The organism is Pseudomonas sp. LPB4.O, from assembly GCF_038383825.1.
In the GTDB taxonomy this organism is placed as follows: domain Bacteria; phylum Pseudomonadota; class Gammaproteobacteria; order Pseudomonadales; family Pseudomonadaceae; genus Aquipseudomonas; species Aquipseudomonas putida.
The window spans coordinates 512,501-568,313 of sequence record NZ_CP151298.1; the positions used below are offsets into that span (position 1 = coordinate 512,501).

The 55,813-nt window shown below is 59.0% G+C and carries 58 protein-coding genes, 5 tRNA genes and 2 rRNA genes (2 of these 65 cut by a window edge); 61 read left to right on the top strand and 4 right to left on the bottom strand.

Annotated elements, in window-relative coordinates; genetic code table 11:
• From MRBLPB4O_RS02200 to bfr, 52 genes are all read left to right on the top strand, one after another.
• Positions 1–1,658 (top strand): 23S ribosomal RNA (locus MRBLPB4O_RS02200) (it extends 1,235 nt beyond the left edge of the window).
• A gap of 140 nt (positions 1,659–1,798) precedes the next feature.
• Positions 1,799–1,914: ribosomal RNA gene (gene rrf / locus MRBLPB4O_RS02205) — 5S ribosomal RNA — on the top strand.
• A gap of 270 nt (positions 1,915–2,184) precedes the next feature.
• On the top strand, positions 2,185–3,144 hold the full coding sequence (gene birA, locus MRBLPB4O_RS02210) for a bifunctional biotin--[acetyl-CoA-carboxylase] ligase/biotin operon repressor BirA (protein WP_016497738.1): 960 nt from the start codon (positions 2,185–2,187) through the stop codon (positions 3,142–3,144).
• Entirely contained in the window at positions 3,134–3,883 is a 750-nt protein-coding gene (locus MRBLPB4O_RS02215; RefSeq protein ID WP_341797420.1) for a pantothenate kinase, read from the top strand. The genes birA and MRBLPB4O_RS02215 overlap by 11 nt, the downstream gene beginning before the upstream one ends.
• Before the next feature lie 7 nt (positions 3,884–3,890).
• The gene (locus MRBLPB4O_RS02220; RefSeq protein ID WP_049276033.1) at positions 3,891–4,316 is read left to right on the top strand and encodes a hypothetical protein; all 426 of its coding nucleotides are present in this window, start codon (positions 3,891–3,893) and stop codon (positions 4,314–4,316) included.
• Between the two features lie 152 nt (positions 4,317–4,468).
• A tRNA-Tyr gene (locus MRBLPB4O_RS02225) sits at positions 4,469–4,552 on the top strand.
• Positions 4,553–4,576: 24 nt separating this feature from the next.
• A tRNA-Gly gene (locus MRBLPB4O_RS02230) sits at positions 4,577–4,650 on the top strand.
• 29 nt (positions 4,651–4,679) lie between these two features.
• Positions 4,680–4,755 (top strand) — tRNA-Thr (locus tag MRBLPB4O_RS02235).
• Between the two features lie 78 nt (positions 4,756–4,833).
• On the top strand, positions 4,834–6,027 hold the full coding sequence (gene tuf / locus MRBLPB4O_RS02240; protein WP_028614144.1) for an elongation factor Tu: 1,194 nt from the start codon (positions 4,834–4,836) through the stop codon (positions 6,025–6,027).
• Positions 6,028–6,081: 54 nt separating this feature from the next.
• A tRNA-Trp gene (locus tag MRBLPB4O_RS02245) sits at positions 6,082–6,157 on the top strand.
• Positions 6,158–6,201: 44 nt separating this feature from the next.
• Positions 6,202–6,570 (top strand): preprotein translocase subunit SecE, encoded by a 369-nt coding sequence (gene secE / locus MRBLPB4O_RS02250; protein WP_016484648.1) that lies wholly within the window; start codon positions 6,202–6,204, stop codon positions 6,568–6,570.
• Between the two features lie 9 nt (positions 6,571–6,579).
• On the top strand, positions 6,580–7,113 hold the full coding sequence (nusG, locus tag MRBLPB4O_RS02255; RefSeq protein ID WP_003255501.1) for a transcription termination/antitermination protein NusG: 534 nt from the start codon (positions 6,580–6,582) through the stop codon (positions 7,111–7,113).
• Positions 7,114–7,232: 119 nt separating this feature from the next.
• Positions 7,233–7,664, top strand: coding sequence for a 50S ribosomal protein L11 (gene rplK, locus MRBLPB4O_RS02260; protein ID WP_003255500.1), 432 nt, complete (start codon positions 7,233–7,235; stop codon positions 7,662–7,664).
• Complete coding sequence (rplA, locus tag MRBLPB4O_RS02265; protein WP_012270232.1) at positions 7,664–8,359, top strand: 50S ribosomal protein L1; 696 nt, start codon at positions 7,664–7,666, stop codon at positions 8,357–8,359. Before rplK ends, rplA begins: the two co-directional genes overlap by 1 nt.
• 197 nt (positions 8,360–8,556) lie before the next feature.
• Positions 8,557–9,057, top strand: a complete 501-nt coding sequence (rplJ, locus tag MRBLPB4O_RS02270; RefSeq protein ID WP_016497742.1) for a 50S ribosomal protein L10 — start codon at positions 8,557–8,559, stop codon at positions 9,055–9,057.
• Between the two features lie 77 nt (positions 9,058–9,134).
• On the top strand, positions 9,135–9,500 hold the full coding sequence (gene rplL, locus MRBLPB4O_RS02275; RefSeq protein WP_007957596.1) for a 50S ribosomal protein L7/L12: 366 nt from the start codon (positions 9,135–9,137) through the stop codon (positions 9,498–9,500).
• Between the two features lie 220 nt (positions 9,501–9,720).
• Positions 9,721–13,794, top strand: a complete 4,074-nt coding sequence (gene rpoB / locus MRBLPB4O_RS02280) for a DNA-directed RNA polymerase subunit beta (protein WP_341797421.1) — start codon at positions 9,721–9,723, stop codon at positions 13,792–13,794.
• 64 nt (positions 13,795–13,858) lie between these two features.
• A complete protein-coding gene (gene rpoC, locus MRBLPB4O_RS02285) occupies positions 13,859–18,058 on the top strand; it encodes a DNA-directed RNA polymerase subunit beta' (protein WP_016497743.1) in 4,200 nt (1,399 codons plus the stop codon).
• Between the two features lie 211 nt (positions 18,059–18,269).
• The gene (gene rpsL, locus MRBLPB4O_RS02290; protein ID WP_003255492.1) at positions 18,270–18,641 is read left to right on the top strand and encodes a 30S ribosomal protein S12; all 372 of its coding nucleotides are present in this window, start codon (positions 18,270–18,272) and stop codon (positions 18,639–18,641) included.
• A 106-nt stretch (positions 18,642–18,747) separates the two neighbouring features.
• Positions 18,748–19,218 carry a 30S ribosomal protein S7 gene (gene rpsG / locus MRBLPB4O_RS02295; RefSeq protein ID WP_008089143.1) on the top strand — a complete coding sequence of 157 codons (471 nt, stop codon included), beginning with the start codon at positions 18,748–18,750 and terminating at the stop codon, positions 19,216–19,218.
• A 30-nt stretch (positions 19,219–19,248) separates the two neighbouring features.
• A complete protein-coding gene (gene fusA, locus MRBLPB4O_RS02300) occupies positions 19,249–21,393 on the top strand; it encodes an elongation factor G (protein ID WP_306380436.1) in 2,145 nt (714 codons plus the stop codon).
• A 27-nt stretch (positions 21,394–21,420) separates the two neighbouring features.
• Positions 21,421–22,614 carry an elongation factor Tu gene (gene tuf, locus MRBLPB4O_RS02305; protein ID WP_028614144.1) on the top strand — a complete coding sequence of 398 codons (1,194 nt, stop codon included), beginning with the start codon at positions 21,421–21,423 and terminating at the stop codon, positions 22,612–22,614.
• 142 nt (positions 22,615–22,756) lie between these two features.
• Entirely contained in the window at positions 22,757–23,068 is a 312-nt protein-coding gene (gene rpsJ / locus MRBLPB4O_RS02310) for a 30S ribosomal protein S10 (protein ID WP_003186070.1), read from the top strand.
• An 80-nt stretch (positions 23,069–23,148) separates the two neighbouring features.
• Entirely contained in the window at positions 23,149–23,784 is a 636-nt protein-coding gene (gene rplC / locus MRBLPB4O_RS02315; RefSeq protein WP_003257089.1) for a 50S ribosomal protein L3, read from the top strand.
• Between the two features lie 12 nt (positions 23,785–23,796).
• Positions 23,797–24,399: a 50S ribosomal protein L4 gene (rplD, locus tag MRBLPB4O_RS02320; protein ID WP_003255485.1), complete on the top strand. Its 603-nt coding sequence runs from the start codon at positions 23,797–23,799 to the stop codon at positions 24,397–24,399.
• Positions 24,396–24,695, top strand: a complete 300-nt coding sequence (rplW, locus tag MRBLPB4O_RS02325) for a 50S ribosomal protein L23 (RefSeq protein ID WP_003255484.1) — start codon at positions 24,396–24,398, stop codon at positions 24,693–24,695. The genes rplD and rplW overlap by 4 nt, the downstream gene beginning before the upstream one ends.
• Positions 24,696–24,709: 14 nt before the next feature.
• Complete coding sequence (rplB, locus tag MRBLPB4O_RS02330) at positions 24,710–25,534, top strand: 50S ribosomal protein L2 (RefSeq protein ID WP_008089816.1); 825 nt, start codon at positions 24,710–24,712, stop codon at positions 25,532–25,534.
• A 16-nt stretch (positions 25,535–25,550) separates the two neighbouring features.
• Positions 25,551–25,826 (top strand): 30S ribosomal protein S19, encoded by a 276-nt coding sequence (gene rpsS / locus MRBLPB4O_RS02335; RefSeq protein ID WP_003255482.1) that lies wholly within the window; start codon positions 25,551–25,553, stop codon positions 25,824–25,826.
• An 11-nt stretch (positions 25,827–25,837) separates the two neighbouring features.
• Positions 25,838–26,170, top strand: coding sequence for a 50S ribosomal protein L22 (gene rplV / locus MRBLPB4O_RS02340; RefSeq protein ID WP_003103908.1), 333 nt, complete (start codon positions 25,838–25,840; stop codon positions 26,168–26,170).
• Positions 26,171–26,183: 13 nt separating this feature from the next.
• The gene (rpsC, locus tag MRBLPB4O_RS02345; protein ID WP_003255481.1) at positions 26,184–26,870 is read left to right on the top strand and encodes a 30S ribosomal protein S3; all 687 of its coding nucleotides are present in this window, start codon (positions 26,184–26,186) and stop codon (positions 26,868–26,870) included.
• A gap of 12 nt (positions 26,871–26,882) precedes the next feature.
• Complete coding sequence (gene rplP / locus MRBLPB4O_RS02350) at positions 26,883–27,296, top strand: 50S ribosomal protein L16 (RefSeq protein ID WP_003255479.1); 414 nt, start codon at positions 26,883–26,885, stop codon at positions 27,294–27,296.
• The gene (rpmC, locus tag MRBLPB4O_RS02355) at positions 27,296–27,487 is read left to right on the top strand and encodes a 50S ribosomal protein L29 (RefSeq protein WP_002555481.1); all 192 of its coding nucleotides are present in this window, start codon (positions 27,296–27,298) and stop codon (positions 27,485–27,487) included. Before rplP ends, rpmC begins: the two co-directional genes overlap by 1 nt.
• 2 nt (positions 27,488–27,489) lie before the next feature.
• A complete protein-coding gene (gene rpsQ / locus MRBLPB4O_RS02360; RefSeq protein WP_023534981.1) occupies positions 27,490–27,756 on the top strand; it encodes a 30S ribosomal protein S17 in 267 nt (88 codons plus the stop codon).
• Between the two features lie 23 nt (positions 27,757–27,779).
• Positions 27,780–28,148 carry a 50S ribosomal protein L14 gene (gene rplN, locus MRBLPB4O_RS02365; protein ID WP_002555479.1) on the top strand — a complete coding sequence of 123 codons (369 nt, stop codon included), beginning with the start codon at positions 27,780–27,782 and terminating at the stop codon, positions 28,146–28,148.
• Between the two features lie 11 nt (positions 28,149–28,159).
• On the top strand, positions 28,160–28,474 hold the full coding sequence (gene rplX, locus MRBLPB4O_RS02370; protein ID WP_003255476.1) for a 50S ribosomal protein L24: 315 nt from the start codon (positions 28,160–28,162) through the stop codon (positions 28,472–28,474).
• Positions 28,475–28,494: 20 nt separating this feature from the next.
• Positions 28,495–29,034 carry a 50S ribosomal protein L5 gene (rplE, locus tag MRBLPB4O_RS02375; protein WP_003255474.1) on the top strand — a complete coding sequence of 180 codons (540 nt, stop codon included), beginning with the start codon at positions 28,495–28,497 and terminating at the stop codon, positions 29,032–29,034.
• A 13-nt stretch (positions 29,035–29,047) separates the two neighbouring features.
• Positions 29,048–29,353 (top strand): 30S ribosomal protein S14, encoded by a 306-nt coding sequence (gene rpsN / locus MRBLPB4O_RS02380; RefSeq protein ID WP_009681970.1) that lies wholly within the window; start codon positions 29,048–29,050, stop codon positions 29,351–29,353.
• 209 nt (positions 29,354–29,562) lie between these two features.
• Entirely contained in the window at positions 29,563–29,955 is a 393-nt protein-coding gene (gene rpsH / locus MRBLPB4O_RS02385; protein ID WP_003255471.1) for a 30S ribosomal protein S8, read from the top strand.
• A 12-nt stretch (positions 29,956–29,967) separates the two neighbouring features.
• Entirely contained in the window at positions 29,968–30,501 is a 534-nt protein-coding gene (gene rplF, locus MRBLPB4O_RS02390) for a 50S ribosomal protein L6 (RefSeq protein WP_003255469.1), read from the top strand.
• A gap of 10 nt (positions 30,502–30,511) precedes the next feature.
• Positions 30,512–30,862 (top strand): 50S ribosomal protein L18, encoded by a 351-nt coding sequence (gene rplR, locus MRBLPB4O_RS02395; protein ID WP_003255467.1) that lies wholly within the window; start codon positions 30,512–30,514, stop codon positions 30,860–30,862.
• Positions 30,863–30,865: 3 nt separating this feature from the next.
• Positions 30,866–31,366, top strand: coding sequence for a 30S ribosomal protein S5 (rpsE, locus tag MRBLPB4O_RS02400; RefSeq protein WP_003255465.1), 501 nt, complete (start codon positions 30,866–30,868; stop codon positions 31,364–31,366).
• 2 nt (positions 31,367–31,368) lie between these two features.
• Entirely contained in the window at positions 31,369–31,545 is a 177-nt protein-coding gene (rpmD, locus tag MRBLPB4O_RS02405; RefSeq protein WP_016497744.1) for a 50S ribosomal protein L30, read from the top strand.
• A gap of 3 nt (positions 31,546–31,548) precedes the next feature.
• Entirely contained in the window at positions 31,549–31,983 is a 435-nt protein-coding gene (rplO, locus tag MRBLPB4O_RS02410; protein WP_003255461.1) for a 50S ribosomal protein L15, read from the top strand.
• Positions 31,984–33,315: a preprotein translocase subunit SecY gene (secY, locus tag MRBLPB4O_RS02415; protein WP_003255459.1), complete on the top strand. Its 1,332-nt coding sequence runs from the start codon at positions 31,984–31,986 to the stop codon at positions 33,313–33,315.
• A 28-nt stretch (positions 33,316–33,343) separates the two neighbouring features.
• Positions 33,344–33,460 carry a 50S ribosomal protein L36 gene (rpmJ, locus tag MRBLPB4O_RS02420; RefSeq protein ID WP_002555468.1) on the top strand — a complete coding sequence of 39 codons (117 nt, stop codon included), beginning with the start codon at positions 33,344–33,346 and terminating at the stop codon, positions 33,458–33,460.
• 131 nt (positions 33,461–33,591) lie between these two features.
• Positions 33,592–33,948, top strand: coding sequence for a 30S ribosomal protein S13 (gene rpsM, locus MRBLPB4O_RS02425; protein ID WP_003255457.1), 357 nt, complete (start codon positions 33,592–33,594; stop codon positions 33,946–33,948).
• 18 nt (positions 33,949–33,966) lie between these two features.
• Entirely contained in the window at positions 33,967–34,356 is a 390-nt protein-coding gene (gene rpsK, locus MRBLPB4O_RS02430) for a 30S ribosomal protein S11 (RefSeq protein ID WP_003255454.1), read from the top strand.
• Between the two features lie 15 nt (positions 34,357–34,371).
• On the top strand, positions 34,372–34,992 hold the full coding sequence (rpsD, locus tag MRBLPB4O_RS02435) for a 30S ribosomal protein S4 (RefSeq protein WP_012270238.1): 621 nt from the start codon (positions 34,372–34,374) through the stop codon (positions 34,990–34,992).
• A 22-nt stretch (positions 34,993–35,014) separates the two neighbouring features.
• Positions 35,015–36,016: a DNA-directed RNA polymerase subunit alpha gene (gene rpoA / locus MRBLPB4O_RS02440; RefSeq protein WP_003255452.1), complete on the top strand. Its 1,002-nt coding sequence runs from the start codon at positions 35,015–35,017 to the stop codon at positions 36,014–36,016.
• 42 nt (positions 36,017–36,058) lie between these two features.
• Positions 36,059–36,445, top strand: coding sequence for a 50S ribosomal protein L17 (gene rplQ / locus MRBLPB4O_RS02445; protein WP_003255451.1), 387 nt, complete (start codon positions 36,059–36,061; stop codon positions 36,443–36,445).
• Positions 36,446–36,616: 171 nt separating this feature from the next.
• Entirely contained in the window at positions 36,617–38,056 is a 1,440-nt protein-coding gene (locus MRBLPB4O_RS02450) for a catalase (RefSeq protein ID WP_341797422.1), read from the top strand.
• A gap of 163 nt (positions 38,057–38,219) precedes the next feature.
• Entirely contained in the window at positions 38,220–38,684 is a 465-nt protein-coding gene (gene bfr / locus MRBLPB4O_RS02455; protein WP_003255449.1) for a bacterioferritin, read from the top strand.
• Between the two features lie 71 nt (positions 38,685–38,755).
• Here the strand turns inward: bfr and uvrA are convergent, their stop codons facing one another.
• Positions 38,756–41,590 (bottom strand): excinuclease ABC subunit UvrA, encoded by a 2,835-nt coding sequence (gene uvrA, locus MRBLPB4O_RS02460; protein WP_049275099.1) that lies wholly within the window; start codon positions 41,588–41,590, stop codon positions 38,756–38,758.
• 129 nt (positions 41,591–41,719) lie between these two features.
• Between uvrA and MRBLPB4O_RS02465 the strand changes: the two genes are divergently transcribed.
• Positions 41,720–43,114: an MFS transporter gene (locus tag MRBLPB4O_RS02465; protein ID WP_341797423.1), complete on the top strand. Its 1,395-nt coding sequence runs from the start codon at positions 41,720–41,722 to the stop codon at positions 43,112–43,114.
• A gap of 9 nt (positions 43,115–43,123) precedes the next feature.
• A complete protein-coding gene (locus MRBLPB4O_RS02470) occupies positions 43,124–43,675 on the top strand; it encodes a single-stranded DNA-binding protein (protein ID WP_016497749.1) in 552 nt (183 codons plus the stop codon).
• Between the two features lie 70 nt (positions 43,676–43,745).
• Here MRBLPB4O_RS02470 and MRBLPB4O_RS02475 read toward each other — a convergent pair whose 3' ends face one another.
• Entirely contained in the window at positions 43,746–44,234 is a 489-nt protein-coding gene (locus tag MRBLPB4O_RS02475; protein ID WP_161774249.1) for a heme-binding protein, read from the bottom strand.
• A 321-nt stretch (positions 44,235–44,555) separates the two neighbouring features.
• On the opposite strand from MRBLPB4O_RS02475, the gene fdnG reads away from it, so the two are divergent.
• The 7 genes from fdnG (at position 44,556) to MRBLPB4O_RS02510 (ending at position 53,729) form a co-directional block, all read left to right on the top strand.
• Positions 44,556–47,624 carry a formate dehydrogenase-N subunit alpha gene (fdnG, locus tag MRBLPB4O_RS02480; protein ID WP_341797424.1) on the top strand — a complete coding sequence of 1,023 codons (3,069 nt, stop codon included), beginning with the start codon at positions 44,556–44,558 and terminating at the stop codon, positions 47,622–47,624.
• Complete coding sequence (gene fdxH / locus MRBLPB4O_RS02485) at positions 47,624–48,574, top strand: formate dehydrogenase subunit beta (RefSeq protein WP_063424888.1); 951 nt, start codon at positions 47,624–47,626, stop codon at positions 48,572–48,574. Before fdnG ends, fdxH begins: the two co-directional genes overlap by 1 nt.
• Complete coding sequence (locus MRBLPB4O_RS02490; RefSeq protein WP_132846736.1) at positions 48,571–49,227, top strand: formate dehydrogenase subunit gamma; 657 nt, start codon at positions 48,571–48,573, stop codon at positions 49,225–49,227. Before fdxH ends, MRBLPB4O_RS02490 begins: the two co-directional genes overlap by 4 nt.
• 4 nt (positions 49,228–49,231) lie before the next feature.
• Complete coding sequence (gene fdhE / locus MRBLPB4O_RS02495; RefSeq protein WP_341797425.1) at positions 49,232–50,158, top strand: formate dehydrogenase accessory protein FdhE; 927 nt, start codon at positions 49,232–49,234, stop codon at positions 50,156–50,158.
• Positions 50,159–50,280: 122 nt separating this feature from the next.
• A complete protein-coding gene (gene selA, locus MRBLPB4O_RS02500) occupies positions 50,281–51,708 on the top strand; it encodes an L-seryl-tRNA(Sec) selenium transferase (RefSeq protein WP_341797426.1) in 1,428 nt (475 codons plus the stop codon).
• Positions 51,705–53,627 (top strand): selenocysteine-specific translation elongation factor, encoded by a 1,923-nt coding sequence (selB, locus tag MRBLPB4O_RS02505; protein WP_341797427.1) that lies wholly within the window; start codon positions 51,705–51,707, stop codon positions 53,625–53,627. The genes selA and selB overlap by 4 nt, the downstream gene beginning before the upstream one ends.
• Before the next feature lie 6 nt (positions 53,628–53,633).
• A tRNA-Sec gene (locus MRBLPB4O_RS02510) sits at positions 53,634–53,729 on the top strand.
• A gap of 106 nt (positions 53,730–53,835) precedes the next feature.
• Here MRBLPB4O_RS02510 and MRBLPB4O_RS02515 read toward each other — a convergent pair.
• Positions 53,836–54,834 carry an asparaginase gene (locus MRBLPB4O_RS02515; RefSeq protein ID WP_341797428.1) on the bottom strand — a complete coding sequence of 333 codons (999 nt, stop codon included), beginning with the start codon at positions 54,832–54,834 and terminating at the stop codon, positions 53,836–53,838.
• Between the two features lie 63 nt (positions 54,835–54,897).
• Positions 54,898–55,813, bottom strand: partial view of an alanine/glycine:cation symporter family protein gene (locus tag MRBLPB4O_RS02520; RefSeq protein ID WP_019471904.1) — the 3' portion only. It continues 527 nt past the right edge of the window; 916 of the gene's 1,443 nt are visible here — the last part of the coding sequence; its start codon lies off the right edge, out of view; it ends in the stop codon at positions 54,898–54,900.

Genomic DNA, 55,813 nt, shown 5'->3' on the forward strand with positions numbered 1-55,813 from the left:
AAGTGCGAATGCTGACATGAGTAACGACAATGCGAGTGAAAAACTCGCACGCCGAAAGACCAAGGTTTCCTGCGCAACGTTAATCGACGCAGGGTTAGTCGGTCCCTAAGGCGAGGCTGAAAAGCGTAGTCGATGGAAAACAGGTTAATATTCCTGTACTTCCAGTTATTGCGATGGAGGGACGGAGAAGGTTAGGCCAGCCTGGCGTTGGTTGTCCAGGTTTAAGGTGGTAGGCTGAAATCTTAGGCAAATCCGGGATTTCAAGGCCGAGAGCTGATGACGAGTTGCCTTTAGGCGACGAAGTGGTTGATACCATGCTTCCAAGAAAAGCTCCTAAGCTTCAGATAACTGGGAACCGTACCCCAAACCGACACAGGTGGTTAGGTAGAGAATACCAAGGCGCTTGAGAGAACTCGGGTGAAGGAACTAGGCAAAATGGCACCGTAACTTCGGGAGAAGGTGCGCCGGCGAGGGTCAAGGACTTGCTCCGTAAGCCCATGCCGGTCGAAGATACCAGGCCGCTGCGACTGTTTATTAAAAACACAGCACTCTGCAAACACGAAAGTGGACGTATAGGGTGTGACGCCTGCCCGGTGCCGGAAGGTTAATTGATGGGGTTAGCGCAAGCGAAGCTCTTGATCGAAGCCCCGGTAAACGGCGGCCGTAACTATAACGGTCCTAAGGTAGCGAAATTCCTTGTCGGGTAAGTTCCGACCTGCACGAATGGCGTAACGATGGCGGCGCTGTCTCCACCCGAGACTCAGTGAAATTGAAATCGCTGTGAAGATGCAGTGTATCCGCGGCTAGACGGAAAGACCCCGTGAACCTTTACTATAGCTTTGCACTGGACTTTGAATTTGCTTGTGTAGGATAGGTGGGAGGCTTTGAAGTGGGGACGCCAGTTCTCATGGAGCCATCCTTGAAATACCACCCTGGCAACTTTGAGGTTCTAACTCAGGTCCGTTATCCGGATCGAGGACAGTGTATGGTGGGTAGTTTGACTGGGGCGGTCTCCTCCCAAAGAGTAACGGAGGAGTACGAAGGTGCGCTCAGACCGGTCGGAAATCGGTCGTAGAGTATAAAGGCAAAAGCGCGCTTGACTGCGAGACACACACGTCGAGCAGGTACGAAAGTAGGTCTTAGTGATCCGGTGGTTCTGTATGGAAGGGCCATCGCTCAACGGATAAAAGGTACTCCGGGGATAACAGGCTGATACCGCCCAAGAGTTCATATCGACGGCGGTGTTTGGCACCTCGATGTCGGCTCATCACATCCTGGGGCTGAAGCCGGTCCCAAGGGTATGGCTGTTCGCCATTTAAAGTGGTACGCGAGCTGGGTTTAGAACGTCGTGAGACAGTTCGGTCCCTATCTGCCGTGGACGTTTGAGATTTGAGAGGGGCTGCTCCTAGTACGAGAGGACCGGAGTGGACGAACCTCTGGTGTTCCGGTTGTCACGCCAGTGGCATTGCCGGGTAGCTATGTTCGGAAGAGATAACCGCTGAAAGCATCTAAGCGGGAAACTTGCCTCAAGATGAGATCTCACTGGGATCTTGAATCCCCTAAAGGGCCGTCGAAGACTACGACGTTGATAGGTTGGGTGTGTAAGCGCTGTGAGGCGTTGAGCTAACCAATACTAATTGCCCGTGAGGCTTGACCATATAACACCCAAGCAATTTGCGCCTAAGACGCCAAATTGTGGTGGTGAAGATGATACGAACCGAAAGTTCGCAACAACCCACAAATATCGCATATCCGGATTCGCTGGGCTGTCCATCTGGACATTCTGGCTACAGAATTTCTTGACGACCATAGAGCATTGGAACCACCTGATCCCATCCCGAACTCAGTAGTGAAACGATGCATCGCCGATGGTAGTGTGGGGTTTCCCCATGTGAGAGTAGGTCATCGTCAAGATTCATTTCGCAAAACCCCTATCTGCACATGCAGGTAGGGGTTTTGTCTTTGCAGCGCAAATACCCCAGTCCTGCCCGACTCCCTGTAGGAGCAGCCTTGTGCTGCGAAGAGGCCGGTAAGGCTAAAGATTATCTTCGGCTGCAATGGCCTCTTCGCAGCACAAGGCTGCTCCTGCAGAGCAGGGTGCAACGCCAGGTATGCGGGCCCTTTTCCTATGCAAGCCAACAGCCCATGGCTATCATGCGTGCCTTATTCCAAGTCGAGACTGGCATGCTGAAGTTGTTGAATCTCCTCAAGGATGGCCGGTTCCATTCCGGAGAAGCTCTGGGGGCAGCCCTCGGGGTGAGTCGCAGCGCCGTTTGGAAGCAGCTGCAGCACCTGGAGAGCGAGCTGAACCTCACCATTCACAAGGTTCGTGGGCGCGGCTATCAGCTAGCGGCACCACTGGCTTTGCTCGAAGCGCAGGCAATCGCCAGGTTTGCCGAAGGCGAGCAGTGGCCGGTTTTCATTCACGAAATCATCGACTCGACCAACGCCGAAGGCTTGAGGCTTGCCAATCAAGGGCAGGTAGCGCCATTTCTCGTCCTGGCCGAGCGGCAAAGCGCCGGCCGCGGCCGACGTGGCCGGCAATGGGTCAGCCCATTTGCCGAAAACCTCTATTACAGCCTTGTCTTGCGTGTGGATGGCGGCATGCGCCAGCTCGAAGGCTTGAGCCTGGTGGTAGGCGTTGCAGTAATGCGCACGCTGCAGGCGTTCGGGGTAAAAGATGTAGGGCTCAAATGGCCCAATGACGTGTTGGTTCGCGGGCAGAAGATCACTGGCATTCTCCTGGAGCTGGTGGGTGACCCGGCCGATGTCTGTCATGTGGTACTGGGTATCGGTATCAATGTGAACATGCAGGTCAATGACCAGGTCGACCAGGAGTGGACCTCGATGCGGCGTGAGGTGGGCGCGGCTATAGACCGTAACCACTTGGTGGCTTCGCTCAATCAGCAAATGCAGCACGAATTGGCACGCCATCGTCGCTACGGGTTTGCCGCATTCCAGGAGGAGTGGGAACAGGCGCACCTTTGGCAGGGGCGCAATGTTTCACTGGTTGCCGGTAATACGCGCATCGATGGCGTGGTTCTTGGCGTCGACGGGCAGGGCGGCTTGCGCCTTGAGGTGGACGGAGTTGAAAAGAGCTTCAGTGGTGGTGAGCTCAGTTTGAGGTTGCGTGATGATTCTTGAGCTCGATTGCGGTAACAGCTTCATCAAGTGGCGCGTGATTCATACCGCTGATGCAGTGATTGAAGGTGGCGGGATCGTCGATTCAGATCAAGCGCTGCTGGCCGAAGTGGCTGCGCTGGCTTCGGTGCGTCTGACAGGTTGCCGCATTGTGAGTGTGCGCAGCGAGGAAGAAACCGATGCGCTTTGTGCGTTGATTGCCCAGGCATTCGCCGTGCAGGCGCATGTTGCGCTTCCGGCACAGAGCATGGCCGGTGTGCGCAACGGTTACGACGACTATCAGCGATTGGGCATGGACCGTTGGCTCGCTGCGCTGGGTGCATTTCACCTGGCCAAGGGCGCATGCCTGGTGATCGACCTCGGTACCGCCGCCAAAGCAGACTTTGTGGCTGCAGACGGCGAGCACCTGGGTGGTTACATCTGTCCGGGCATGCCACTGATGCGCAGTCAGTTGCGTACCCATACCCGGCGCATTCGCTATGACGATGCCTCCGCCGAGCGCGCATTGACCAGCCTGTCGCCGGGCCGCTCTACAGTCGAAGCGGTCGAGCGTGGTTGCGTGTTGATGCTCCAGGGCTTTGCGCGTACCCAGCTTGAGCAGGCGCGCTCGCTGTGGGGTGAAGAATTCGCGGTGTTCCTCACTGGGGGTGATGCGCCGCTGGTGAGAGAGGCCGTGCCGCAGGCGCGGGTCGTCCCTGACCTGGTTTTCGTTGGCCTGGCCATGGCCTGCCCATTGGATTGAGGTGCCTATGCGTTGGTTGTTTCTGTTGTTACTGGTGCTCAACGTCTTCTATTACGTGTGGCATCAGCAGGAAGCACCGCTGAAGGTCAAGGAAGTCGCCCCGCTGTCTCTGTACAAGGGGAATCAGCAGGAAATCCGTCTGTTGCGTGAAACGGGTGTGTCGGCACCGCCCAGGCGCCGTGACGAATGCCTGGTAGTGGGGGGGGTGACAGGACAGGAGCAGCTGGATGCACTGCGTCAGCGTTTGCTGAGCCTGGATATTGCCACCTTGCCGGTGGTGGGACAGCTGCCTGGAGCCGATGGTCGCTGGCTCAAGGTTGCCCCGGAAAGTGAGCGTTTACTGGACCAGACGGTCCTTTCGGCTCTTTCCAATGATTTCAAAGACTTAAAACATAAAATTATTTTCTGCCAGGGTATTGCAACTGGTGAATAGCTTGATAGAATGGCGCCCGCTTCACAGGGAACACCACTCAGGTGGTAGAACTGGAAGCGGTGTCAAAGTAGCTAAGTTTCAGATTTGATTGAAAAAATTTGAAAAAACGCTTGACACTAGGACGGCAGACACATAGAATGCCGGCCACATCTGGAGGGATTCCCGAGCGGTCAAAGGGGACGGACTGTAAATCCGTTGCGAGAGCTTCGAAGGTTCGAATCCTTCTCCCTCCACCAGTTTTAGCGAGAGCCGCAAGCTCCGCGGGTATAGTTTAGTGGTAGAACCTCAGCCTTCCAAGCTGATGATGCGGGTTCGATTCCCGCTACCCGCTCCAAGTTTGCAGGATTTTGCACAAAGTGTTTCGCTCTTGTAGCTCAGTTGGTAGAGCACACCCTTGGTAAGGGTGAGGTCAGCGGTTCAAGTCCGCTCAAGAGCTCCATATAAACAAGGCAGATATGAAAATATCTGCCTTTGTTTTATCAGCGCAAGACTATTTCTTCTGCGGAGGATTGTATCGATGGCTAAGGAAAAGTTTGATCGTTCCCTTCCCCACGTTAACGTCGGCACTATCGGCCACGTTGACCACGGTAAGACCACTCTGACCGCAGCTCTGACTCGCGTCTGCTCCGAAGTTTTCGGTTCGGCAGTCGTTGAGTTCGACAAGATCGACTCGGCTCCGGAAGAAAAAGCGCGCGGTATCACCATCAACACCGCTCACGTCGAGTACAACTCGAACATTCGTCACTACGCTCACGTTGACTGCCCAGGTCACGCTGACTACGTGAAGAACATGATCACCGGTGCTGCCCAGATGGATGGCGCGATCCTGGTTTGCTCGGCCGCCGATGGTCCGATGCCACAAACCCGTGAGCACATCCTGCTGTCCCGTCAGGTTGGCGTTCCGTACATCGTGGTCTTCCTGAACAAGGCTGACCTGGTAGACGACGCTGAGCTGCTGGAACTGGTCGAGATGGAAGTTCGCGACCTGCTGTCCACCTATGACTTCCCAGGCGACGACACCCCGATCATCATCGGTTCGGCTCGTATGGCGCTGGAAGGCAAAGACGACAACGAGATGGGCACCACTGCCGTCAAGAAGTTGGTTGAAACTCTGGACAGCTACATCCCAGAGCCAGAGCGCGCTATCGACAAGCCGTTCCTGATGCCAATCGAAGACGTATTCTCGATCTCGGGTCGTGGTACCGTTGTTACTGGCCGTATCGAGCGTGGTATCGTCCGCGTTCAGGATCCGCTGGAAATCGTTGGTCTGCGTGACACCACCACCACCACCTGCACCGGTGTTGAGATGTTCCGCAAGCTGCTGGACGAAGGTCGTGCTGGCGAGAACTGCGGCGTTCTGCTGCGTGGTACCAAGCGTGACGACGTTGAGCGTGGCCAGGTTCTGGTCAAGCCAGGTTCGGTCAAGCCGCACACCAAGTTCACCGCAGAAGTCTACGTCCTGTCGAAGGAAGAAGGCGGCCGTCACACTCCGTTCTTCAAAGGCTACCGTCCTCAGTTCTACTTCCGTACCACTGACGTGACCGGTAACTGCGAACTGCCGGAAGGCGTTGAAATGGTAATGCCAGGTGACAACATTCAGATGACTGTTACCCTGATCAAGACCATCGCAATGGAAGACGGTCTGCGCTTCGCTATCCGTGAAGGCGGTCGTACCGTCGGCGCCGGCGTCGTAGCAAAAATTATTGAATAAGTAGTTGATTTACTTGATCGGGCCGGTATAATGGCCGGCCTGATACAGCGTTACAGGTCAGTAGCTCAATTGGCAGAGCGACGGTCTCCAAAACCGTAGGTTGGGGGTTCGATTCCCTCCTGACCTGCCATTTCACTTCGGTGTGATGGCTTTCTTCTTACAGGATCCTCCTCGATGACTCCCAAAACTGAAGCCCAAGAATCGCGTTTTGATCTATTCAAGTGGCTGGCTGTAGTTGCTTTGGTGGTTGTAGCTGTTGTGGGTAATCAATATTACTCCGCGTCTCCGATCCTGTATCGCGTCCTTGCACTTCTCGTCCTGGCTGCTGTCGCGGGCTTTGTAGCTCTGCAGACTGCGAAGGGCAAGTCGTTCTTTGCGCTGGCGAAGGAAGCTCGTACCGAAATCCGTAAAGTCGTGTGGCCGACCCGCCAGGAAACCACCCAGACCACGCTGATTGTCGTGGCTGTCGTGCTGGTTATGGCACTGCTGCTGTGGGGTCTTGATTCCCTGCTCGGCTGGGCGGTCTCCCTGATCGTTGGCTAAAGGTGTCCCGTGGCTAAGCGTTGGTATGTTGTGCATGCTTACTCGGGTTACGAGAAGCATGTAATGCGCTCCCTGATCGAGCGCGTCAAGCTGGCTGGCATGGAAGACGGTTTCGGCGAGATCTTGGTTCCGACCGAAGAAGTCGTTGAAATGCGCAACGGCCAGAAGCGTAAGAGTGAGCGTAAATTCTTCCCTGGCTATGTACTGGTCCAGATGGAGATGAACGAAGGGACTTGGCACTTGGTCAAGGATACCCCTCGCGTGATGGGCTTTATTGGCGGTACCGCAGATAAGCCTGCACCGATCACCGACAAAGAAGCTGAAGCTATCCTGCGTCGCGTTGCCGACGGCAGCGACAAGCCGAAGCCCAAGACGCTGTTCGAGCCGGGTGAAGTGGTTCGTGTCATTGACGGTCCGTTCGCTGACTTCAATGGTAGTGTCGAAGAAGTTAACTACGAAAAGAGTCGCCTCCAGGTGGCGGTGCTCATTTTCGGTCGCTCTACTCCGGTGGAGCTCGAGTTCAGCCAGGTCGAAAAGGTCTAGGCGGACGAAGCATCCCAAACCCCGCAGCCCTGTGTGTTGCGGGGTTTTGTCGTCACTGGGATAAAACGCAAGTCATCCGGGGAGCCATCAGGCGTTCGTACCCGATTTTGGAGTAGCTCATGGCTAAGAAGATTCAGGCTTACATCAAGCTGCAAGTTAAGGCCGGCCAGGCCAACCCAAGCCCACCCGTTGGTCCAGCACTGGGCCAACACGGTGTGAACATCATGGAATTCTGCAAGGCCTTCAACGCCCGTACTCAGGGTCAAGAAGCCGGCCTGCCGACTCCTGTGATCATCACTGTCTACAGCGACCGTAGCTTCACCTTCGAGACCAAGAGCACCCCTGCCTCGGTTCTGCTGAAGAAAGCTGCTGGCCTGACCAGTGGTTCGGCTCGTCCGAACACCGTTAAAGTCGGTACCGTTACCCGCGCTCAGCTGGAAGACATCGCCAAGGCAAAACAGGCTGATCTGACCGCTGCTGACCTGGACGCTGCTGTACGCACCATCGCTGGCTCTGCCCGCAGCATGGGCCTGAACGTGGAGGGTGTGTAATGGCTAAGCTGACCAAACGCCAAAAGGCAATCGCCGAGAAAATCGAAGCAGGCAAGTCCTACAACTTCGAAGAAGCGGCAACTCTGCTGGCCTCGCTGCCTGCTGCCAAGTTCGTCGAGTCCTACGACATCGCCGTTAACCTCGGTGTTGACCCGCGTAAATCCGACCAGGTCGTTCGTAGCGCTACTGTGCTGCCACACGGCACTGGCAAGACCGTTCGCGTTGCCGTCTTCACCCAGGGTCCAGCTGCTGAAGCCGCTCTGGCTGCCGGCGCTGACCGCGTAGGTATGGACGATCTGGCTGCCGAAATGAAAGCCGGCGACCTGAACTATGACGTAGTCATCGCATCGCCTGATGCCATGCGCGTTGTAGGTCAGCTGGGTCAGGTTCTGGGTCCTCGCGGCCTGATGCCTAACCCGAAAGTTGGTACCGTTAGCCCAGACGTAGCCACTGCCGTGAAAAACGCCAAGGCTGGTCAGGTTCGCTACCGTACCGACAAAAACGGTATCATCCACACCTCCGTTGGCAAGGTCGGCTTTGAAGCTGGCAAGCTGAAGGAAAACGTTGAAGCCCTGATCGCTGATCTGAAGCGTATCAAGCCTGCTTCCTCGAAAGGTATCTACGTCAAGCGCGTTACCCTGAGCACCACCATGGGCCCAGGTCTGGTCATCGATCAGAGCTCGCTGAACGTGTAAGAACATGGCGGTGCGACTCGTCGCGCCGCCAGCAAAAATTGGGGTCCCTGCCTGGCGGGGGCTATCCAAGACCGTAGGTGGCGCAAGCCTTAAAACACCAGCCCACGCAGATGGTGCTCCCGATTCGTTACCGAATCAGACACCAAAACGACATCCGGCTTCGGCCAGATGAAACGGTAAAAACCAGGAGTAAACCCGTGGCAATTAAACTCGAAGACAAGAAGGCCATCGTCGCTGAAGTCAACGAGGCTGCCAAAGTCGCTCTGTCCGCTGTTGTGGCTGATGCCCGTGGTGTGACTGTAGGCGCAATGACCGGACTCCGTAAAGAGGCCCGCGAGGCTGGCGTTTACGTACGTGTCGTACGTAACACCCTGCTCAAGCGCGCTGTTGAAGGCACCGAATTTTCGATCCTCAGCGACGCGTTCAAAGGCCCGACCCTGATTGCTTTCTCCAACGAACACCCGGGCGCTGCTGCTCGTCTGTTCAAAGAGTTCGCCAAGGGTCAGGACAAGTTCGAGATCAAGGCAGCTGCGTTTGACGGCAATTTCATTGCAGCGAACCAGATCGACGTGTTGGCTACCCTGCCGACCCGCGACGAAGCTATTGCACGACTGATGAGCGTTATTCAAGGCGCCACCAGCAAGCTGGCTCGTACTCTGGCAGCCATTCGCGACCAGAAAGAAGCTACCGCTGCCTAAGGCACGCGAACTCTTTCAAAATCATTTGTTTAATTTGATGGCTGCGTAGGCCTTCACCCCAATACAGGATTTAAGTCATGTCCCTGACTAACGAGCAAATCATCGAAGCAATCGGCCAGAAAACCGTTCTGGAAGTTGTTGAGCTGATCAAAGCAATGGAAGAAACCTTCGGCGTGACCGCTGCTGTTGCCGCTGCTGGCCCAGCTGCTGCTGCCGCTGTTGTTGAAGAGCAGACCGAGTTCAACGTTGTTCTGGTTGAAGCCGGCGAGAAGAAAGTGAACGTGATTAAAGCCGTTCGCGAGCTGACCGGTCTGGGCCTGAAAGAAGCCAAAGAGAAAGTCGATGGCGCTCCTCAGGTTGTAGCTGAAGGCGTTTCGAAAGAAGCCGCTGAAGACGCTAAGAAGAAGCTGGAAGAAGCAGGCGCTAAAGTCGAGCTGAAGTAATTTCGACTTTGCGATGCCAGCCTGAGCGTTGAGCACAAGGCTGATGGCTGGTGGCTTATGCCACCGGCCTTTTTCCGTTATTGGCGGTCGGTCAAGCCGGCCCCGATAACAAGCTGCAAGACACCCACGTGGGTGGCGCAAACCAAGGGGTTTGCACGATTTTCTGGCTGCTCCCGCCGGGAGAAGCCAAACAAGCAGGTGACCAAGCTGGGGAACGCTGATGGCTTACTCATACACTGAGAAAAAACGTATCCGCAAGGACTTTAGCAAGTTGCCGGACGTCATGGATGTGCCTTACCTCCTGGCCATCCAGCTGGATTCGTATCGCGAATTCCTGCAAGCGGGAGCATCCAAGGATCAGTTCCGCGACGTCGGCCTGCACGCGGCCTTCAAATCGGTATTCCCGATCATCAGCTACTCCGGCAATGCTGCCCTGGAGTACGTAGGCTATCGCCTGGGCGAGCCTGCCTTCGATGTTAAGGAATGTGTCCTGCGTGGCGTGACCTTCGCGGTCCCACTGCGGGTCAAGGTGCGCCTGATCATCTTCGACAAGGAATCGTCGAACAAAGCGATCAAGGACATCAAAGAGCAAGAAGTCTACATGGGTGAAATCCCCCTGATGACTGAGAACGGTACCTTCGTTATCAACGGTACCGAGCGTGTGATCGTTTCCCAGCTGCACCGTTCGCCTGGTGTGTTCTTCGACCACGACCGTGGCAAGACTCACAGCTCCGGCAAGCTGCTGTACTCCGCTCGCATCATCCCTTACCGCGGTTCGTGGCTGGACTTCGAGTTCGACCCGAAAGACTGCGTGTTCGTGCGTATCGACCGTCGCCGCAAACTGCCGGCGTCGGTGCTGCTGCGCGCCCTGGGTTACAGCACTGAAGAAGTGCTGAACACCTTCTACACCACCAACGTGTTCCACATTTCCGGCGAGAAGCTCAGCCTGGAACTGGTACCGCAGCGTCTGCGTGGTGAAGTTGCAGTCATGGACATCCATGACGAAACCGGCAAAGTCATCGTTGAGCAGGGCCGCCGTATCACTGCGCGCCACATCAATCAGCTCGAGAAGGCCGGCGTCAAGCAGCTGGACGTTCCAATGGAATACGTCCTGGGTCGCACCACTGCCAAGGCCATCGTGCACCCGGCTACTGGCGAGATCCTGGCCGAGTGCAATACCGAGCTCACCACTGATCTGCTGATCAAAGTCGCCAAGGCACAGGTCGTCCGTATCGAGACCCTGTACACCAACGACATCGATTGCGGTCCGTTCATCTCCGACACCCTGAAGATCGACACCACCAGCAACCAGCTGGAAGCTCTGGTCGAGATCTACCGCATGATGCGTCCAGGCGAGCCGCCGACCAAGGATGCTGCCGAGACCCTGTTCAACAACCTGTTCTTCAGCGCCGAGCGCTACGACCTGTCCGCAGTGGGCCGCATGAAGTTCAACCGTCGTATCGGTCGTACCGAGATCGAAGGTTCGGGCGTGCTGAGCAAGGAAGACATCGTCGAGGTCCTCAAGACCCTGGTCGATATCCGTAACGGCAAAGGCATCGTCGACGACATCGACCACCTGGGTAACCGTCGCGTTCGTTGCGTCGGCGAGATGGCCGAAAACCAGTTCCGCGTTGGCCTGGTGCGTGTAGAGCGCGCGGTCAAGGAACGTCTGTCGATGGCGGAAAGCGAAGGCTTGATGCCGCAAGACCTGATCAACGCCAAGCCGGTTGCGGCGGCGGTGAAAGAGTTCTTCGGTTCCAGCCAGCTGTCCCAGTTCATGGACCAGAACAACCCGCTCTCCGAGATCACCCACAAGCGCCGCGTCTCTGCACTCGGCCCGGGCGGTCTGACCCGTGAGCGTGCTGGCTTCGAAGTCCGTGACGTACACCCGACCCACTACGGCCGTGTGTGCCCGATCGAGACCCCTGAAGGTCCGAACATCGGTCTGATCAACTCCCTGGCAGCCTATGCCCGCACCAACCAGTACGGCTTCCTGGAAAGCCCGTACCGCGTGGTGAAGGAAGGCGTTGTCAGCGACGACATCGTGTTCCTGTCGGCAATCGAAGAAGCGGACCACGTCATCGCCCAGGCTTCGGCCGCGATGAACGACAAGAAGCAACTGATCGATGAGCTGGTAGCTGTTCGTCACCTGAACGAATTCACCGTCAAGGCGCCGGAAGACGTCACCCTGATGGACGTTTCGCCGAAGCAGGTTGTTTCTGTTGCTGCGTCGCTGATTCCGTTCCTCGAGCACGACGACGCCAACCGTGCGTTGATGGGTTCGAACATGCAGCGTCAGGCTGTACCGACCCTGCGTGCCGACAAGCCGCTGGTAGGTACCGGCATGGAGCGCAACGTTGCCCGTGACTCCGGTGTCTGCGTGGTTGCTCGCCGTGGTGGCGTGATCGACTCGGTCGACGCCAGCCGTATCGTTGTTCGCGTTAACGACGACGAAGTGGAAACCGGCGAAGCAGGTGTAGATATCTACAACCTGACCAAGTACACCCGGTCGAACCAGAACACCTGCATCAACCAGCGTCCGCTGGTGAGCAAGGGTGACAAGGTTCAGCGTAGCGACATCATGGCCGACGGCCCGTCCACCGACATGGGTGAACTGGCGCTGGGTCAGAACATGCGCATCGCGTTCATGGCATGGAACGGCTTCAACTTCGAAGACTCCATCTGCCTGTCCGAGCGTGTGGTTCAGGAAGATCGCTTCACCACCATCCACATTCAGGAACTGACCTGTGTGGCGCGTGACACCAAGCTTGGCCCAGAGGAAATCACTGCGGACATCCCGAACGTGGGTGAAGCTGCACTGAACAAACTGGACGAAGCCGGTATCGTTTACGTGGGTGCTGAAGTCGGCGCTGGCGACATCCTGGTTGGCAAGGTCACGCCAAAAGGCGAAACCCAGCTGACCCCGGAAGAAAAACTGCTGCGTGCAATCTTCGGTGAGAAGGCCAGTGACGTTAAAGACACCTCCCTGCGCGTGCCAACCGGCACCAAGGGTACCGTCATTGACGTCCAGGTCTTCACCCGTGATGGCGTCGAGCGCGACAGCCGCGCCCTGGCCATCGAGAAGATGCAGCTGGACGAGATCCGCAAGGACCTCAACGAAGAGTTCCGCATCGTCGAAGGCGCAACCTTCGAGCGTCTGCGTTCTGCTCTGAACGGCCAAGTGATCGACGGTGGTGCGGGCCTGAAGAAAGGCACCGTGGTCACCGACGAAGTGCTGGACGGTCTGGAGCACGGCCAGTGGTTCAAACTGCGCATGGCTGAAGATGCACTGAATGAGCAGCTGGAAAAGGCTCAGCAGTACATCGTCGACCGTCGCCGTCTGCTGGATGACAAGTTCGAAGACAAGAAGCGCAAGCTGCAGCAGGGCGATGACCTGGCACCTGGCGTACTGAAGATCGTCAAGGTCTACCTGGCAATCCGCCGTCGCATCCAGCCGGGTGACAAGATGGCTGGTCGTCACGGTAACAAGGGTGTTGTCTCGGTAATCATGCCGGTTGAAGACATGCCGCATGATGCCAACGGTACTCCGGTCGACGTCGTACTGAACCCGCTGGGCGTACCTTCGCGTATGAACGTTGGTCAGATCCTGGAAACCCACCTGGGCCTCGCGGCCAAGGGCCTGGGCGAGAAGATCGACCGCATGATCGAAGAGCAACGCAAAGCCGCTGAGCTGCGTGTATTCCTGACCGAGGTCTACAACGAGATCGGTGGTCGTCAGGAAAACCTCGCCGAGTTCACCGACGAAGAGATCCTGGCCCTGGCCCACAACCTGAAGAAAGGCGTGCCAATGGCTACCCCGGTCTTCGATGGTGCCAAGGAAAGCGAGATCAAGGCCATGCTGAAGCTGGCCGATCTGCCAGAGAGCGGCCAGATGGTGCTGTTCGATGGCCGTACCGGCAACAAGTTCGAGCGTCCAGTGACCGTTGGTTACATGTACATGCTCAAGCTGAACCACTTGGTGGACGACAAGATGCACGCGCGTTCCACTGGTTCCTACAGCCTGGTTACCCAGCAGCCGCTGGGTGGTAAGGCGCAGTTCGGTGGTCAGCGTTTCGGGGAGATGGAAGTGTGGGCGCTGGAAGCATACGGCGCGGCATACACCCTGCAAGAAATGCTCACAGTGAAGTCGGACGACGTGAACGGCCGTACCAAGATGTACAAGAACATCGTGGATGGCGATCACCGTATGGAGCCGGGCATGCCCGAGTCCTTCAACGTGTTGATCAAAGAGATCCGTTCGCTCGGTATCGATATCGATCTGGAAACCGAATAACACGTGACGCGAAGGGGAGTGGGGCAGGTATTGCCCGCTCCCTGCTCCGCCAGGAGGAAAGGCCTTGAAAGACCTACTGAATTTGCTGAAAAACCAGGGTCAAGTCGAAGAGTTCGACGCCATCCGTATCGGGCTGGCGTCACCTGAGATGATCCGTTCGTGGTCGTTCGGTGAAGTTAAGAAGCCGGAAACCATCAACTACCGTACGTTCAAACCTGAGCGTGACGGCCTGTTCTGCGCCAAGATCTTTGGCCCAGTCAAGGACTACGAGTGCCTGTGCGGCAAGTACAAGCGCCTCAAGCACCGCGGCGTAATCTGCGAGAAGTGCGGCGTTGAAGTTGCCCTGGCCAAGGTTCGTCGTGAGCGCATGGCGCACATCGAACTGGCCTCGCCGGTTGCCCACATCTGGTTCCTGAAGTCGCTGCCGTCCCGTATCGGCCTGCTGATGGACATGACCCTGCGTGATATCGAGCGGGTTCTCTACTTCGAGAGCTACGTCGTTATCGACCCGGGCATGACCACCCTTGAAAAGGGTCAGCTGCTGAACGACGAGCAGTACTTCGAAGCGCTGGAAGAGTTCGGTGACGACTTCGACGCCCGCATGGGTGCCGAGGCTGTCCGCGAGCTGCTGCACGCTATCGACCTGGAGCACGAGATCGGTCGCCTGCGTGAAGAGATTCCGCAGACCAACTCGGAAACCAAAATCAAGAAGCTGTCCAAGCGCCTGAAGCTGATGGAAGCTTTCCAGGGCTCGGGCAACTTGCCTGAGTGGATGGTCCTGACCGTACTGCCAGTACTGCCGCCGGACCTGCGTCCGCTGGTACCGCTGGATGGCGGCCGCTTCGCGACCTCCGACCTGAACGACCTGTATCGTCGGGTGATCAACCGTAACAACCGTCTGAAGCGCCTGCTTGATCTGTCCGCGCCGGACATCATCGTGCGCAACGAAAAGCGCATGCTGCAGGAAGCGGTCGACGCCCTGCTGGACAACGGCCGTCGCGGTCGCGCCATCACTGGCTCGAACAAGCGTCCGCTGAAGTCCCTGGCCGACATGATCAAAGGTAAGCAAGGTCGCTTCCGTCAGAACTTGCTCGGTAAGCGTGTTGACTACTCCGGTCGTTCGGTAATTACCGTAGGCCCGACCCTGCGTCTGCACCAGTGCGGTCTGCCGAAGAAGATGGCCCTCGAGCTGTTCAAGCCGTTCATTTTCGGCAAGCTGGAAATGCGTGGTCTGGCGACCACCATCAAAGCTGCCAAGAAGATGGTCGAGCGCGAGCTGCCAGAGGTGTGGGACGTTCTCGCCGAAGTGATTCGCGAACACCCCGTACTGCTCAACCGTGCACCGACCCTTCACCGTCTGGGTATCCAGGCGTTCGAGCCTGTGCTCATCGAAGGTAAGGCCATCCAGCTTCACCCGCTGGTCTGTGCCGCGTACAACGCCGACTTCGACGGTGACCAGATGGCCGTTCACGTGCCGCTGACCCTGGAAGCTCAGCTCGAAGCGCGCGCGCTGATGATGTCGACCAACAACATTCTGTCGCCAGCCAACGGTGAGCCAATCATCGTTCCGTCGCAGGACGTTGTACTGGGTCTGTACTACATGACCCGTGAAGCCATCAACGCCAAGGGCGAGGGTCGCGTATTCGCCGACCTGCAGGAAGTCGACCGCGTATTCCGCGCCGGCGAAGCTGCCCTGCACGCGAAAATCAAGGTCCGTATCAACGAGACCGTGAATGACCGTGATGGCAGCTCGACCAAGAACACCCGTATCGTCGACACCACCGTCGGCCGTGCGCTGCTGTTCCAGGTTGTGCCAGCAGGCCTGCCGTACGATGTCGTCAACCAGCCGATGAAGAAAAAGGCGATCTCCAAGCTGATCAACCAGTGCTACCGCGTGGTTGGTCTGAAAGAGACCGTTATCTTCGCCGACCAGCTGATGTACACCGGTTTCGCTTACTCCACCATCTCTGGCGTGTCCATTGGTGTGAACGACTTTGTCATCCCGGATGAGAAAGCGCGCATCATCAACAGCGCTACCGATGAAGTGAAGGAAATCGAGAGCCAGTACGCCTCCGGCCTGGTAACCCAGGGCGAGAAGTACAACAAGGTCATCGACTTGTGGTCGAAGGCGAACGACGAAGTGTCCAAGGCGATGATGGCCAACCTCTCGAAAGAGAAAGTCATCGACCGCGAAGGCAAAGAAGTCGAGCAAGAGTCCTTCAACTCGATGTACATGATGGCTGACTCCGGTGCGCGGGGTTCCGCTGCCCAGATCCGTCAGCTGGCCGGTATGCGTGGCCTGATGGCCAAGCCGGACGGCTCGATCATCGAGACGCCGATCACCGCGAACTTCCGTGAAGGTCTGAGCGTACTTCAGTACTTCATCTCGACCCACGGTGCTCGTAAAGGTCTGGCGGATACCGCCTTGAAGACTGCGAACTCCGGTTACCTGACCCGTCGTCTGGTAGACGTTGCGCAAGACCTGGTTGTGACCGAGATCGACTGCGGTACCGACCAAGGCCTGCTGATGACTCCGCACATTGAAGGCGGTGACGTTGTAGAGCCGTTGGGTGAGCGTGTACTGGGCCGTGTCATCGCCCGTGACGTATTCAAGCCAGGCACCGAGGACGTCATCGTTCCGGCCGGTACCCTGGTAGACGAGCAGTGGGTCGAGTTCATCGAGCTGAACAGCATCGACGAAGTTATCGTGCGTTCGCCGATCAACTGCGAAACCCGCTTCGGTATCTGCGCCAAGTGCTACGGTCGTGACCTGGCGCGTGGTCACCAGGTGAACATCGGTGAAGCTGTCGGCGTTATCGCTGCACAGTCGATCGGTGAGCCGGGTACCCAGCTGACCATGCGTACGTTCCACATCGGTGGTGCTGCAAGCCGTACTTCGGCTGCCGACAGCGTCCAGGTGAAGAACGGCGGTATGGTACGTCTGCACAACCTGAAGCATGTCGTGCGCGCCGATGGCAACCTGGTTGCTGTTTCGCGTTCCGGTGAGCTGGCCATTGCCGATGAATTCGGTCGTGAGCGTGAGCGTTACAAGCTGCCTTACGGTGCGGTGATTTCGGTCAAGGAAGGTGAGAAGGTCGAAGCTGGCGCCATCGTCGCCAAGTGGGACCCGCACACCCACCCGATCGTTACCGAGCTGAAAGGTACCGTGACCTTCGTGGGCATGGAAGAAAACATCACCATCAAGCGTCAGACCGACGAACTGACCGGCCTGACCAACATTGAAGTACTGGACGTCAAGGATCGCCCTGCCGCAGGCAAGGAAATCCGTCCGGCAATCAAGATGGTCGACGCCAATGGCAAGGACCTGTACCTGCCAGGTACCGACGTACCGGCGCAGTACTTCCTGCCAGCCAACGCCTTGGTGGGTGTTGCTGACGGTGCGCAGATCGGTGTTGGTGACGTTATCGCGCGTATCCCGCAAGAAACGTCGAAGACCCGTGACATCACCGGTGGTCTGCCACGCGTAGCTGACTTGTTCGAAGCGCGTCGTCCGAAAGAAGCCTCGATTCTGGCTGAAGTCAGCGGTACCATCGCGTTCGGTAAAGAGACCAAGGGCAAGCGTCGTCTGGTCATCACTCCGACCGACGGTAGCGATCCGTACGAAGAGCTGATTCCGAAGTGGCGCCACCTGAACGTCTTCGAAGGCGAACAGGTAAACCGCGGCGAAGTTATCTCCGACGGCCCGAGCGATCCGCACGACATCCTGCGTCTGCTGGGTGTGAGCGCGCTGGCGAAGTACATCGTCAACGAGATCCAGGACGTTTACCGTCTGCAAGGCGTTAAGATCAACGACAAGCACATCGAGACCATCCTGCGTCAGATGCTGCGCAAGGTCGAGATCTCTGAGTCGGGCGATTCCAGCTTCATCAAGGGCGACCAGATGGAACTGACTCACGTACTGGTCGAGAACGAGCGTCTCGCTGGCGAAGACAAGTTCATCTCGAAGTTCACTCGCGTGCTGCTGGGTATCACCAAGGCCTCGCTGTCGACCGAATCGTTCATTTCCGCGGCTTCCTTCCAGGAAACTACCCGCGTACTGACCGAAGCGGCGGTAACCGGCAAGCGCGACTACCTGCGCGGCCTGAAAGAGAACGTCGTCGTGGGTCGTCTGATCCCGGCGGGTACTGGTCTGGCCTACCACAGCGAGCGCAAGCGTCGCCGTGAAGCCGACAAACCGCTGCGTGTAAGCGCCAGTGAGGTGGAAGCCGCACTGACCGAAGCGCTGAATTCCAGCGGTAACTAAGTACAGGGCAGGGCCCCGGCAAGCCTCGATCGGCCATCGGTGACATGAATTGTTGCCGATGATCGGGCGAGGAGGGCCGGGGCCTTGTCTTGACTGGGTGCAAGATCCTCCGTAGACTTTTGTACCCTTAAATTTGGTGAGGCTCCGTCTCGCCAATTTTTGGCTTTCTTGCAAGACAATAGAGTCGCAAGACAATCAGTGGAGCTAGTAGATGGCAACTATCAACCAGCTGGTACGTCAGCCGCGTAAGCGTTCGGTCGAGAAATCCGACGTTCCTGCGCTGCAGAACTGCCCGCAACGTCGTGGCGTGTGCACCCGTGTGTACACCACCACGCCGAAAAAACCTAACTCGGCACTGCGTAAAGTATGCCGTGTGCGTCTGACCAACGGTTTCGAGGTTTCCTCGTACATCGGCGGTGAAGGCCACAACCTGCAAGAGCACAGCGTCGTCCTGATCCGTGGCGGCCGTGTTAAAGACTTGCCAGGTGTTCGTTACCACACCGTTCGCGGCTCTCTGGATACTTCGGGCGTTAAAGGCCGTAACCAGGGTCGTTCGAAGTACGGTACCAAGCGTCCGAAGTAATCGGTCGTTTGCACACATCCATTTTTTTGAGTCGATAAGAGTAAGGTCGGGCAGGGGTCGTAGACCCACGTCCCGGGCTAACCTGAAGACCGTTTGAGGGCTTATCATGCCAAGACGTCGTGTAGCAGCAAAACGTGAGATTCTGGACGATCCTAAATACGGATCCCAAATCCTCGCCAAGTTCATGAACCACGTGATGGAAAGCGGCAAGAAGGCCGTGGCCGAGCGCATCGTTTACGGTGCACTGGACAAGGTCAAAGAGCGCAAGAACAGCGACCCCCTGGAAATCTTCGAGAAAGCTCTCGACGCCATCGCTCCGCTGGTCGAAGTAAAGTCCCGTCGTGTCGGCGGTGCCACTTACCAGGTTCCGGTTGAAGTTCGTCCATCCCGTCGTAATGCTCTGGCAATGCGCTGGCTCGTAGACTACGCCCGCAAGCGTGGCGAGAAGTCGATGGCTCTGCGCCTGGCTGGCGAGCTGCTGGATGCCGCTGAAGGCAAAGGTGCTGCAGTCAAGAAGCGTGAAGACGTTCACCGTATGGCTGAAGCCAACAAAGCGTTCTCGCACTACCGCTTCTAATTCAGGCATCAATCATTTTGCGAGGGCTTTATGGCTCGTACTACAGCAATTAACCGCTACCGTAACATTGGTATCTGTGCCCACGTTGACGCGGGCAAGACCACCACTACCGAGCGGATCCTGTTCTACACAGGCCTGAGCCACAAGATGGGCGAGGTGCATGATGGCGCCGCGACCACCGACTGGATGGTGCAGGAGCAGGAGCGGGGTATCACCATTACCTCCGCTGCCGTTACCACCTTCTGGAAAGGTTCTGTTGGTCAGTATGACAACTACCGTGTAAACGTTATCGATACCCCCGGCCACGTTGACTTCACCATTGAAGTAGAGCGTTCGCTGCGCGTACTCGACGGCGCGGTCGTTGTGTTCTGCGGTACCTCCGGCGTTGAGCCTCAGTCCGAAACCGTATGGCGTCAGGCCAACAAGTACGGCGTTCCACGTGTTGTCTACGTGAACAAGATGGACCGTGCCGGTGCTAACTTCCTGCGCGTCGTAGGTCAGATCAAGAACCGTCTGGGTCACACCCCGGTTCCTGTTCAGCTGGCCATCGGTTCGGAAGATAACTTCCAGGGTCAGGTCGACCTGATCAAGATGAAGGCTATCTACTGGAACGAAGATGACAAAGGCACCACTTATCGCGAGGAAGAAATTCCTGCCGATATGCTGGAGCTGGCTCAAGAGTGGCGCTCCAACATGGTTGAAGCGGCTGCCGAGGCCAGCGAAGAGCTGATGAACAAGTACCTGGAAGGCGAAGAGCTGACCGTCGAAGAGATCAAAGCCGGTCTGCGCGCGCGCACCCTGGCCAGCGAAATCGTACCGGCCGTCTGCGGTTCGTCGTTCAAGAACAAGGGCGTTCCCCTGGTTCTCGACGCCGTCATCGACTACCTGCCTGCTCCGACCGAGATCCCTGCAATCCAGGGTATCAACCCGGACGACAAGGAGCTGGACAAAGAAGATCCGGCTGTTCGTAAAGACGTGCGTCACGCCGACGACAACGAGCCGTTCTCGGCTCTGGCGTTCAAGATCGCGACTGACCCGTTCGTGGGTACTCTGACCTTCGTTCGCGTCTACTCGGGCGTTCTGACCTCCGGTGACTCCGTCATCAACTCGGTCAAGGGCAAGAAAGAGCGCGTTGGTCGTATGGTGCAGATGCACGCGAACCAGCGTGAAGAGATCAAGGAAGTGCGCGCTGGCGACATCGCTGCACTGATCGGCATGAAGGACGTGACCACGGGCGAAACCCTGTGCAACGCCGACAAGCCAATCATCCTTGAGCGTATGGACTTCCCTGAGCCGGTCATTTCGCTCTCCGTAGAGCCGAAAACCAAGGCTGACCAGGAGAAGATGGGTATTGCACTGGGCAAGCTGGCCCAGGAAGACCCGTCGTTCCGCGTCAAGACCGACGAAGAGACTGGCCAGACCATCATCTCGGGCATGGGTGAGCTGCACCTGGACATCCTCGTTGACCGCATGAAGCGCGAGTTCAACGTCGAAGCCAACATCGGCAAGCCGCAGGTTTCGTACCGCGAGAAGATCACCAAGTCCAACGTCGAGATCGAAGGCAAGTTCGTTCGTCAGTCGGGCGGTCGTGGTCAGTTCGGTCACTGCTGGATCCGTTTCTCGGAGCCGGACGTAGACGAGAAGGGCAACATCACCGAAGGTCTGGTGTTCACCAACGAAGTCGTTGGTGGTGTGATTCCTAAGGAATTCATCGCCCCGATCCAGAAGGGTATCGAAGAGCAGATGAAAAACGGCGTTGTTGCCGGTTATCCGCTGCTCGGCCTGAAGGCCACTGTATTCGATGGTTCGTACCACGACGTCGACTCCAACGAAATGGCGTTCAAAATCGCCGCTTCGATGGCGACCAAGCAACTGGCCCAGAAGGGTGGTGGCGTGGTTCTTGAGCCGATCATGAAGGTCGAAGTTGTAACCCCGGAAGATTACCTGGGTGACGTGATGGGTGACCTGAGCCGTCGTCGTGGGATGATCCAGGGTAATGAAGACTCGGTGTCCGGCAAGGTAATCACTGCTGAGGTACCGCTCGGAGAGATGTTCGGTTACGCGACCGACGTTCGTTCCATGTCTCAGGGTCGCGCAAGCTACTCCATGGAATTCTCCAAATACGCCGAAGCTCCGTCGAACATCGTCGAAGCACTCGTTAAAAAACAAGGCTAATCCCCTTTAGGCAAGAGGTTCACTGTCGTGGCTAAAGAAAAATTTGATCGTTCCCTTCCCCACGTTAACGTCGGCACTATCGGCCACGTTGACCACGGTAAGACCACTCTGACCGCAGCTCTGACTCGCGTCTGCTCCGAAGTTTTCGGTTCGGCAGTCGTTGAGTTCGACAAGATCGACTCGGCTCCGGAAGAAAAAGCGCGCGGTATCACCATCAACACCGCTCACGTCGAGTACAACTCGAACATTCGTCACTACGCTCACGTTGACTGCCCAGGTCACGCTGACTACGTGAAGAACATGATCACCGGTGCTGCCCAGATGGATGGCGCGATCCTGGTTTGCTCGGCCGCCGATGGTCCGATGCCACAAACCCGTGAGCACATCCTGCTGTCCCGTCAGGTTGGCGTTCCGTACATCGTGGTCTTCCTGAACAAGGCTGACTTGGTAGACGACGCTGAGCTGCTGGAACTGGTCGAGATGGAAGTTCGCGACCTGCTGTCCACCTATGACTTCCCAGGCGACGACACCCCGATCATCATCGGTTCGGCTCGTATGGCGCTGGAAGGCAAAGACGACAACGAGATGGGCACCACTGCCGTCAAGAAGTTGGTTGAAACTCTGGACAGCTACATCCCAGAGCCAGAGCGCGCTATCGACAAGCCGTTCCTGATGCCAATCGAAGACGTATTCTCGATCTCGGGTCGTGGTACCGTTGTTACTGGCCGTATCGAGCGTGGTATCGTCCGCGTTCAGGATCCGCTGGAAATCGTTGGTCTGCGTGACACCACCACCACCACCTGCACCGGTGTTGAGATGTTCCGCAAGCTGCTGGACGAAGGTCGTGCTGGCGAGAACTGCGGCGTTCTGCTGCGTGGTACCAAGCGTGACGACGTTGAGCGTGGCCAGGTTCTGGTCAAGCCAGGTTCGGTCAAGCCGCACACCAAGTTCACCGCAGAAGTCTACGTCCTGTCGAAGGAAGAAGGCGGCCGTCACACTCCGTTCTTCAAAGGCTACCGTCCTCAGTTCTACTTCCGTACCACTGACGTGACCGGTAACTGCGAACTGCCGGAAGGCGTTGAAATGGTAATGCCAGGTGACAACATTCAGATGACTGTTACCCTGATCAAGACCATCGCAATGGAAGACGGTCTGCGCTTCGCTATCCGTGAAGGCGGTCGTACCGTCGGCGCCGGCGTCGTAGCCAAAATCATCGAGTAATCACTCGACCGATTGAAAAAGGCCTCCGCTCAGCGGGGGCTTTTTTTATTGGGTTGACACTAAATTGGGGCGTCTATAGAATCACGCCTCCTTTTAGCGGGCGTAGTGCGTCCGTTGGGAACAGCCTGGAGTCTGAAATCCAATGCAAAATCAGCAAATCCGTATCAGGTTGAAGGCTTTCGACCATCGCCTGATCGACCAATCCACCCAGGAAATCGTGGAAACCGCGAAACGTACTGGTGCACAAGTGCGTGGTCCGATTCCACTGCCTACCCGCAAAGAGCGTTTCACCGTTCTGGTCTCCCCGCACGTCAACAAAGACGCGCGTGACCAGTACGAGATTCGCACTCATAAGCGTGTTCTGGACATCGTCCAGCCAACGGATAAAACCGTTGACGCGCTGATGAAGCTTGATCTGGCGGCAGGTGTGGAAGTTCAGATCAGCCTCGGCTAAGACTTCGGTCTAGTCGTGTAACGCTCTGAAATGGGCGGCCATAGCGGGTGAAAGCCCCGTACACTCATGAGGTTTACAACATGACTATTGGTGTAATCGGTCGCAAATGCGGTATGACCCGCATTTTCACCGAAGAAGGTGTCTCCATTCCGGTCACGGTCATTGAGATCGAACCGAATCGCGTCACCCAGTTCAAAACTGAGGAAACCGATGGCTACCGTGCAGTGCAAGTCACTGTCGGCGAGCGTCGTGCTTCGCGTGTGACTGCCGCTCAGGCAGGCCATTTCGCCAAGGCTAACGTTGCCGCTGGTCGCGGTGTTTGGGAGTTCCGTCTTGAAGAAGGCGATTTCCAGGCTGGCGATCTGATCAAAGCTGAACTCTTCACTGCAGGCCAGCTGGTAGACGTTACTGGTCAGTCCAAAGGTAAAGGCTTCGCCGGTACCATCAAGCGCTGGAACTTCCGTGGTCAGGACAACACCCACGGTAACTCCGTGTCGCACCGTGTGCCTGGTTCCATCGGCCAGTGCCAGACTCCTGGTCGTGTGTTCAAGGGCAAGAAAATGTCCGGTCACATGGGCGCCGAGCGCGTGACTGTTCAGTCCCTGGAAGTAGTTCGCGTAGACGCTGAACGCAACCTGCTGCTCGTCAAGGGTGCCGTTCCTGGCGCTACTGGCGGCGACGTGGTTGTACGTCCAGCTGTCAAGGCTCGCGGTTAAGGGGAAACTGACATGCAACTCAATGTAAATGACGCTCAGGCGATCGAAGTTTCCGAACTGACTTTCGGTGGCGAATTCAACGAGACGCTGGTTCACCAAGCAGTCGTGGCCTACATGGCCGGCGGCCGTCAGGGCACCAAGCAGCAAAAGACCCGTTCCGACGTGGCTGGTGGCGGTAAGCGCCCATGGCGTCAGAAGGGTACTGGCCGTGCTCGTGCTGGTACCACTCGTGGTCCGATCTGGCGTGGCGGTGGTGTAACCTTCGCAGCTCGCCCTCAAGATCACTCGCAGAAGCTCAACAAGAAGATGTATCGCGCAGCTCTGCGCTCCATCCTCGCTGAGCTGGTGCGTAGCGACCGTCTGGTCGTGGTTCAGGACTTCGCTGTTGAAGCACCGAAAACCAAAGATCTGCTGAACAAGCTGAACGGCATGGGTCTGAGCGACGTACTGATCGTCTCCGACGCTGTTGATCAGAACCTGTACCTGGCTGCTCGCAACCTGCCGCACGTCGATGTACGTGACGTACAGGGTTCCGACCCGGTCAGTCTGATCGCATACGAGAAAGTGTTGATCACTGTCTCGGCCGTGAAGAAATTCGAGGAGCTGCTGGGATGAACCAGGAACGCGTATTTAAAGTCCTCCTTGGCCCGCACGTTTCCGAGAAGGCTACCGTTCTGGCTGAGAAAAAAGGCCAGTTCGTATTCAAGGTTGCTACCGATGCAACCAAGCTGGAAATCAAGAAAGCTGTCGAAGGCCTGTTCAACGTAAAAGTTGAAAACGTGTCGACTGTTAACGTTCTGGGTAAAACCAAGCGTACCGCACGTGGTCTGGGCAAGCGCAATGACTGGAAGAAGGCGATCGTCTCCCTTCAGCCAGGCCAAGATCTCGATTTCAGCAGCAGTGCTGAGTAAGGAAGGGGTGCATCATGGCAATCGTTAAATGCAAACCGACTTCCCCTGGCCGCCGTTTCGTGGTCAAGGTGGTCAACAAGGAGCTGCACAAAGGCGCTCCTCACGCACCGCTGCTCGAGAAGAAATCGAAGTCTGGTGGTCGTAACAACAATGGCCGTATTACCACTCGTCACGTTGGTGGTGGTCATAAGCAGCATTACCGTCTGGTCGACTTCCGTCGCAACGACAAAGATGGCATCCCAGCCACTGTCGAGCGTATCGAATACGATCCAAACCGTACTGCTCACATCGCCCTGCTGTGCTACGCAGACGGTGAGCGTCGCTACATCATCGCCCCTAAAGGCGTGAGCGCTGGCGACCAGCTGATCGCAGGTGCCCTGGCCCCAATCAAGGCCGGTAACTCCCTGCAGCTGCGCAACATCCCAGTAGGTAGCACCATTCACGGCGTCGAACTGAAGCCGGGTAAAGGTGCTCAGATCGCTCGTTCCGCTGGTGCTTCGGCTCAGCTGATCGCTCGTGACGGCGTATACGTGACTCTGCGTCTGCGTTCCGGTGAAATGCGTAAAGTACTGGCTGAGTGCCGTGCGACCCTGGGCGAAGTCTCGAACTCCGAGCACAGCCTGCGTTCGCTGGGTAAAGCAGGTGCCAAACGCTGGCGCGGCGTTCGCCCAACCGTTCGTGGCGTTGCCATGAACCCGGTTGACCACCCACATGGTGGTGGTGAAGGTCGTACCTCCGGTGGTCGTCATCCGGTATCGCCATGGGGCTTCCCAACCAAGGGTGCTAAAACCCGTGGTAATAAGCGTACCGACAACATGATCGTCCGTCGTCGCAAGTAACTAGAGGGATACGACAGTGCCACGTTCTCTGAAAAAAGGTCCTTTTATCGATCTTCACCTGTTGAAGAAGGTCGAAGTGGCGGTGGAGAAGAACGATCGCAAGCCAGTTAAAACCTGGTCGCGTCGCTCGATGATCCTGCCACAAATGGTCGGTCTGACCATCGCGGTTCACAACGGTCGCCAGCATGTTCCAGTTCTCGTGAACGAAGACATGGTCGGCCACAAACTGGGCGAGTTCGCCGGTACCCGCACCTATCGCGGGCACGTGGCTGACAAGAAAGCCAAGCGTTAAGGGGTAAGGAAATGGAAGTAGCCGCTAAGTTGTCGGGCGCTCGCATCTCCGCCCAGAAAGCCCGCTTGGTCGCCGACCAGATCCGCGGGAAGAAGGTGGGCGAAGCGCTCAACCTGTTGGCCTTCAGCAGCAAAAAAGCCGCTGAAATCATGAAGAAAGTCCTCGAGTCGGCCGTAGCCAACGCCGAACACAACGAAGGCGCAGACGTTGATGACCTGAAGGTCTCCACCGTCTTCGTCAACGAAGGGCGTTCGCTGAAGCGCATCATGCCACGTGCCAAAGGCCGTGCTGATCGCATCGTCAAGCGGTCTTGCCATATCACTGTCAAGGTTGCGGACAAGTAACGGAGTCGATCAGATGGGTCAGAAAGTACATCCCACTGGCATTCGCCTGGGAATCGTCAAGGAGCACACCTCCGTCTGGTACGCAGACGGTGCTACTTACGCAGATTACCTCTTGAAGGATCTGAAAACGCGTGAGTACCTCCAAGACAAACTAAAAAGCGCGTCCGTAAGCCGTATCGATATTCATCGTCCGGCTCAAACTGCACGCATCACCATCCACACTGCTCGTCCCGGTATCGTTATCGGCAAGAAAGGTGAAGATGTTGAGAAGCTGCGTCAGGACCTGACCAAGCAGATGGGTGTGCCTGTGCACATCAACATCGAAGAGATCCGCAAGCCGGAACTCGACGCTATGCTGGTTGCGCAGAGCGTAGCTCAGCAGCTGGAACGCCGCGTAATGTTCCGTCGCGCCATGAAGCGCGCCGTACAGAACGCCATGCGTATTGGTGCCAAGGGCATCAAGATCCAGGTGAGCGGTCGTCTCGGCGGTGCCGAGATTGCTCGTACCGAGTGGTATCGCGAAGGTCGTGTGCCTCTGCACACCCTGCGTGCCGATATCGACTACAACACCTACGAAGCTCACACCACTTACGGTGTGATCGGTGTGAAGGTTTGGATCTTCAAAGGCGAAGTTATTGGTGGTCGCCAAGAAGAACTGAAACCACAAGCACCAGCGCCTCGTAAAAAAGCTGCTAAGTAAGGGGTACGCCAAATGTTGCAACCAAAGCGTACAAAATTCCGCAAGCAGATGACCGGCCACAACCGTGGTCTGGCACTGCGCGGTAGCAAAGTCAGCTTCGGCGAATTCGCCCTGAAAGCTGTTGCTCGCGGTCGCCTCACCGCTCGCCAGATCGAGTCCGCACGTCGTGCGCTGACCCGTCACGTTAAACGTGGCGGCAAGATCTGGATCCGTGTGTTCCCGGACAAGCCGATCTCCAAGAAGCCTCTCGAGGTTCGTATGGGTAAAGGTAAGGGCTCCGTGGAATACTGGGTTGCCCAGATCCAGCCAGGCAAAGTCCTGTACGAGATCGAGGGTGTTTCTGAAGAGCTGGCGCGCGAAGCTTTCGCCCTGGCTGCTGCAAAGCTGCCTCTCGCCACCTCCTTTGTTAAGCGGACGGTGATGTGATGAAAGCGAATGAACTTCGTGAAAAATCGGCACAGCAGCTGAACGAGCAACTGCTCGGCTTGCTGCGTGACCAGTTCAATCTGCGTATGCAGAAAGCAACTGGCCAGTTGGGGCAGTCGCACCTGCTCTCGCAAGTTAAGCGTGACATCGCTCGCGTGAAAACTGTGCTCAACCAGCAGGCAGGTAAGTGATCATGGCTGAAGCTGAAAAAACCGTCCGTACGCTGACTGGCCGTGTCGTCAGCGACAAAATGGACAAGACCATCACCGTTCTGATCGAGCGTCGCGTTAAGCACCCGATCTACGGTAAATACGTTAAGCGTTCGACTAAGCTGCACGCGCACGACGAAACCAACCAGTGCAAGATCGGCGACAAGGTTTCGATTACCGAAACCCGTCCGCTGGCCAAGACCAAGTCCTGGGCACTGGTTGAAGTCCTCGAACGCGCTGTTGAAGTCTAAGGGCTAGGGGTCGGAGAAATTTTATGATTCAGACTCAATCCATGCTCGATGTGGCCGATAACAGCGGCGCTCGTCGCGTCATGTGCATCAAGGTGCTCGGCGGCTCGCACCGTCGTTACGCCGGCATCGGTGACATCATCAAGGTTACTGTCAAGGAAGCAATTCCGCGCGGTAAGGTCAAAAAAGGCCAAGTGATGACTGCTGTTGTCGTGCGCACCCGTCACGGTGTTCGTCGCGCTGACGGTTCCATCATTCGTTTCGACGGCAACGCTGCTGTTCTGCTGAACAACAAGCAAGAGCCGATCGGCACTCGCATCTTCGGGCCAGTGACCCGTGAACTTCGTACTGAGAAGTTCATGAAGATCGTCTCGCTCGCCCCTGAAGTGCTGTAAGGAGATCCGACATGCAAAAGATTCGTCGTGACGACGAGATCATCGTGATCGCCGGCAAAGACAAAGGTAAGCGCGGTAAGGTGCTGAAGGTTCTCGCTGATGACCGTCTGGTCATCGGTGGTGTGAACCTGGTCAAGCGTCATACCAAGCCTAACCCGATGGCGGGCGTTCAGGGCGGTATCGTCGAGAAAGAAGCGCCTCTGCACGCTTCCAACGTTGCCATCTTCAACGGCGAAACCAACAAGGCTGACCGCGTTGGTTTCAAAGTAGAAGACGGTAAGAAAATTCGTGTCTTCAAGTCGACCCAAAAAGCGGTTGATGCTTGAACACTGCTAGGTAGAAGACCATGGCACGACTGAAAGAGATTTACCGGAACGAAATCGCTCCTAAGCTTAAGGAAGAACTTAAGCTGTCGAACGTGATGGAAGTTCCGCGCGTTACCAAGATCACCCTGAACATGGGTCTGGGCGAAGCGATCGGCGACAAGAAAGTCATCGAGCACGCAGTAGCTGACCTGGAAAAGATCACCGGTCAAAAGCCGGTCGTGACTTTCGCTCGCAAATCCATCGCTGGCTTCAAAGTCCGCGAAGGATGGCCGATCGGTGTCAAGGTGACCCTGCGTAGCGACAAGATGTACGAATTCCTGGACCGCCTGCTGGCGATCTCCCTGCCTCGGGTTCGCGACTTCCGCGGCCTGAATGCCAAGTCCTTCGATGGTCGTGGCAACTACAGCATGGGCGTGAAAGAGCAGATCATCTTCCCGGAAATCGATTACGACAAGATCGATGCTCTGCGCGGTTTGGACATCACCCTGACCACCACTGCTCGTTCGGACGACGAAGGCCGCGCTCTGCTGCGTGCTTTCAAGTTCCCGTTCCGCAACTGATTGGAGTAGGAAAATGGCCAAGAAGAGCATGAAAAACCGTGAGCTGAAGCGTCAGCTGACGGTAGCCAAGTTCGCTAAGAAGCGTGCTGAGCTGAAAGCGACCATCGTCAACGTTAATGCCTCTCCAGAAGAGCGTTTCGCTGCCGTTGTCGCTCTGCAGAAGCAGCCACGTGACGCTAGCGCCTCGCGCCTGCGCAACCGTTGCCGCCTGACCGGTCGTCCTCACGGTGTATACCGTAAGTTCGGCCTGGGCCGTAACATGCTGCGTCAAGCTGCAATGCGCGGCGACGTACCAGGTCTGGTCAAGGCCTCCTGGTAATCGCTGTCGGTGTGATCCCGGCGGAAGGGGAGCAATCTTCCGACCGCCGGTGACCTCGCCAAGAAACAAGCCCCTATATGGGGCTTGTTTCGTTTCTGCCTTGTGTCTAGAATGACCGGCTCACCCGAGCCTGGGTTTTTTACCCAATCCGCTCAGGTGGTTGTCATAGCCGCAAGGCTAATAATTCTTGTATCAGGAGCATCTAGCCCATGAGTATGCAGGACCCGTTAGCGGACATGCTAACTCGCATCCGTAATGCCCAGATGGCTGAAAAGTCCGTCGTAAGCATGCCTTCTTCTACCCTGAAGGTCGCGGTTGCCAAAGTTCTGAAGGACGAAGGTTACATCGCTGGCTACCAGGTAACTGGTGAAGCCAAGCCTTCCCTGTCGATCGAACTGAAGTACTTCGAAGGCCGTCCGGTCATCGAGGAACTGAAGCGCTCCAGCCGTCCAGGCCTGCGCCAGTACAAGGCCGTCACCGATCTGCCGAAAGTACGTGGCGGTCTGGGCGTGTCTATTGTCTCCACCAACAAAGGTGTGATGACTGATCGCGCTGCGCGCGCTGCCGGTGTCGGCGGCGAAGTTCTGTGCACAGTGTTCTAAGGGGGGATAGACATGTCTCGCGTCGCTAAGAACCCCGTTAAGCTGCCGTCCGGTGTCGAAGTCAAATTCGCAGGCCAGCAGCTTTCGGTGAAGGGTGCCAAGGGCACTCTCGAACTGAACGTTCACTCGTCTGTTGAAGTTACCGAAGAGTCTGGTGAGCTGCGTTTCGTCGCTCGCAATGGTGACCAGCAAGCTCGTGCCATGGCCGGTACCACCCGCGCTCTGGTTAACAACATGGTCCAAGGCGTAAGCCAAGGCTTCGAGCGTAAGCTCCAGCTGGTCGGTGTTGGTTACAAGGCACAGGCTAAAGGCACCGTCCTGAACCTGGCCCTGGGCTTCTCTCACCCAGTGGACTACGAACTGCCAGCCGGTATCACCGCTGAAACGCCTAGCCAGACCGACATCCTGATCAAGGGTATCGACAAGCAGCTGGTAGGTCAGGTGGCCGCTGAAATCCGCGACTTCCGTCCGCCAGAGCCTTACAAAGGCAAAGGTGTGCGTTACGCGGACGAAGTAGTCCGTCGTAAAGAAGCCAAGAAGAAGTAGGGCCTAGTAAATGACCGACAAAAAAGTTATTCGACTGCGTCGCGCTCGCAAAGCACGTCTCAAGATGCACGAACTCGAAGTCGTGCGCCTGTGCGTGTTCCGCTCCTCGCAGCACATCTATGCCCAGGTCATTTCGGCCGACGGCAGCAAGGTTCTGGCAAGCGCCTCGACCTTGGACAAAGACCTGCGTGATGGCGCCACTGGCAACATCGACGCGGCCACTAAGGTTGGCAAGCTGGTAGCTGAGCGTGCGAAAGCCGCCGGTGTATCTCAAGTTGCCTTTGACCGTTCCGGCTTCAAGTACCATGGCCGCGTCAAAGCGCTGGCTGATGCTGCTCGTGAAGGCGGGCTGGAGTTCTAAGTTATGGCAAATAACGATCAAAAGCGCGACGAAGGCTACATCGAGAAGCTGGTTCAGGTTAACCGCGTTGCCAAGACCGTAAAAGGCGGCCGTATCTTCACCTTCACCGCGTTGACCGTGGTTGGTGATGGTAAAGGTCGTGTGGGCTTCGGCCGTGGCAAATCGCGCGAAGTACCTGCTGCGATTCAGAAAGCCATGGAAGCTGCTCGCCGCAACATGATCCAGGTAGACCTGAAGGGCACCACCCTGCAGTACGCCACCAAGGCTGCCCACGGCGCCTCGAAGGTTTACATGCAGCCTGCTTCGGAAGGTACCGGTATCATCGCTGGTGGCGCAATGCGTGCTGTCCTGGAAGTTGCTGGTGTTCAGAACGTTCTGGCCAAGTGCTACGGTTCGACCAACCCAGTGAACGTGGTTTACGCCACTTTCAAGGGTCTGAAAGCCATGCAATCTCCTGAATCCATTGCTGCCAAGCGCGGCAAGAGCGTCGAGGAGATCTTCTGATCATGGCAACCGTAAAAGTAACGCTGATCAAGAGCGTCTCGGGTCGTCTGCCTAACCACAAACTGTGTGTTAAGGGCCTGGGTCTGCGTCGCATCGGTCACACTGTAGAAGTCCTGGATACTCCCGAGAATCGCGGGATGATCAACAAGGCTTACTACATGCTGCGCGTCGAGGGTTAATCGATGAAACTCAATGATCTGAGTCCAGCGCCGGGTTCCCGTCGCGAAAAGCATCGTCCGGGTCGTGGTATCGGTAGCGGTCTGGGTAAGACCGGCGGCCGTGGCCACAAAGGTCAGACCTCCCGTTCGGGTGGTTCGATCGCTCCGGGCTTCGAAGGCGGTCAACAGCCGCTGCACCGTCGTCTGCCGAAATTCGGCTTCGTTTCCCTGAAAGCCATGGACCGCGCCGAAGTGCGTCTGTCCGAGCTGGCCAAAGTGGAAGGCGACGTGATCTCCGTGCAATCCTTGAAGGATGCCAACGTGATCAACCAGCATATTCAGCGTGTGAAAATCATGCTGTCTGGCGAAGTTACTCGCGCAGTCACCATCAAGGGCATCGCAGCCACCAAGGGTGCGCGTGCGGCTATCGAAGCAGCTGGCGGCAAATTCGAGGAATAAATGGCTAAGCAAGGTGCTCTCTCTTCGCTCGGTAAGGGCGGGATGTCGGAACTCTGGGCTCGTCTGCGCTTTCTGTTCATGGCGATCATCGTCTATCGGATAGGTGCGCATATCCCGGTTCCTGGCATCAATCCGGACCGTCTGGCGGATCTGTTTCGGCAGAATGAGGGGACCATTCTTAGCTTGTTCAACATGTTTTCCGGTGGCGCGCTTGAGCGCATGAGCATCTTTGCACTGGGGATCATGCCGTACATTTCGGCATCGATCATCATGCAGCTGATGACGGCGGTCAGCCCGCAACTGGAGCAGTTGAAGAAGGAAGGTGAAGCTGGCCGTCGCAAGATCAGCCAGTACACCCGCTACGGCACCGTTATCCTGGCACTGGTTCAAGCCATTGGCATGTCCATTGGCCTGGCCAACCAGGGCGTGGCGTTTTCTGCGGGCCTGGGCTTCCATGTCGTTGCCGTCTCCACTTTCGTGGCAGGCGCGATGTTCATGATGTGGCTGGGCGAGCAGATCACCGAGCGCGGTGTGGGCAACGGTATCTCGATGTTGATCTTCGCAGGTATCGTTGCCGGTCTTCCGAGAGCAATCGGGCAGTCTTTCGAGTCTGCACGCACAGGCGATATCAACATTTTCGCCCTGGTCGCAATCGGTTTGCTGGCAGTAGCGATTATCGGTTTTGTGGTGTTCATTGAGCGTGGTCAGCGTCGTATCGCCGTTCACTACGCCAAGCGTCAGCAGGGCCGTAAGGTCTTTGCTGCGCAGACCAGCCACTTGCCGCTGAAAGTGAACATGGCGGGGGTTATCCCGGCCATTTTCGCGAGCAGCATTTTGCTGTTCCCGGCTTCGCTGGGTGCCTGGTTCGGTCAGTCCGAAGGTATGGGCTGGCTGCAGGACATCTCGCAGTCGATCGCTCCTGGTCAGCCGTTGAACATCTTGCTGTTTAGTGCAGGGATCATTTTCTTCTGCTTCTTCTACACAGCGTTGATGTTCAATCCGAAAGACGTAGCGGAAAACCTGAAGAAGTCCGGTGCCTTTATTCCGGGTATCCGTCCTGGTGAGCAGTCTGCGCGCTACATTGATGGCGTTCTGACTCGTTTGACCATGTTCGGTGCTCTTTACATGATGGCCGTCTGCCTTCTGCCCCAGTTCCTGGTGGTGGCAGCAAATGTGCCGTTCTACCTTGGCGGGACCTCGTTGCTGATTGTGGTAGTGGTTGTGATGGACTTCATGTCCCAAGTACAATCGCACCTCGTTTCGCACCAGTACGAATCCCTGATGAAGAAAGCCAACCTGAAAGGCTACGGCGGCAGCGGTTTGCTGCGCTGATACGCCCCTAAGGTTCGAGGAGTCGGTAATGAAAGTTCGTGCATCGGTGAAAAAGCTGTGCCGTAACTGCAAGATCATCCGTCGCGAAGGCGTCGTTCGAGTGATCTGCAGCGCGGAACCGCGTCACAAACAGCGCCAAGGCTGAGTGTGATCTGCGCTTCAAACCCAGCAGCTAGTGTGCTGCTGGGTTGATTATTCGTTTCTACAGCGATATTATCTCGCGCCCTATTTCTTGGCTTCCGGGGCGTAGGTAGCTGTCAATTGGAGTCCCACTGAATGGCCCGTATTGCAGGCGTCAACATTCCAGATAACAAGCATACTGTTATCTCGCTGACCTACATCTATGGTGTCGGTCGCACAACTGCACAGAAGATTTGTGCAGACGCTGGTGTAAACCCAGCCGCTAAGATCAAGGATCTGAGCGACGAGCAAATCGAAACCCTGCGTGGCGAAGTTGCGAAGTTCACCACCGAAGGTGACCTGCGTCGTGACATCAACATGAAGATCAAGCGCTTGATGGACCTGGGTTGCTACCGCGGCCTGCGTCATCGTAAAGGTCTGCCGGTTCGCGGTCAGCGCACCAAGACCAACGCACGCACCCGTAAGGGCCCGCGTAAGCCGATCCGCAAGTAACCGCCCAGGAATATAGACATGGCAAAACCTGCTGCTCGTCCTCGTAAGAAAGTCAAAAAGACAGTGGTTGATGGCATCGCCCACATCCACGCTTCTTTCAACAACACCATCGTGACCATCACCGACCGTCAGGGCAATGCTTTGTCCTGGGCGACCTCCGGTGGTTCGGGTTTCCGTGGTTCGCGCAAATCCACTCCGTTCGCAGCCCAGATTGCTGCTGAACGTGCTGGTCAAGCTGCGCTGGAATACGGCCTGAAGAACCTCGACGTCAACGTCAAGGGTCCAGGTCCGGGTCGTGAATCCGCCGTTCGTGCACTGAACAGCTGCGGCTACAAGATCGCCAGCATCACCGACGTGACGCCAATCCCGCATAACGGGTGCCGTCCGCCGAAGAAGCGTCGCGTGTAATCAGGAGACAGAAGAATGGCACGTTACATTGGTCCAAAATGCAAACTGTCTCGTCGTGAAGGCACCGATCTGTTCCTGAAGAGCGGCGTTCGCGCTCTGGAATCGAAGTGCAACATCGAAGCAGCCCCAGGTATCCACGGCCAGCGCCGTGGCCGTCAGTCCGACTACGGTACCCAGCTGCGCGAGAAACAAAAAGTCCGTCGTATCTACGGTGTTCTGGAGCGTCAGTTCCGCGGTTACTACCAAGCTGCAGCCTCGAAAAAAGGCGCAACCGGTGAGAACCTGCTGCAACTGCTCGAGTGCCGTCTGGATAACGTCGTCTACCGTATGGGCTTCGGTTCGACTCGTTCCGAATCCCGCCAGCTGGTTTCGCACAAAGCGATCAGCGTCAACGGTAAGACTGTAAACATTCCATCCTACCAAGTTCGTCCGGGTGACGTGGTCGCGGTCCGCGAGAAGTCGCTGGCCCAGCTGCGCATTGTTCAAGCCCTTGAACTGTGCGCCCAGCGTGGCCGCGTTGAGTGGGTTGACGTGGATGCTGCTAAAAAGTCGGGCGTTTTCAAGAACGTTCCTGCTCGCAGCGACCTGTCCGCCGACATCAACGAAAACCTGATTGTCGAGCTCTACTCCAAGTAAGGGCTAGAAAATAGGTGCATCCATGCAGATTTCGGTAAATGAGTTCCTGACTCCCCGCCACATTGATGTGCAGGTAGTCAGTCCGACCCGCGCCAAGATTACGCTCGAGCCTCTCGAGCGTGGTTTCGGCCATACCCTGGGCAACGCGCTGCGCCGCATCCTGTTGTCCTCCATGCCTGGCTGTGCAGTAGTCGAGGCCGAGATCGATGGCGTACTCCACGAGTACTCCGCGATCGAAGGTGTACAGGAAGACGTAATTGAAATCCTGTTGAACCTGAAAGGCCTGGCTATCAAACTGCACGGTCGTGACGAAGTTACGCTGACCTTGTCGAAAAAGGGTTCGGGGGTGGTTACCGCTGCCGATATTCAGCTGGATCACGATGTCGAGATCGTCAACCCCGATCACGTAATCGCGAACCTGGCGTCGAACGGCGCCCTGAACATGAAGCTCACTGTAGCTCGTGGTCGCGGTTACGAGCCGGCTGACTCCCGTCAAACCGACGAAGACGAAAGCCGTAGCATTGGCCGTCTGCAGTTGGACGCTTCGTTCAGCCCGGTGCGTCGTATCGCCTATGTGGTCGAAAACGCCCGTGTTGAACAGCGTACCAACTTGGACAAGCTGGTCATTGATCTGGAAACCAACGGTACCCTGGATCCTGAAGAGGCTATCCGCCGCGCTGCGACCATCCTGCAACAGCAGTTGGCCGCGTTCGTCGACCTCAAAGGTGACAGTGAGCCCGTCGTAGTCGAGCAGGAAGACGAGATCGATCCGATCCTGCTGCGTCCGGTTGACGACCTGGAACTGACTGTACGTTCGGCCAACTGCCTCAAGGCGGAGAACATCTACTACATCGGCGACCTGATTCAGCGTACCGAAGTAGAGCTGTTGAAGACTCCTAACCTGGGCAAGAAGTCCCTGACTGAAATCAAGGACGTCCTGGCCTCTCGTGGTCTGTCTCTCGGCATGCGCCTCGACAACTGGCCGCCTGCAAGTCTTAAGAAAGACGACAAGGCGACCGCCTGATCGTCGTAATCACCGAACGTAGTGTTTGGTAAGGAATGAATCATGCGTCATCGTAAAAGTGGACGTCACCTGAGCCGTACCAGCTCTCACCGCAAGGCTATGTTCCAGAACATGGCAGTGTCGCTGATCGAGCACGAGCTGATCAAAACCACCCTGCCGAAAGCCAAGGAACTGCGCCGCGTTGCCGAGCCGCTGATCACCCTGGCCAAGGAAGACAGCGTTGCTAACCGTCGTCTGGCCTTCGACCGTACCCGTTCGAAGTCCGCTGTTGGCAAACTGTTCAACGACCTGGGCAAGCGTTACGCCACCCGTCAGGGCGGCTACCTGCGCATCCTGAAGTGCGGTTTCCGCGCTGGCGACAACGCGCCTATGGCGTACGTCGAGCTGGTTGATCGTCCGGTCGGCGGTGCTGTAGAAGCTGCTGAGTAAGACGTTCTGTCTGCTACAAAGAACCGGGCCTAGTGCCCGGTTTTTTGTGTCTGCCTTTATTGTTAATTTCTATTGATACAAGTCATGTAATGAATTTGTCCCTGTAGCCTTGCTCGTCAATACTCTCTCCAAGCCGATTAGCCGGCGCTTGAAGACCGATAAGGAGAGCCCATGAGCAAGATTCTTACCACCGCCAGCGGTGCACCAGTAGCCGACAACCAGAACTCCCGTTCCGCCGGCCCGCGTGGCCCGCTGTTGCTCGACGACTTCCACCTGATCGAGAAGCTCGCCCATTTCAACCGCGAGAACATTCCTGAGCGCCGCGTGCACGCCAAAGGCTCGGGCGCCTACGGCACCTTTACCGTCAACCGCGATATCACCCATTACACCAGCGCCAAGCTGTTCGAGCAGATCGGCAAGCAAACAGAAACCTTCCTGCGGTTCTCCACTGTCGGCGGCGAACGTGGCTCTGCAGACACCGAGCGAGATCCTCGTGGCTTTGCCGTCAAGTTCTACACCGAGGAAGGCAACTGGGACATCGTGGGTAACAACACGCCAGTGTTCTTCATTCGCGACCCGCTGAAGTTTCCGGACTTTATCCACACCCAGAAGCGCCATCCGCAATCCAACCTGAAGAACGCCCAGATGATGTGGGACTTCTGGTCGCACTCGCCCGAGGCGCTGCACCAGGTCACCATCCTGTTCTCGGACCGTGGTATTCCGGACGGCTATCGCCATATGCACGGCTTCGGCAGCCACACGTACAGCTTGATCAACGCCAAGGGCGAGCGTACCTGGGTCAAATGGCATTTCAAGACCCAGCAAGGTATCAAGAACCTCGCGCCGGCAGATGCTGCACGCCTGGCGGGTACTGACCCGGACTACGCCCAGCGCGACCTGTTCGAAGCCATTGAACGTGGCGACTACCCGCGTTGGACCGTATGCATTCAGGTGATGAGCGAAGCCGAGGCAGCCAGTCGCGACGAGAACCCCTTCGACGTCACCAAGACCTGGTCGCAGAAGGATTATCCGTTGATAGAGGTGGGCGTGCTGGAGCTCAACCGTAACCCGCTCAACTACTTCGCCGAAGTCGAGCAGGCTGCGTTCGGGCCGAGCAACATGGTGCCAGGGGTTGGCCTGTCGCCGGACCGCATGCTGCAGGGCCGTGTATTCGCTTACGCAGACGCACACCGCTACCGTGTGGGCACCAACCACCAGCATTTGCCGGTGAATGCGCCACGCTGCGCAGTCAACAGCTACCAGCGCGACGGCTCCATGGCCACTGGCAGTTACGGCAGTGCACCGAACTACGAGCCCAACAGCTACGCTGAGGCACCGAAGCAGTCGCCACGCCATGCTGAACCCGCGCTGGCCCTGAACGGTTCGGCAGACCGTTACGATCACCGTGAGGACACCGACTACTTCAGCCACGCCGGCGCGTTATTCCGCCTGATGAGCGATGAGCAGAAGGCACTGCTGATCAGCAACATCGCCGGCACCATGGCAGGTGTCAGCGAAGACGTGATCCAGCGCCAGTTGCAGTACTTCTTCAAGGCTGACCCGGCCTATGGCGAAGGGATTGCCAAAGCGTTGGGCATCAACCTGGCCTGACTCTAAGTGATAAGCAGAACCGCCCTCATTTGGGCGGTTTTTCAATGAATATCACTACTGTTTAACCGATTTTTTGCTTCTGATTGCGGGTTTTTCAGTGACCGCAGGCAAAAGCTGGTTCACACTATGTGGCATAGACGTTTTCACATGGAGAACCAGGGCGATGCAAGGCCACCCAGATGTAATCAACTACCTCGTCACGCTGCTGAAGGGCGAACTGGCGGCACGCGACCAGTACTTCATTCATTCGCGCATGTACGAAGACTGGGGCCTGTCCAAGCTCTACGAGCGCATCAACCACGAGATGGAAGAAGAGACGCAGCACGCCGATGCCCTGATGCGTCGCATCCTCATGCTCGAAGGCACCCCCGACATGCGTGCGGACGACCTCGAGGTCGGCAGCACCGTGCCAGAAATGATCGAGGCTGACCTCAAGCTCGAGTACAAAGTGCGTGGCGCCCTGTGCAAAGGCATCGAGCTGTGTGAGCTGCACAAGGACTACGTGAGCCGTGACATCCTCCGTGCGCAATTGGCGGATACCGAAGAAGATCACACCTACTGGCTGGAGAAGCAGCAAGGGTTGATCAAGGCCATTGGCCTGGAAAACTACCTGCAGTCGCAGATGTAAGTTATCCACAGACTCAAAAAAAGCCCCTGGCACCAACGGTACCAGGGGCTTTTTCATTGCAGGCGCAACACTCAGGCCCGATCCCGCTCCAGCAGTGGTTTCAGGTAATGCCCGGTATACGACTGTTTCATCTCGCTCAGTTCTTCAGGTGTACCGCAGGCAATGATCTGGCCACCTTTGGAGCCACCCTCCGGCCCCAGGTCCACCAACCAGTCGGCGGTCTTGATCACATCCAGGTTGTGCTCGATCACCACCACGGTGTTGCCGTGGTCGCGCAGGCGATGCAGTACGTCCAGCAGCTGCTGGATATCAGCAAAGTGCAGGCCTGTGGTCGGTTCATCGAGGATGTACAGGGTCTTGCCGGTATCGCGCTTGGATAGCTCGCGTGACAGCTTTACCCGCTGCGCTTCACCGCCAGACAGTGTGGTCGCCGACTGCCCCAGCTTGATGTACGAAAGCCCCACATCCATCAGGGTTTGCAGCTTGCGCGCCAGCGCCGGTACTGCGTCGAAGAACTCGCGGGCATCCTCGATGGTCATTTCCAGCACCTCGTGGATGTTCTTGCCCTTGTACTTGATCTCCAGGGTTTCGCGGTTGTAGCGCTTGCTCTTGCACACGTCGCACGGCACGTAGATGTCTGGCAGGAAGTGCATCTCCACCTTGATCAGGCCGTCGCCCTGGCAAGCCTCGCAGCGTCCGCCCTTGACGTTGAACGAGAAGCGCCCCGGGCCGTAGCCGCGTGAGCGCGATTCCGGCACGCCGGAGAACAGCTCGCGGATCGGCGTGAAGATGCCGGTGTAGGTCGCCGGGTTCGAGCGCGGGGTGCGGCCGATCGGGCTCTGGTCGATATCCACCACCTTGTCCAGGTGCTGCAAGCCGTCCATGCTGCTGTGCGGGGCTGCTTCCAGGGTGCTTGCACCATTGAGGGCAGTGGCTGCCAGCGGGAACAGGGTGTTGTTGATCAGCGTCGACTTGCCCGAGCCGGATACCCCGGTTACACAGGTCAGCAGGCCGATCGGGACTTCCAGGTCGACGTTCTGCAGGTTGTTGCCGCGCGCGCCTTTGAGCTTTAGCTGCAGCTTCTTGTTGCGCGGTGTGCGCTTGGCCGGCACGACGATCTTCTTGCGCCCGGACAGGTACTTGCCGGTCAGCGAGTCAGGGTGGTCCATGACCTCCTGCGGCGTGCCCTCGGCGACGATCTGGCCGCCGTGCACCCCGGCACCCGGGCCAATGTCGACCACGTAGTCGGCCAAGCGAATGGCGTCCTCGTCATGCTCCACCACAATCACCGTGTTACCCAGGTCGCGCAGGTGGTTGAGGGTGGCCAGCAGGCGGTCGTTGTCGCGTTGATGAAGGCCGATGGACGGTTCATCGAGGATGTACATCACCCCGACCAGGCCGGCGCCGATCTGGCTGGCCAGGCGGATACGCTGCGCTTCGCCACCGGACAGGGTATCGGCGCTGCGGTCGAGGGTGAGGTAGTCGAGGCCGACGTTGACCAGGAACTGCAGGCGTTCGCAGATTTCCTTGAGAATTTTTGAGGCAATCTCGCCGCGGCGGCCGGTTAGGGTCAGCTCGCCGAAGTAGTTGCTGGCTTCACCGATCGGCAGGTTGGTCACCGCCGGCAGGGTCTTTTCGCCAACCCATACATGCCGCGCCTCGCGGCGCAGGCGGGTACCGCGGCAATCCGGGCAGGGCTGTGTGCCGAGGAACTTCGCCAGCTCTTCACGCACAGTGGCCGATTCGGTCTCGCGGTAGCGGCGCTCAAGGTTTGGCACGATGCCTTCGAACGGGTGCGAGCGCTTGACGATGTCGCCACGGTCGTTGAGGTACTTGAAGTCGACAGTCTGCTTGCCACTGCCTTGCAGGATGACCTTCTGGTGCTCGGCCGACAGCTCGCCGAACGGTTCTTCCAGGCTGAAGCCGTAATGCGCGGCCAGCGAGCCAAGCATCTGGAAGTAGTACACGTTGCGCCGGTCCCAGCCACGAATCGCGCCTTCGGCCAAGGTAAGTTCGGCATTGACCAGGCGCTTGGTGTCGAAGAACTGTTTGACCCCCAGGCCATCACAGGTCGGGCAGGCGCCAGCCGGGTTGTTGAAGGAGAACAGCTTCGGTTCCAGCTCGCTGATGGCATGGCCGCAGACCGGGCAGGCGAAGCGGGCGGAGAAAATCATCTCTTCGCCTTCTTCGTCGTCCATTGGGGCTACCAAGGCGATGCCGTCAGCCAGCTTGAGTGCGGTCTCGAACGATTCGGCCAGGCGCTGCTGCAGGTCGGCGCGGACCTTGAAGCGGTCCACTACCACATCGATGCTGTGCTTCTTCTGCTTGTCCAGCTTCGGCAGTTCATCAAGCTCGTAAAGCTTGCCGTTTACCCGGGCGCGGACGAAGCCCTGGGCGCGCAGCTCGTCGAACACCGCCAGGTGCTCACCCTTGCGCTCGCGCACCACCGGTGCCAGCAGCATAAGCTTGCTGCCTTCCGGGCGCTCCAGCACCAGGTCGACCATCTGGCTGATCGTTTGCGCCTCCAGCGGGATATCGTGGTCCGGGCAACGAGGGGTGCCGACGCGGGCATACAGCAGGCGCAGGTAGTCGTAGATTTCGGTGATGGTGCCAACCGTGGAGCGTGGGTTGTGCGAAGTCGATTTCTGCTCGATGGAAATGGCCGGCGACAGGCCTTCGATGGTGTCGACGTCGGGCTTTTCCATCATCGACAGGAACTGCCGGGCGTAGGCCGACAGCGACTCCACGTAGCGGCGCTGGCCTTCGGCGTACAAGGTATCGAACGCCAGGGACGACTTGCCGGAACCGGACAGGCCGGTGATCACGATCAGCTTGTCCCGGGGCAGGGTCAGGTCGATGTTCTTCAGGTTGTGGGTCCGTGCCCCACGAATCAGGATCTTGTCCACTGCGGCCTCGCTTGGCGGGCATAAACAAGGAAGTATACGGCGCGCCAGTATGACGCGGCAAAGCGTCGCGTAGATGCCGTCAAGCTGTCGGACTGATAGAATCGCCGCCGGTTCACACGAGGTTAATCCATGCACGACACCCACAACGAGCGCATGAGTGGCGGCGAAACCCGCGCCGCTGGCGGCCTTGCCCTGGTCTTTGCCTTTCGTATGCTGGGCATGTTCATGGTCTTGCCGGTGCTGGCCACCTACGGCATGGACCTGGCCGGCGCCACGCCAGCGCTGATCGGCCTGGCCATCGGTGCCTATGGCCTGACCCAGGCGGTATTGCAGATCCCGTTCGGCATGATTTCCGACCGCATCGGCCGTCGGCCGGTGATTTACCTGGGGCTGGTGATCTTTGCCCTGGGCAGCGTGCTGGCGGCCCAGGCCGATTCCATCTGGGGGGTGATCGCCGGGCGTATCCTGCAGGGCGCGGGGGCGATTTCTGCCGCGGTCATGGCGCTGCTGTCCGACCTCACTCGCGAGCAACACCGGACCAAGGCCATGGCCATGATCGGCATGAGCATCGGCCTGTCGTTCGCGGTCGCCATGGTCGTCGGCCCATTGCTGACAAGTGCCTTTGGTTTGTCAGGATTGTTCCTCGCCACGGCGGGTCTTGCCCTGGTCGGCATCCTGTTGGTCGCGTTTGTCGTGCCCAGCTCGCACAGCATCCTACAGCACCGCGAGTCGGGTGTAGCGCGCCAGGCCATAGGCCCGACCCTGCGCCATCCGGACCTTCTGCGCCTGGACGTGGGCATTTTTGTTCTGCACGCCATTCTCATGGCCAGCTTCGTCGCATTGCCACTGGCCTTCGTCGAGCGCGGGGGGCTGCCCAAAGAGCAACACTGGTGGGTGTACCTGACCGCGTTGTTCATCTCATTTTTTGCAATGGTCCCGTTCATCATCTACGGCGAAAAGAAGCGCAAGATGAAACGTGTGTTGGCCGGTGCGGTCAGTGTCCTGCTGCTGACAGAGATATACTTCTGGGAGTGGGCTGACGGTTTGCGCGGACTGGTGATTGGCACCGTGGTATTCTTTACCGCATTCAACCTGCTGGAGGCTTCGCTGCCTTCGCTGGTCAGCAAGGTGTCGCCTGCCGGTGGCAAGGGGACGGCAATGGGGGTTTATTCCACCAGCCAGTTCCTTGGCGCTGCCTTGGGAGGAATCCTCGGTGGCTGGTTGTTCCAGCACGGCGGGCTGAACATGGTGTTCCTCGGTTGCGCGGTACTGTGTGCCATCTGGCTGGTCGTCGCGCTTCGCATGAACGAGCCGCCCTATGTGACCAGCCTGCGCATGCCGCTGACGCCAGAGGCAGTCCGGGAAGCCGGCCTGACCGAGCGCCTGATGGCCGTGCCGGGTGTGACCGACGCCGTTGTGGTGGCTGAAGAAGCCGCCATCTATATCAAACTGGATACGAAAATTTTGGACCGTACGACCCTCGAGCGCCTGGTTAACCCGGCCTCTTCGGCGTGCGAAGCCTAGGAGAACGTTATGGCCCGTGGGGTTAACAAAGTCATTCTGGTCGGCACCTGTGGCCAGGATCCCGAAGTCCGCTACCTGCCCAACGGTAACGCCGTGACCAACCTGAGCCTGGCTACCAGCGAGCAGTGGACCGACAAGCAGTCGGGCCAGAAGGTCGAGCGTACCGAGTGGCACCGTGTGTCGCTGTTCGGCAAGGTTGCCGAAATTGCCGGCGAGTACCTGCGCAAGGGTTCGCAGTGCTACATCGAAGGCAAGCTGCAGACCCGCGAGTGGGAAAAAGACGGTATCAAGCGCTACACCACCGAGATCATCGTCGACATCAACGGCACCATGCAGCTGCTTGGCGGCCGTCCGCAAGGCCAGCAGCAAGGCGGCGACCCGTACAACCAGGGTGGCGGCAACTACAACCAGGGTGGCGGCCAGCAGCAACAGTACAACCAGGCACCGCCTCGCCAGCAGGCCCAGCGTCCGCAACAGGCCCCTCAGCGCCCAGCGCCCCAGCAGCCTGCGCCGCAGCCGGCCGCCGACTTCGACAGCTTCGATGACGATATTCCGTTCTGATTCGAGCGGTCAGGCGTCACGCAAAACCAGAAACCCAGGGCAGTTGCCCTGGGTTTTTTTATGTGTGAATTCAGGCATCGCCATCCAGCGCCGCCTGGGCGAATTGCGCGTCCAGTTCCGGCGTAGCGCCGCTGATGCCGATGCCACCGATGTGCTGGCCGTCGCCATCGATGATCGGCAAACCGCCTCCCAACAGGGTGAAGCCTGGCAAGGACGCGTAGGGATTGGCTGGTAGTGCCGCGCTGCGGTCCGCCAGCGAGCTGGAGGAAAGCGGAAAGCGGGCAGAAGTCGAGGCCTTGAGTTGCGCGACCTGGATGCTGCCGCTGCTGGTGCCGTCCATACGGTGGAAGTGCTTCAGGTTGCCATGGCTGTCGACGATGCTGATGACGATGGCATGACCGTGGGCACGGGCTGCGCGCTCGGCGTTGGCGGCCATTGTTCGAGCAGCTTCGGAAGTGATGGGGGACGTAGGGGTGGTTTTCGGAGGGTCCGCCAGCGACGGTGCTGCCATTAATAGCGAGACCATCAAGAGTGTGACGCGGCTGAAGTTCTTGTTCATGTGAGCACCATCCCTAGGATTTTTCGCGAAGCTAGCAAGCAACAGTCACCCTTGGATGTAGTCCGTTTCTGAAGTTGACGTGGGGCTACTGCCTGGCAGATGGCTTTTTTGCTTTTGGTTACATGTCAGGTAATGAAGTGCGCCTCTAGGTACTCAGGCAACCACAAGCCATGCACCAACTGCATCGCCCCTGACCCAGGTCATCGCACGTTTCGGATTCTTGACTAGTCTTACCTGTTGGCGGCCGTCAAAACCGCCACCGTGACTACCAAGAGGCGCCGGCCATGTTCCGCGCGTCCACCACCTGATCAGGAGTGCACGATGGACCTCAACCGTCGGCAATTCTTCAAGGTCGCCGCCGTCGGCCTTGGAGGCTCGAGCCTGGCGGCGTTGGGCATGGCCCCGACGCCGGCCTTCGCCGAGCAGGTGCGTCACTTCAAGCTGGCGCATACGAAAGAAGCCCGTAACACCTGCCCCTACTGCTCGGTCGGCTGTGGCCTGATCATGTACAGCCAGGGTGATGCGGGCAAGAACGTCAAACAGAGCATCATCCATATCGAAGGTGACGCCGACCACCCGGTCAACCGCGGCACTCTTTGCCCGAAAGGCGCCGGCCTGCTGGACTTTATCCACAGCCCAAGCCGCCTGCAGTACCCCGAGGTACGCAAGCCGGGTAGCAAGGAGTGGGTGCGGGTGAGCTGGGACGAGGCGCTCGACCGCGTCGCCGACCTGATGAAGCAGGACCGCGACGCCAACTTCATCGAGAAGAACGCCCAGGGGCAAACCGTCAACCGCTGGCTTACCACCGGTTTTCTTGCTGCCTCCGCCGCCTCCAGCGAGGCTGGCTACCTGACCCACAAGGTCGTCCGCGCAACAGGCATGCTGGGGTTCGATAACCAGGCACGTGTCTGACATGGCCCGACGGTGGCAAGTCTTGCCCCGACGTACGGCCGTGGCGCCATGACCAATCACTGGTCCGATATCGCCAACGCGAATCTGGTCCTGGTGATGGGTGGCAACGCAGCAGAAGCGCATCCGTGCGGCTTCAAATGGGTGACCGAGGCCAAGGCGCACAACAACGCGCGGCTGATTGTGGTCGACCCACGGTTTACCCGTACCGCTTCGGTGGCGGACTACTACGCGCCGATCCGCACCGGTACCGACATCGCCTTCATGGGCGGGCTGATCAATTACCTGCTGAGCACCGACAAGATCCAGCACGAATACGTGCGCAACTACACCGACGTGTCGTTCATCGTCAAAGAGAGCTATGGCTTCGAGGACGGGCTGTTCAGCGGCTACGACGAGGCCAAGCGCGTGTATGCCGACAAATCCGGTTGGGGTTACGAGCTGGGTGAGGACGGTTTTGCCAAGGTCGACCCGACCCTGCAGCACCCACGTTGCGTGTTCCAGCTGATGAAGCAGCATTACAGCCGCTACACCCCTGAGCTGGCGAGCATGATCTGTGGCATGCCACAGGACGCCATGATGAAGGTCTGGGAAGAGATCGCCACCTGCTCGGTACCGGGCAAGACCATGACGATTCTCTATGCACTGGGCTGGACGCAACACTCGATCGGTGCGCAGATCATCCGCAGCGCGGCCATGGTCCAGCTGCTGCTGGGCAACGTCGGCATGCCAGGTGGCGGGGTCAACGCACTGCGCGGGCATTCCAACATCCAGGGCCTGACCGACCTCGGCCTGCTGTCGAACTCGCTGCCGGGTTACCTGACCCTGGCTGGGGATGCCGAGCAGGACTACGCCACCTACATCGACAAGCGCGCATCCAAACCGCTGCGCCCGGGGCAACTGTCGTACTGGCAGAACTACGGCAAGTTCCACGTCAGCCTGATGAAGGCCTGGTACGGCGCCAACGCCACGGCAGAAAACAACTGGGGCTATGACTGGCTACCCAAGCTCGACGTGCCTGCCTATGACGTGCTGCGCATGTTCGAGATGATGAGCCAAGGCAAGGTCAACGGCTACGTGTGCCAAGGCTTCAACCCGATCGCTGCGCTGCCGGACAAGAACCGCGTGACTGCGGCATTGGGCAAGCTCAAGTGGCTGGTGATCATGGACCCGCTGGCTACCGAAACCTCGGAGTTCTGGCGCAACGCCGGGCCATTCAACGATGTCGATACTGCCAGTATCCAGACCGAAGTGATCCGCCTGCCCACCACCTGCTTCGCCGAGGAGGATGGCTCGCTGGTCAACAGCAGCCGCTGGCTGCAATGGCACTGGAAGGGGGCCGACGGCCCGGGTGAGACCCGTACCGACGTGCAGATCATGAGCGAGCTGTTCCTGCGCATGCGTCAACGCTACCAGGCCGAGGGCGGCGCCTACCCTGACGCGATGATGAACATCAGCTGGCCGTACAAGATTCCTGAAGAGCCATCCCCGGAGGAGTTGGCCAAGGAGATGAACGGCTGGGCAGTCACCGACCTTACCGACGCCACCGGCGCCACGCTCAAAGCCGGCCAGCAGCTGTCGGGCTTCGGGCAGTTGAAGGACGATGGCAGCACCGCGTCCGGCTGCTGGATCTTCGCCGGCAGCTGGACCGAGCAGGGCAACCAGATGGCCCGTCGTGACAACAGCGACCCCTACGGCATGCATCAGGTGCAGAACTGGGCCTGGGCCTGGCCGGCCAACCGCCGCATCCTCTACAACCGTGCCTCCAGCGACCCGCAAGGCAAGCCGTGGGACCCGGAGAAAAAGCGCCTGGTGTGGTGGAACGGCAAGGCCTGGACCGGCACCGACGTGCCGGACTTCAAGGTCGACTCGCCACCGGAAGCGGGGATGAACCCGTTCATCATGAACCCTGAAGGCGTGGCGCGGTTCTTCGCCATCGACAAGATGGCCGAAGGCCCGTTCCCCGAGCATTACGAGCCATTCGAAACGCCGATTGGCATCAACCCGCTGCACCCGCAGAACAAGAAGGTGGTCAGCAACCCGGCCGGGCGCATCTTCGACTCGGTGTGGGACACCCTCGGCACCCACGACGAGTTCCCCTATGCGGCGACCACCTACCGGCTCACCGAGCACTTCCACTTCTGGAGCAAGCATTGCCGGCTCAACGCCATTGCCCAGCCGGAGCAGTTTGTCGAGATCGGCGAGGTGCTGGCCAATGAGAAAGGCATCAAGGCCGGCGACCGGGTGCGGGTGTCGAGCAAGCGCGGGCATATCGATGCGGTGGCGGTGGTGACCAAGCGGATTCGCCCGCTGCAGGTCAACAATCAGACCGTGCACCAGATCGGCATCCCGTTGCACTGGGGCTTCACCGGTGCAACGCGGCATGGCTACCTGACCAACACGCTGGTGCCATTCCTGGGTGACGGCAACACGCAGACGCCAGAGTCCAAGTCGTTCCTCGTCAAAGTGGAGAAACTCTGATGGCCAGCCAAGACATCATCGCCCGCTCGGCCACCACCACCGTACCGCCTTCGGTACGCCAGCAGCAGGAAGTCGCCAAGCTGATCGATACCACCAAGTGCATCGGCTGCAAGGCCTGCCAGGTGGCGTGTTCGGAGTGGAACGAACTGCGTGACGAGGTCGGCCACAACCACGGCACCTACGACAACCCCCAGGACCTCACGGCCGAGACCTGGACCCTGATGCGCTTCACCGAGCACGAGCGCGACGACGGTAACCTGGAGTGGCTGATCCGCAAGGATGGTTGCATGCACTGCGCCGACCCAGGTTGCCTGAAGGCCTGCCCGAGCCCGGGGGCGATCATCAAGCACGCCAACGGCATCGTCGACTTCAACCAGGACCACTGCATCGGTTGCGGTTACTGCATCACCGGCTGCCCGTTCAACATCCCGCGCATCTCGCAGAAGGACCACAAGGCGTACAAGTGCACGCTGTGTTCCGACCGCGTGAGCGTGGGCCTGGAGCCGGCTTGCGTGAAAACCTGCCCGACCGGGGCGATCGTGTTCGGCAGCAAGGACGAGATGAAGGTGCACGCCGCCGAGCGCATCGTCGACCTGAAGTCGCGGGGCTACGACAAGGCCGGGCTGTACGACCCGGATGGCGTCGGTGGCACCCACGTGATGTACGTGCTGCACCATGCCGACACGCCGAAGCTGTACGCCGGCCTGCCGGACCAGCCGGTGATCAGCCCGCTTGTGGGGCTGTGGAAGGGCTTCACCAAACCGCTGGCGCTGCTGGCCATGGGCGCGGCGGTATTGGCCGGGTTCTTCCACTACGTGCGGGTTGGCCCGCAGCGGGTAGAGGAGGACGAGCACCCAGCGCCGCCCGATGACAGCGTGCACCAGGTAGATCCGGCGGTGCATGTCTACGATCCGAAGCAGCCCGGTGGGCAAGGGGAGCAGCGGCCATGAACGACAACAAACCCATCCTGCGCTACAACGCCAACGAGCGGACCAACCACTGGATTGTCGCCATCCTGTTCTTCATGGCCGGGCTTTCCGGGCTGGCGCTGTTTCACCCGGCGCTGTTCTGGTTAAGCCATCTGTTCGGCGGTGGGCCGTGGACGCGCATCCTGCACCCGTTCATGGGTGTGGCGATGTTCGTGTTTTTCCTCGGCCTGGTGTTCCGCTTCTGGCGCGCCAACTTCATCACCGCCAACGACCGCCTGTGGTTGCGTCGCATTGATCGGGTGATGGTCAACCGCGAAGACGGCGTGCCCCCCATTGGTAAATACAACGCCGGGCAGAAACTGCTGTTCTGGACGCTATTGCTGTGCATGCTGGTGTTGTTGATCAGCGGTGTGGTGATCTGGCGGGCCTATTTCAGTCACTTCTTTGATATAGGCTCGATTCGCCTGGCATCGCTTGCCCACGCACTGGCGGGCTTCGTGCTGATCCTCAGCATCATCGTGCACATCTACGCCGGCATCTGGATCAAGGGCTCGATCGGCGCCATGCTGCATGGCTGGGTCAGCCGCCCCTGGGCGCGCAAGCACCATGCGTTGTGGTACCGCGAAGTGACCGGCGACAAGACGCCGGGCGATCACGGACGAAAAGAAGGATGAGCGCTTGAGCACGATACTTGAACCCGGGCAGATCGAAGCGTCGGCGGTAGCGCCGCCGTTCCTGCATCTGCCCCCCGCCAATCTGTTCGAACTGCGCGCTGCGCGCCTTGAGCAACTGGCCGATGGCAATGCCCTTGGCGACTATCTGCGGCTGATCGCGCAGTTGTGCCGCATCCAGCAGCAGCTTGTGGATAACCCACCCGGTCGTATGCCGGTGGCCGAGGAGCGTCAACGCCTGTGCATAAGTCATGGCTTGCCGCCGCTGGCGGCCGACAGCCTGGTGCGTGAAGGGCCTTGGCTTGTCTGGTTGCAGGCCCTGCTGGAGCACTGCAGCGGCGCTACAGGCGGCCCGTTGGGTGAAGCATTGCAGGTGCTGCGCAGCAGTGATGACCATCAGCGCAAGGGCTGGGGCATCGCCTTGCTGGCGGGCCAGTACGACGCGGTGCCTGCGGCATTGGTGCCGTTTTTGGGCGCTGCGTTGCAGGCGGCCTGGTCCAGTTGGTTGCTGGCGCTCCCGGCGCCGGAGCTCAAACCCGCCGGTAGCCTGGCCCAGTGTCCGGCGTGCGGTTCGCCGGCAATGGCCGGGGTGGTGCGTAACCGCGGCAAGCACAATGGCTTGCGCTATCTGGCCTGTTCGCTGTGTGCCTGTGAATGGCATGTGGTGCGGGTCAAGTGTGTGTACTGCGAGTCGAGCAAGGACTTGCGCTACACCAGCCTTGAAGATGACCGCCATGCGCCGGGCAAGGCACCGCTGCGTGCGGAGTGCTGCCCCGGGTGCAATACGTACCTGAAGCAGAATTATCTGGAAAACGACGCTGCGGCCGAGGCGCTGGCCGACGACCTGGCCAGCCTGGCGCTGGATATGCGCCTGGACGAGGAGGGCTTCCATCGCCTGGCACCAAACCTGATGCTCGCGCCGGGTGGTGGCTGAGTGTCTACACTGAAACACCGAGTTGCCTTCTTCGCGGGTAAACCCGCTTCGCGGACCCTGTGGGAGCGGATTCACCCGCGAAAAGGCCAGTACAGACACCGGATTAGCCAAGGTAGTACCGCATGTCTTCAAGCCTCGCCAGCGACACCCTACGCCTGCCTTCCATCGACACCCTCCTGCGCCACCCGGCCGGCCTCGCACTGATCGACCGCCACGGCCGCGACGCGGTCCTGGCCACCCTGCGCCAGCTGCTCGACGACCTGCGCGCCCCCGCCCGCAACGGTGAACTCACCCCCGCCGAACTGGCCCCCGAGATCCTCTTGGGCCGCACCGGCGAACGCCTGGCCGTTCAGCAGCGCAGCCAGGTCCGCCGCGTGTTCAACCTCACCGGCACCGTACTGCACACCAACCTCGGTCGTGCTCTGTTGCCCGAAGAAGCCATCGAGGCCATGCAAACCGCCGCCCGCTATCCCCTCAATCTGGAATTTGACCTGGCTACCGGTAAGCGCGGCGACCGTGACGATTTGATCGAAGGTTTGATCCGCGAGTTGACCGGCGCCGAAGCCGTCACCGTAGTCAACAACAATGCCGCCGCTGTGCTGCTGGCGCTCAACAGCCTGGGCGCGCGCAAGGAGGGCATCATCTCCCGCGGCGAGTTGATCGAGATCGGCGGTGCCTTTCGTATCCCCGACATCATGGCCCGTGCCGGTGTGAAACTGCACGAGATCGGCACCACCAACCGCACCCACGCCCGCGACTACGAAGCTGCCATCGGCCCACGTACCGGCCTGCTGATGCGGGTACATTGCAGCAACTACAGCATCCAGGGCTTCACTACTCAGGTGCCCACGGCCGAGCTGGCGCGCATCGCCCACCAACATGAGCTGCCGCTGCTCGAAGACCTGGGCAGCGGCAGCCTGCTAGACCTTACCCGTTGGGGCTTGCCCGCCGAGCCGACGGTGCGTCAGGCACTGGCTGACGGCGCCGATATCGTCACCTTCAGTGGCGACAAACTGCTGGGCGGGCCGCAAGCCGGGATCATCGTCGGTCGCAAGGACTTGATTGCCAGGATCAAGAAAAACCCGCTAAAGCGTGCGCTGCGCGTCGACAAGATCACCCTCGCTGCACTCGAAGCGGTGCTGGCGCTGTACCGTAACCCCGACCGCCTGGCCGAGCGCCTGCCCAGCCTGCGTCTGCTGACCCGCAGCCAGGCCGAGATACAGGCCCAGGCCGAGCGCCTGGCCCCTGGGCTAAAGGCTCACCTCGGTGAGCAGTGGGCTGTCAGCGTGGAGCCCGCGCTGGGCATGATCGGCAGTGGCAGCCAGCCGGTGGCGCGCTTGCCCAGTGCAGCCCTGTGCCTGCGCCCGCAGGTGTCGAAGAAGTTGCGAGGACGCAGCCTGCATGTGCTGGAACGGGCACTGCGTGAACTGCCGGTGCCGGTGCTTGGCCGTATCGATGACGACGCCCTGTGGCTGGACCTGCGCCAACTGGATGACGAGCTCCAGTGGCTGGCGCAGTTGCCCGCCCTGCAACTGGGGCCGGTGCAGTGATCGTCGGTACCGCCGGCCATATCGACCACGGCAAGACCGCACTGCTGCAGGCGCTGACCGGGCAGGCCGGCGACCAGCGTCATGAGGAGCGTGCCCGCGGCATGACCATCGACCTGGGGTACCGCTACGCGCCCCTGGTCGAAGGTGCACCGCTGACCGGTTTCATCGACGTACCGGGCCACGAGCGCTTTATCCACAACATGCTGGCCGGTGCCCACGGTATCGACCTGGTGTTGTTGGTGGTGGCTGCCGACGACGGGGTCATGCCGCAGACCCGCGAGCACCTGGCGATCATCGAGCTGTTGGGCATTCCTCAGGCTTTGGTGGCGATCAGCAAATGTGACCGGGTCGAGCCGGCGCGCCTGGCCGAAGTGCGGGCGCAAGTCAGCGAACTGCTGGCGCCCGGGCCGTATGCCGGTGCGCGGCAGTTTCCCGTCTCCAGCATCAACGGGGTAGGCATAGACGCGCTGCGTCAGGCCTTGCTGGAGGCCGAAGCAGCGGTGCGCAAGCGCAGCGCTGGTGGCGGTTTTCGCCTGGCCGTCGACCGCGCTTTCGCGGTTACCGGTGCCGGCGTGGTGGTCACGGGCACGGCGCTGGCCGGGCGGGTCAGTGCCGGCGACACCTTATTGCTGGGCAAGGCCGGCAAACCGGTGCGGGTGCGTGGTCTGCATGCGCAGAACCAAGCCGCGCTGGTGGCCGAGGCAGGCCAGCGAGTGGCGTTGAATATCACGGCCGAACGGCTGGCGATGGAGCAGCTGCATCGGGGCGACTGGCTGGTGCCCGAGTGGCTGCACGCGCCCAGCGTACGCGTCGATATCGAGTTGAACCTGCTGCCGGGCGAGCCCCGTACGTTTGAACATTTCAGCGCTGTACACGTGCACCTCGGCACCCAGGATGTAACGGCCCGCGTGGCCTTGCTCGAAGGTGAGTCCTTGGCAGCGGGGCAGCGTATGTTCGCCCAGTTACTGCTCAATGCGCCGTTGCAGGCCGTGCACGGCGATCGCCTGGTGTTGCGTGACCAGCGTGCCCAGCGCACCTTGGGGGGCGGCAAAGTACTCGACCCATTCGCGCCAAGCCGGCAGCGCCGCAGCGATGAGCGCCTGCGCCAGTTGCAGGTGCTACGGGATGCCGAGGACCTGGAACAGGCCCTGCCTGCGCTGCTCGCCAGCGCTCTCGGTGGCATCGATCCCCAGCGGCTTGAGCGGCAGTTCAATCGCCTGCGCGCAACCTGGCGGTTGCCAGAAGGGGTATTGGTGGTGGCCACGCGGCAGGGGCAGCTGCTGTTCGCCAACGCCCAGTGGCAGGCGCTGAAGCAACAGGTGCTGGAGCACTTGGCGCGGTTCCATGAGCAAGAGCCTGACCAACTGGGCCCGGACCGTGATCGCCTGCGTCGCTTTGCGGCCTTGCCGCTGGAGCGGCCGGCATTCGTCAGCCTGCTGGATGAACTGCTCGATGACGGCGCCATCGCCAGCAGCGGGCCTTGGCTGCATTTGCCCGATCACAAGGTGCAGTTGAGCGAAGCCGACAGTGCGTTGTGGGCGCGCTTGCAGCCGAAGTTGCTGGAGGGACAATACGATCCGCCCTGGGTCAGGACGCTGGCAACTGAGGAGAATTGCACCGAAGCCGACGTGCGCCTGCTGCTGCGCAAGCTGGCTAGGCTTGGTGTGGTGCACCAGGTTGTGCGTGACCTGTTCTACCCAGAGGCGACGCTACAGCGCATGGCAGAGCTGTTGCTGGGGCAGGCCAGCGAAACGCCGATAGTGCAGGTGGCCGCGTTTCGCGATATGTTGGGCATCGGTCGCAAGCGCAGTGTGCAGATTCTGGAATATTTCGACCGCATCGGCCTGACCCGGAGGGTGGCCGACCAGCGTCACATCCGCGCCGACAGCGCCCTGGCCCAGCAACAGGCCAGGCACTGAGTTCAAGGAAGGCAATCGCGCCCGGTGGCGCGGCCGGGCTTCAAACCCGGTTGGGGACGGCAGCCGTTCCCGGGCAGGTTCGACTCCCGCTGCCTTCCGCCATTTTCATTCGCCTGTCGGGGCTCTACGGGGCGCTTCACAGCCCGTGGGACTTGCACGGTACCTGTGGGAGCGGGTTCACCCGCGAAGAGGCCCTGAAGGGTGAAGCCTAAGCCCGCTCCCCACACAGATCCAGGGCAAACCACTGTTCTGCAGTATCCACATCCAACCCCGCCCCCAGCAGCGCAACCATCTTGCCCAGCGCCGCCTCACGGGTCATGCCACCGCCACTGACCAGCCCGGCCCCACGCAAGCGGTTACCCGCCGCATAGGTATCGAACACCACCGAACCCTCAGGGCACTGGCTGATCGCTGCCAACATCACGCCACGCTGGCGCGCCGCCCGCAGCACATTCAGCAGCGCCTGGTCATCCGACGGCCCGGTACCGCTGCCGTAGCACTCCAGCAGCAAACCCTGCACACCACTGTCGATCAAGGCCTGCAAGTGCCCGGCCTGCAGCCCGGGGAACACCGGCACTATCGCCAGGTTGACCGGCTGGCGCGGGTGCTTGTAGCCAAGCTCGGCGGGAATCGCCCCGGCCCGCTCGCCGTCGCGATGGCGCGGCAACGCAGCAAAGGCATCGAACGCCTCGCTGCGAAGCTTCGACGCCCGGCAGCCATGCAGCAGCTGATCGTGGAAGTACAGCTGCACGCCATTCTCCAGCCCTTGTTCGAACTGGCGCAGCGCACCGCACAGGTTGGCCCAGGCATCGCTGTCTGCGGCACCTGCCGGCAGCATCGAGCCGGTCAGCAGCACCGGTACTGGCAGGCCCAGCAGCAAAAACGACAACGCCGCGGCGCTGTAAGCCATGCTGTCGGTGCCATGCAACACCAGCACGCCATCATGGCCTGCCACATCCACCGCTTCGACGATGGCATCGCGCATCGCCAGCCAGTTGTGCTGTTGCATGTTGGCGCTGTCGAGCAGCGGGTTCAGCTCCTGAAGCGACCAGTGCATCTGGGGGGCATCGGCCATCTTGGCAAAGTGCTCACGCATCCGCGCTTCGAAGCCACCGGCTGGCGCCAGGCCTTCCGAGGTTTCGAGCATGCCGATGGTGCCACCGGTATAGAGAACGAGAAGATTCTTTACTGCACGCATGGAAAACATCCGTAGCGGTGAGCCGAGAAAGAAAAGCCGCCCGCAGAAGGGGCGGCTGGGCAGGGGAGGATATCAGCGCTGCGGCTGAGCCTGGACAGCTGCTTTGTCAGCGGCTGTTTCCACCTGCGGGTTGGCAGGCCAGGCATTGCGGTCCAGGTCCAGGTCGGCGAACTTGCTCGAGTCGAACACAGGCTGGCCGATACCGGCTTTGCGCTGGTCGTCGTAGTCACGCATGACGCGCAGGCCGACCTTGAACAGCAGGGCCAAGGCCACCAGGTTGACGAAAGCCAGGCAGGTCATGGTGATATCGGCGAAGGCGAACACGGTCGACAGGTCTTGCATCGAGCCCCATACCACCAGTGCCAGCACCAGGCCACGGAACACCATCAGCACCACGCGGTTGCGGGTGAGGAACTGCAGGCTGTTCTCGCCCAGGTAGTAGTTGTAGAGGATGCAGGTGAACACGAACAGCGACAGCGCCACGCTGACGAACACACGGCCCCAGTCACCGACCACGGCGGCCAGCGAGTTCTGGGTCAGGACAATGCCGTCACCCTCGAAGCCCGGGGTGTAGAAGCCCGACAGCAGGATCAGCAGCGCGGTGCAGGTGCAGATCACGAAGGTATCGAGGAACACACTGAAGGCCTGGACCACGCCCTGGGCGCCCGGGTGTTTCACGGCTGCCACGGCGGCGACGTTCGGCGCACTGCCCAGGCCCGCTTCGTTGGCAAACACGCCACGCTTCACGCCCATGACGATGGCGCTGCCGAGCAGGCCGGCGAACGCTGGGTCGAGGCCGAAGGCGCTCTTGAAGATGGTTTCCAGCATGGCCGGCACGTGTTCGATCTGGGTGCCGATCACGTACAGGGTCACGCCGATGTAGGCCAAGGTCTTGATCGGTACCAGCAGGTCCGACACTGCGGCGATGCGCTTGATGCCGCCGATGAAGGTGATGGCCAGCAGCACTGCCAGGACGATACCGGTCTGG

Coding starts and splice junctions, on each gene's coding strand:
- birA (WP_016497738.1), top strand. CDS start 2,185: ATGCTGAAGTTGTTGAATCTCCTCAAGGATGGCCGGTTCCATTCCGGA.
- MRBLPB4O_RS02215 (WP_341797420.1), top strand. CDS start 3,134: ATGATTCTTGAGCTCGATTGCGGTAACAGCTTCATCAAGTGGCGCGTG.
- MRBLPB4O_RS02220 (WP_049276033.1), top strand. CDS start 3,891: ATGCGTTGGTTGTTTCTGTTGTTACTGGTGCTCAACGTCTTCTATTAC.
- tuf (WP_028614144.1), top strand. CDS start 4,834: ATGGCTAAGGAAAAGTTTGATCGTTCCCTTCCCCACGTTAACGTCGGC.
- secE (WP_016484648.1), top strand. CDS start 6,202: ATGACTCCCAAAACTGAAGCCCAAGAATCGCGTTTTGATCTATTCAAG.
- rplK (WP_003255500.1), top strand. CDS start 7,233: ATGGCTAAGAAGATTCAGGCTTACATCAAGCTGCAAGTTAAGGCCGGC.
- rplA (WP_012270232.1), top strand. CDS start 7,664: ATGGCTAAGCTGACCAAACGCCAAAAGGCAATCGCCGAGAAAATCGAA.
- rplL (WP_007957596.1), top strand. CDS start 9,135: ATGTCCCTGACTAACGAGCAAATCATCGAAGCAATCGGCCAGAAAACC.
- rpoB (WP_341797421.1), top strand. CDS start 9,721: ATGGCTTACTCATACACTGAGAAAAAACGTATCCGCAAGGACTTTAGC.
- rpsL (WP_003255492.1), top strand. CDS start 18,270: ATGGCAACTATCAACCAGCTGGTACGTCAGCCGCGTAAGCGTTCGGTC.
- rpsG (WP_008089143.1), top strand. CDS start 18,748: ATGCCAAGACGTCGTGTAGCAGCAAAACGTGAGATTCTGGACGATCCT.
- fusA (WP_306380436.1), top strand. CDS start 19,249: ATGGCTCGTACTACAGCAATTAACCGCTACCGTAACATTGGTATCTGT.
- rpsJ (WP_003186070.1), top strand. CDS start 22,757: ATGCAAAATCAGCAAATCCGTATCAGGTTGAAGGCTTTCGACCATCGC.
- rplC (WP_003257089.1), top strand. CDS start 23,149: ATGACTATTGGTGTAATCGGTCGCAAATGCGGTATGACCCGCATTTTC.
- rplD (WP_003255485.1), top strand. CDS start 23,797: ATGCAACTCAATGTAAATGACGCTCAGGCGATCGAAGTTTCCGAACTG.
- rplW (WP_003255484.1), top strand. CDS start 24,396: ATGAACCAGGAACGCGTATTTAAAGTCCTCCTTGGCCCGCACGTTTCC.
- rplB (WP_008089816.1), top strand. CDS start 24,710: ATGGCAATCGTTAAATGCAAACCGACTTCCCCTGGCCGCCGTTTCGTG.
- rplV (WP_003103908.1), top strand. CDS start 25,838: ATGGAAGTAGCCGCTAAGTTGTCGGGCGCTCGCATCTCCGCCCAGAAA.
- rpsC (WP_003255481.1), top strand. CDS start 26,184: ATGGGTCAGAAAGTACATCCCACTGGCATTCGCCTGGGAATCGTCAAG.
- rplP (WP_003255479.1), top strand. CDS start 26,883: ATGTTGCAACCAAAGCGTACAAAATTCCGCAAGCAGATGACCGGCCAC.
- rpmC (WP_002555481.1), top strand. CDS start 27,296: ATGAAAGCGAATGAACTTCGTGAAAAATCGGCACAGCAGCTGAACGAG.
- rpsQ (WP_023534981.1), top strand. CDS start 27,490: ATGGCTGAAGCTGAAAAAACCGTCCGTACGCTGACTGGCCGTGTCGTC.
- rplN (WP_002555479.1), top strand. CDS start 27,780: ATGATTCAGACTCAATCCATGCTCGATGTGGCCGATAACAGCGGCGCT.
- rplX (WP_003255476.1), top strand. CDS start 28,160: ATGCAAAAGATTCGTCGTGACGACGAGATCATCGTGATCGCCGGCAAA.
- rplE (WP_003255474.1), top strand. CDS start 28,495: ATGGCACGACTGAAAGAGATTTACCGGAACGAAATCGCTCCTAAGCTT.
- rpsN (WP_009681970.1), top strand. CDS start 29,048: ATGGCCAAGAAGAGCATGAAAAACCGTGAGCTGAAGCGTCAGCTGACG.
- rpsH (WP_003255471.1), top strand. CDS start 29,563: ATGAGTATGCAGGACCCGTTAGCGGACATGCTAACTCGCATCCGTAAT.
- rplF (WP_003255469.1), top strand. CDS start 29,968: ATGTCTCGCGTCGCTAAGAACCCCGTTAAGCTGCCGTCCGGTGTCGAA.
- rplR (WP_003255467.1), top strand. CDS start 30,512: ATGACCGACAAAAAAGTTATTCGACTGCGTCGCGCTCGCAAAGCACGT.
- rpsE (WP_003255465.1), top strand. CDS start 30,866: ATGGCAAATAACGATCAAAAGCGCGACGAAGGCTACATCGAGAAGCTG.
- rpmD (WP_016497744.1), top strand. CDS start 31,369: ATGGCAACCGTAAAAGTAACGCTGATCAAGAGCGTCTCGGGTCGTCTG.
- rplO (WP_003255461.1), top strand. CDS start 31,549: ATGAAACTCAATGATCTGAGTCCAGCGCCGGGTTCCCGTCGCGAAAAG.
- secY (WP_003255459.1), top strand. CDS start 31,984: ATGGCTAAGCAAGGTGCTCTCTCTTCGCTCGGTAAGGGCGGGATGTCG.
- rpmJ (WP_002555468.1), top strand. CDS start 33,344: ATGAAAGTTCGTGCATCGGTGAAAAAGCTGTGCCGTAACTGCAAGATC.
- rpsM (WP_003255457.1), top strand. CDS start 33,592: ATGGCCCGTATTGCAGGCGTCAACATTCCAGATAACAAGCATACTGTT.
- rpsK (WP_003255454.1), top strand. CDS start 33,967: ATGGCAAAACCTGCTGCTCGTCCTCGTAAGAAAGTCAAAAAGACAGTG.
- rpsD (WP_012270238.1), top strand. CDS start 34,372: ATGGCACGTTACATTGGTCCAAAATGCAAACTGTCTCGTCGTGAAGGC.
- rpoA (WP_003255452.1), top strand. CDS start 35,015: ATGCAGATTTCGGTAAATGAGTTCCTGACTCCCCGCCACATTGATGTG.
- rplQ (WP_003255451.1), top strand. CDS start 36,059: ATGCGTCATCGTAAAAGTGGACGTCACCTGAGCCGTACCAGCTCTCAC.
- MRBLPB4O_RS02450 (WP_341797422.1), top strand. CDS start 36,617: ATGAGCAAGATTCTTACCACCGCCAGCGGTGCACCAGTAGCCGACAAC.
- bfr (WP_003255449.1), top strand. CDS start 38,220: ATGCAAGGCCACCCAGATGTAATCAACTACCTCGTCACGCTGCTGAAG.
- MRBLPB4O_RS02465 (WP_341797423.1), top strand. CDS start 41,720: ATGCACGACACCCACAACGAGCGCATGAGTGGCGGCGAAACCCGCGCC.
- MRBLPB4O_RS02470 (WP_016497749.1), top strand. CDS start 43,124: ATGGCCCGTGGGGTTAACAAAGTCATTCTGGTCGGCACCTGTGGCCAG.
- MRBLPB4O_RS02475 (WP_161774249.1), bottom strand. CDS start 44,234: ATGAACAAGAACTTCAGCCGCGTCACACTCTTGATGGTCTCGCTATTA.
- fdxH (WP_063424888.1), top strand. CDS start 47,624: ATGGCCAGCCAAGACATCATCGCCCGCTCGGCCACCACCACCGTACCG.
- MRBLPB4O_RS02490 (WP_132846736.1), top strand. CDS start 48,571: ATGAACGACAACAAACCCATCCTGCGCTACAACGCCAACGAGCGGACC.
- selA (WP_341797426.1), top strand. CDS start 50,281: ATGTCTTCAAGCCTCGCCAGCGACACCCTACGCCTGCCTTCCATCGAC.
- MRBLPB4O_RS02515 (WP_341797428.1), bottom strand. CDS start 54,834: ATGTTTTCCATGCGTGCAGTAAAGAATCTTCTCGTTCTCTATACCGGT.